Raw genomic sequence first — 49,130 nt, 5'->3', positions numbered from 1 at the left:
CTGAGCCAGGATCAAACTCTCCATGAAGTAATGGAGCGCAGATTAAGTTTGCCACATACTGTGACAACATCTGCATGACCTGCATTGTGCAGGCCCCTGACTACGCACATCTCTGTGCGAATTTATAAAAATGAATTAACAGGTACGTTTTGTCTTGTTTAGTTTTCAAAGATCATTTTGTCGCTTCTCAATGAAGCAGCTTTAATAATATAACATTCATCTTCTTTCTTGTCAACAAATTTTTTTAAATTGTTTTATGAAGCTTCTTGTTTTGTCTGCTGTTCATCAGCGACGTTTAATAATATAACATCTGTATTTATTTATTGCAATAGTTTTTTTGAAAAAAGTTCTATAAAACAAATAAACTATAAACCTCGTATTTCATCTATCTCGTATTTATCTTATATCTATAATAAAAAGAACATATACAACAGTAATGTGATCTTGTTGTTTTTTTCTTTTTCTTGTATAGTAGAAACGAATTAAATATAGATGACCACAAGGGGAGCATTAAAGCTGAGAGTGAGCGGTTTCGTTCTGACCCTTTGAACCTGTTAGTTAACGCTGGCGTAGGGATGTGGCAAAGTCAAATGAATTGCAGCTCGTAAAGCAGTGCGTGGAACTTTTCTCATCCTTCCGCGTGCTGCTTTTTTGTTGTCCTTTTGGATTGTCTATCCATGGAAGGGGATTTTTATGAATCAATCTAAGCAACTGGTTCGCCTTATTGAAATAGCAATTATGACTGCGGCTGCTGTTATTTTAGACATCGTCTCAGGAATGTTTCTTAGGATGCCTCAAGGAGGCTCGGTCTCCATCATGATGATTCCAATCTTTTTGATCTCATTTCGTTGGGGTGTTAAAGCAGGCCTTACTACCGGCCTGCTGACAGGTCTGGTTCAAATCGCAATCGGAAACTTATTCGCACAACATCCTATACAGCTATTGTTAGATTACATTGTCGCGTTCGCAGCTATCGGAATTAGCGGATGTTTCGCTTCTTCTGTCCGTAAAGCCGCTGTATCCAAAACAAAAGGGAAATTAATTATTTCAGTGGTCAGCGCAGTTTTGATCGGCAGTTTCCTGCGCTATGCCGCGCATGTCATTTCAGGGGCAGTGTTTTTCGGCAGCTACGCTCCAAAGGGAACACCGGTATGGATTTATTCCTTAACTTATAATGCTACTTATATGGTTCCTTCATTCATCATTTGCGCCATTGTCCTTTGTTTATTATTTATGACAGCACCCCGTTTGCTCAAAACTGACAAAGCTTAACGTGACAACCCCCATATGCTGGGGGTTGTCTTTTGTTATCTGTTAAGAGTTGTTTTCAAAGCAGAAAGATCTGGCCAGCCAAACCCTACTTCCTTCAGCCTTTCTCCCGCGATTTCAAAGCTGTCCTCCGCTATTCTTTCGGGTGAAAAGGCCTGATAAAATGTAATCGAAGGGTTCTTCTCAATTCCCCAAACAAACATACTCGAAAATCCTTGATGAAGCAAAAACTCCACCCCTTTTGCTAAGAGCGCTTTGCCTGCACCTTGCCGCTGATGCTCCTCTAAAAGGTAAATAGCGTACAGCTCGCCGTCATAGCCTTCTTGATCAGAGCGAATAGGACCAAACGAAGCAAAGCCGAATATCTTATCTTTTTCATCCTGAGCCACAAATACACCTTTTAATGAACGACTTTTCCATTTGTCTTCAAATTCCATGTAGTTCAGACTGTTTAAGTATTCAGCCGGGACAACTCCGCGATATGTTGTCCTCCAGCTATCCACATGCACTTTTGCAATGTCCTTTATATCTTCTAACTTTGCTTCTCTGACAGTTACCATCTGGTTCTATCCTTTCCTTAGTCATTCTTCTAGTGTTTGGGTCTCTTTTGCTTCTTTTATTTCATTTGTTAATTCGTTAATGCTTTGTTTTACATTTCCTTTTCCTGAAAAGTTCTCAATTATTTCTTTTACGTCAATTCCCGAGGATGCTTTTAAGCTTTCTTGAAGGCTTGACATTAAGTTTGTCGCATAGCTGGTTACTTTGTTGGCGCCGCTAGATTCACCACTTCCCCCTGTATCAACAACAGTAATTTTATCAATATTTGAAAGCGGTGCTGCTGCTTGTTTCGCGTATTCCGGAAGCATTTTTACGATCATATCGAGTATCGCAGCCTGGCCGTACTGTTCAAAGGCAGCGGCAATTTTCTCTTTTGCTTCCGCTTCTGCAAGACCTTTTAGACGGATAACCTCTGCTTCTGTTTCCCCTTTTGCTTTTTCAGCTTCCGCTTTTGCTAGCCCGTCAATTCTGACTTTTTCAGCCTCAGCCTTCGCCATTGCTTCAATACTGTACTTCTTGGCATCGGCTTCCGCAAGCTGTTTGGCTTTCTCAGCTGCTGCGGACTGCTCGACTGAATAACGGTCTGCATCGGCTTTTTTCTTTACCTCTGAGTCATATTGTCGTTCACGGCGAAGAATTTCTTTTTCTTCTAGCTCGATTTGTTTTTGGCGTTCAATAATTTTAACCTGCATTTCCTGCTCTGTGACTTGCTGGCGCGCCCTAGCAGTCTCTAAATCATACGCCTGGTCGGCATTCGCTTTTGCCGTATCTTGCTCTCTGCGATATTCAGCCATTTTGAGCTGATTGATTTTTTCAGCCTCAGCGATTTCAGTCGCCCGTTCAAGTTCTGATTTTTTTGCATCTTTATCGGATTCTGCCCGCTTAATTCGGGTTTCTTTATCAGCCTCTGCTGTCGCGATATCAGCATCCCGTTTTACTTGAGCGATTCTCGGTTTCCCTAATGATTCAAGATAACCGTTTTTATCACGTACATCTTTAATGGTAAAGGAGACAATCACAAGCCCCATTTTTGCGAGATCCTGCGAAGCCACACGCTGTACCTCTTGAGAGAATTTTTCTCTGTTTTTATAGATTTCTTCAACTGTCATTGAGCCGAGAATGGAACGAAGGTGGCCTTCTAAAACCTCCCGCGCTTCCTGCTCACGGTCGTCTTTTGATTTCCCTAAAAATTGTTCGGCAGCTGTAGCGATTTCTCCTATAGAACCGCCGATTTTAATAATCGCAGTTCCATCGGCCATTACAGGCACGCCTTGTTCTGTATAGACTTCAGGTGTCGATACATCGAGTTTGCTTGATAATAGGCTTAGCGGCTCTGCCTGCTGGAAGACGGGAAGGACAAAGGTTCCTCCGCCGCGGACGATTTTAAGACGATTGCCCCCTTCATCTACATGAACATTTTTGTTGCCCAGATAGCTCCCCGTTACGATTAACGCTTCATCAGGCCCTGCCGTACGATACTTTGTGATAAACACGGCAATAAGTGCAATTAATAAAAATAATACAACTCCGATGACAATTATAATCGGCATTGTCATATCACATTCCTCCTTGGTTGTTTAAATAGGTTCATGCGGAGTGACTGAAAGAACTCCGTTGTTTACATCTACAATTAAAACAGCTGTACCGTAACTGATTTGCTCATTATCAAAGCTGACTGCTGACTTTGAGATGGTGCCGCCTATCCCTTCAATGACCACTTCACCAAACCCATCAACAGGAACAGCTGTAATGACTTTACCGACTCTTCCTCTTAGATCGTCTTCTTTATAAACCAATGATTCTTCTGCAGATGATAATGGTACCAGTACAAAGGTGTGAAGCAATACCACCAGCATGATTGAAAGGATACAAGATAAAAGGGCGATCAACAGGCTCGACAGGGGCAATATGAGCTCGCCTATATATCCGCCGGCTGAAAAACATGTAAAAAATGCGAGCATCAATGTCGGATTAAGAAAAGGAATGCCTTCTGACAGTCCTGCAAATACATCTCCGAAAAACAGAAATAACAGCGTAAGGCTGCCCGCAATAATAAGCGTGTAAAGATAAATTGTGTGTATAGGAACGCCAAATAACTCCAATTTTCTCATCCTTTCTTCATCAATGCATTGATGAACGGCCGCCGTTACCATTTATACGAGATACAGCAGAAAAGGTTTCAAAATTTTAAGATAAATAACCTATTTTGAAATGCTTGATAAATGATAATTGCTTATATATATGGTAATGTCATTTTAGGAGGAGATATGATGAGTATCTTTAATGAAGCCAGATTAGAAACGTGGAACGAAGTGAAAGGACTTTCTGACGAAAAGCTGAATCAAAAGCCCTCTGCTGGGGAATGGAGCATACGGGAAGTGCTTGACCATCTAAAAAAAATCGATATGGCTGCACAAAAAATGCTGAAGGAACGTGTAAAGGAAGCTCCTGTTAAAGAAGTTGAAGAAAAAAACCTTGAGGTAGCACAGGGTAGAAATAATAAACGGAAAGCTCCGAGTCATCTTGAGCCTGAACATGATTTCATTTCAGGAAGCCAAATGAAACGCGAACTTGATGTTGTGAGAGAGCAGCTGACTGCTGCAATTGCCTCTCTGAAAGAAGAAGATTTTGAAAGAGTGCTTCCTCATCCTGTGTTTCAAGAGTTGACTCTGAAACAGTGGATCGATTTTATCGGCCACCATGAAAAACGGCACCTCAGCCAGATTAAAGAAATTAAAGAGAGAATAGAAAGGGCCTGATTTGATCAGACCCTTTCTGCTTTTCGTGGTTTGGCTTTCCGCTGATAGGAATGAACTACTATTTCATCACCTGCGTAAACAGCTCCGGGCCTCTCAACAATGCAGACAATCCCTCTTATGCCCAGTGCGTGGCGGACAAAAGCCGGTGCCAGCTTCGGCTTGTCCGGATAATAAGACTGAATGACTTCTCCCGGCTGAATACACGGATCATTTTCTCCCTCACACAGCAAAGCGGCTCCGCTTGGAAAAATGAGCCGGCTTCCTTCTTTTAATGAAGTAAGATCGGGTATGCCGCTGACTGCCACATTCGCCCCGAGCCATTCCGGCAAAATGCTCGGCACTCCTATTTTTAAAGCAATTTCATCACATTCCTCTATTGAAACAATAGAAATTTGTCTTCGGTTGAAAATTTCAGTCCCTCTTGAAAACATCGGTTCTCTGGCCCCCGCTTTTTTGGTCAGGCCAAAATGCAAGTCGCCGGGGATGCCGCCATAATCAAAATCAAGCTTGTCCATTTGCTTTGTTATGAAGCTTTCTGTATCTGCGATATATACGCCTTCCGCTTTTGCGGCCATACGCTTCCACATCAGCAGCACCTTCCTTCTTCTCTAAAATTTCTATCTATGCTTCATTATCCAGAAAAATCCCGCTCTGTAAAGGAGCGGGACATGTAGTTATACCGTTTTAGGTGTAAGGTTAAAGCAGCGCTTGTAGATCCAATTATATGCTTTTTCATTTAAATCTCTAGGGTTTCCGAAGGTTTGCGGATCTTTCATCGCTTCTTTTGACAAACGTTCGATCATATCAGGTGATACTCCCTGCTCTTCTAAAGTCGGTACTTCTAAGTCTTCGACCAGGTCATACATCCAATTGACAGATGCTTTCGCAGCTTCTTCTGTTGTCATATTGCTTGTATCAATACCGAACGCTTTCGCAATACGTGCAAATTTCTCAGGGTAGCCCTTCCAGTTGTACTCCATGACAGGACCCATCATCGCAGCCACACATTGACCGTGAGCAACTGGGATAATACCGCCAAGCGTTTGGCTCATCGCATGAGCCGCGCCCGCTGATTCACTGCCGTAAGAGAGACCTGCAAGCATGGCAGCCTGCGCCATTCCATATCTTGCTTCCAGATCCTCTCCGTCAGCAAATGCTCTTTTAATGTAATGAGCGGCGTATTCAATCGCCATCAAGGCAACTGCATCCGTGATTGGCTGCGCAAATTTCATTGTATAGCACTCAATGGCATGAGCAAGCGCATCAATTCCCGTCATGGCTGTTACATGCGGAGGCATTGAAATATGAAGTTCAGGATCAATGATGGTCAGGTGCGCTGCAATCAGTGGACCGCCCGTGTTGAATTTAAATTCTCTTTCTTCATCTGTGATAACTGCCCATTGAGTTACTTCTGATCCAGTTCCAGCCGTTGTCGGAATTGTCGTAAGCGGAGGAATACGGTTTTCCAGCGGTTTTTTCCCATCTGCCGCTTCATAATCCAGCACGCTTCCTTCGTGAGTGGCTTCTACTCCGATTGCTTTTGCAGTATCCATGGAGCTTCCGCCTCCGACTGCCACCAAACCATTACAGTTCTCTTTTTTGTAAAGCTCAGACCCTTCATTCACCAGACGGACAGGCGGGTTTGGCTCTACTTTATTAAAGAGCACCACTTCAATGCCTGCATCTTTAAGTGATTCGATAACAGGATCTACGACGCCGGCTTTATAAATTCCTGGGTCTGTGACAAGGAGTGCCTTTGAAACGCCAAGCGAAGCAACTTCTTCACCCGTATTTTTGACGGCTCCGATTCCGTGCTTAATCACAGTCGGAATTTCAAATGTGTGGAATTTGTGCATGCTTTCTATCTTCATATTTAATGTCATCATTAACTCCCCCTCTTATGAATTGAACCAATTAACCGCTGCCGGTTTTGTATTGCGATATACATGTTTGACTTCCGTGTATTCTTCAAGACCTATTTTTCCAAGCTCTCGTCCGAACCCGGATTGCTTATAGCCACCCCATGGCGCCTGTGCAAAGTACGGATGGAAATCGTTAATCCAAACTGTTCCCATTCTCAAGCGGGATGCTACGCGTTCGCACTTTTCAATATCTTTAGACCATACCGCTCCGGCCAAGCCATAGATGGTATCATTCGCAAGCGCGATGACCTCTTCTTCAGAGCTGAAGGTTTCGACTGTCAATACAGGACCGAAAACCTCTTCCTGAACAATTCTCATATCAGATTTACAGTTTGAAAAAATAGTAGGTTCATAGAAAAAGCCATTTTGAAGCGCAGGGTCTTCGGGGCGTTTGCCGCCTGTCTCAAGCTTCGCGCCTTCTTCTATTCCGATCTCTACATATTTTTCTACCTTTGCCCTGTGCTCTGCAGAAATAAGCGGGCCGCTTTCTGTCTCTTCGTGAAAACCATTTCCGAGTTTTATGCGTTTTGCCCGTTTGACAAGCTCTGTTAAAAATTGATCGTGAATGGCATCTTCAACAAGCAAGCGGGAACCGGCGGAGCATACTTGGCCGGCATGGAAAAATACAGCGTTTAATGCCTGATCGACAGCAACTTCTAGATCTGCATCCTTGAAAACGATATTTGGATTCTTTCCGCCAAGTTCAAGCGCAATTTTTTTGACGTTTCCGCTTGCGGCCCGCATGATTTTTTTGCCTGTTTCGATTCCACCCGTAAACGAAATCAAATCGACGTCTTTGTTTACGGCAAGCTCGTCGCCCACTGTGGCTCCCGCCCCAAGCACAAGATTTGCGACACCTTCGGGAACGCCGGCCTCTTCCATTAGCTTGAAGACTTTGATCGTCGTTAGCGGTGTAATCTCACTCGGCTTCATGACAATCGTATTTCCTGCAGCCAGTGCAGGCGCGATTTTCCAACTCGCCTGCAGGAGCGGATAATTCCACGGAGTAATCTGGCCGCAAACCCCAATTGGCTCTCTGATAATTTTGCTTTCTGAATCAGGGATCGGAGATAAAATGATCTCTCCGCCATCTTTATCTGCCAATCCGGCGTAATATTGAAAAACATTGGCAATATCGTCCATATCCGCCTTGCTTTCTTCGAGTGTTTTTCCCGTATCAAGCGATTCAAGCTCAGCCAGCTCATCAAGGTCGCGTCTGATTAATTCCGCAATTTTCAGAACAATCTTCCCGCGTTCAAGCCCGGATAGAGATGACCATTCTCCTTTGTCAAATGCTCTTCGCGCGGCTGAAATTGCCTTGATGGCGTCCTCTCGCCCTCCTTCGCTTACGGTTGCAATTTCTTCTTGATTAAATGGATTGATAATGCTGCGGATCTGCTCTTCTTCGGCACTGATCCATTCTCCGTCAATATATAATGTTTGACTCATATAAGCCTCCTTGACGTAAATAAAGTTTGTTAAATAAAAATTTAATGTTTTTAACAACCTTAATCTAACATACGAATTTTAAACTGTCAAAGCCCCATTTTGATTTTCTTTTTGACATTTCTTTATGTTTCGTTAAGATAAAGAACATAAAGAAATAACTTAACGAATTTAATTTTCTAATGGAAAAGAGGGTCAGTATGGATGAAAATCCAGAATTTGCAACTATAGAACAGGCTCGGGATCTTGTTATCGACTCCATTGCTGAAACGATGGATCTTTACGGTATTACCCGCAGTGTCGGGATTTTATATGGGACGATGTATATGAGGGATGAGATGACACTTGACGAAATGCGTGAGGAATTGCAAATGAGCAAGCCAAGCATGAGCACAGGTGTCAAAAAGCTTCAGGATTTAAATGTAGTGAAAAAAACATTTCACCGGGGCATCCGCAAGCATACCTTTGTGGCTGAAAAAGATTTCTTCAAATTTTTCACAAATTTCTTTCCGCCTAAATGGGAACGCGAAGTGCAGGTAAATGTAGCAGCAATTGAAGAAGCTCAAGCTGATTTACAAGAGGTTTTAAACAAGGAAGGTCTCAATGAGGACATCAAAAATGAAGCACTACAATTATACGAGCAGCTGGAAAGCTCTAAAGCTTACTATGATTGGCTCAAACGACTTGCTGAGTCGGTGCAGAGCGGGGACATTTTTACATTTATACCGATTGAAACAAAATAAAACAGAAAACGTCCGGGAAACCGGGCGTGTTTTGTTCATTTATTTGCAATTACTTAAATATTTAAAAAATATAGGCCGAACACCCCATTTACTTCATAAATATTTGGTGGTAATTTTTATATAGATAAAATTTACATTAGGCCAATCATAGGGGGTGAAAAGCGGCCAGGCCTCTGTACATAATATAACTTTTCTTAGGGGGAATTTTGTTATGAAACGCAAATTATTATCTTCTCTAGCAATCAGTGCATTGAGTCTCGGATTACTCGTTTCTGCACCTACTGCTTCTTTCGCGGCTGAATCTAAATCAACTACTGAGCCTACTATGAGTATAAAATCATCAGCCTCATTGTTTGCAACAATCACAGGAGCCAGCAAAACGGAATGGTCTTTCTCTGATATTGAACTAACGTATCGTCCAAATACGATTCTCAGCCTTGGCACAATGGAATTTACATTGCCAAGCGGATTTACTGCAAATACGAAAGACACGTTGAACGGTAATGCCTTGCGTGAAACACAGATCCTAAATAACGGGAAAACAGTAAGAATCCCTCTGGCACTTGATTTATTAGGAGCTGGCGAATTCAAATTAAAATTGAATAACAAAACTCTTCCTGCCGCTGGCACATATACTTTCCGTGCGGAGAATAAATCATTGAGCATCGGAAACAAATTTTATGCAGAAGCCAGCATTGACGTTGCTAAGCGCAGCACTCCTCCAACTCAGCCATGCGGCTGCAACTAATCTAAAAGACCGGTTAACGCCGGTCTTTTTTGCGTTTTGACCTCCCCTTTTTCCTCTATTTCCATTTATCTTTTTTCTAGTTTGAAATTTAAATTGACAAACTCTAGAAACAGGAGTAAATTCTTGAGTGTTCAATTTCATACAGTCTCTTTTTCCGCTTAATCAAATACGAACGGGGGAACCAACGATTGGCTGTTTTTGTAACAGCCTTGGGGTGAATCTTACTACGTAAGAGGGGGTACTCTGAATCCCTAATCCGACAGCTAACCTCGTAGGCGTTTACAGAGAGGAGGTCTATTAGCGACCATTCTTCGAAATGGTCTTTTTTGCTTCAAAAACGTTAATTTTACTAAGGGAGTTATGAACATTGGGAAGAATAAAAAACAAGCAATTTGCCGTGATCGGACTGGGCAGGTTTGGCGGAAGCATTTGCAAAGAGCTGCACAGAATGGGGCATGAGGTCCTTGCGGTTGACATCAACGAAGAAAAGGTAAATGCATACGCTTCTTACGCAACTCATGCGGTGATCGCCAACGCCACTGAAGAAAACGAATTGCTATCGTTAGGAATACGCAATTTTGAATATGTGATCGTTGCAATCGGAGCGAATATTCAAGCGAGTACCCTGACTACCCTATTATTAAAGGAGTTTGACATCCCAAATATTTGGGTGAAGGCTCAAAACCATTATCATCATAAGGTGCTTGAAAAAATTGGCGCTGACCGCATTATTCATCCTGAAAAGGATATGGGCGTCAAGATCGCACAAAGCCTTTCCGATGAGAACGTTTTAAATTACATTGATTTATCTGATGATTACAGTATTGTCGAGCTGCTGGCAACACACAAGCTTGATTCAAAATCGATTATTGATCTGAATGTAAGAGCAAAGTACGGATGTACAATCCTAGCCATTAAACATCATGGAGATATCCGTCTTTCCCCCGCACCTGAAGACGTCATTCACGAACAGGATTGCCTGGTGATCATGGGGCACAAAAAGGATATTAAACGTTTTGAAAACGAAGGGATGTAGACATAGGTGACACTTCAAAAGGATAAAGTGATCAAATGGGTCCGTTTTACACCGCCTCAAGTGCTGGCAATTGGTTTTTTTCTCACCATTATCATCGGGGCTGTGCTGTTAAAGCTTCCGATTTCTACAATGAAGCCATTGTCATGGATAGATGCCCTTTTTACTGCAGCTTCGGCAACAACCGTTACAGGACTTGCAGTTGTCGATACAGGTACAGAATTTACACTTTTCGGGCAGACTGTCATCATGGGGCTGATTCAGATCGGCGGGCTTGGATTTATGACTTTTGCTGTTTTGATTGTCATGATATTAGGAAAAAAAATCGGATTAAAAGAACGAATGCTGGTTCAGGAAGCCTTAAATCAGCCGACAATCGGCGGTGTCATAGGTCTTGTCAAAGTCCTGTTTCTGTTTTCCATCAGTATTGAGTTGATAGCAGCACTCATCTTATCCATCAGGCTTGTGCCCCAGTATGGCTGGGCATCCGGCTTGTTTGCCAGTCTGTTTCACTCAATATCTGCTTTTAACAATGCCGGGTTTTCGTTGTGGCCGGATAATTTGATGAGCTACGTTGGGGATCCTACAGTTAACCTAGTGATTACTCTCTTATTTATCACAGGAGGGATTGGATTTACCGTACTGTTTGACATTATGAAAAATCGGCGGTTTAAAGCCTTTTCTCTACACACGAAAATCATGCTGACAGGAACCCTGATTCTGAATGCGGTCGCTATGCTTGTGATCTTTATTTTAGAGTACAGCAATCCCGGCACGCTCGGCCATCTGCACATAAGAGATAAACTATGGGCTTCCTATTTTCAAGCTGTGACGCCAAGAACCGCGGGCTTCAATTCTCTAGATATTGGAAGTATGAGAGAAGGAACGATTGTATTTACTTTATTATTAATGTTTATCGGTGCAGGCAGCGCTTCAACGGCGAGCGGCATTAAGCTGACTACATTCATCGTGATTTTAATGTCTGTAACTGCTTATTTGCGAGGTAAAAAAGAAACGGTTATTTTCCGCCGCTCCATCAAATATCCGATTATCATTAAAGCTTTAGCTGTGAGCGTCACCGGTTTGTTCATTGTGTTTTTAGGGATATTCGCCCTGACGGTCACAGAAAAAGCGCCGTTTATTCAAATTGTGTTTGAAACCTTTTCCGCATTCGGAACTGTCGGTCTATCAATGGGATTGACCCCTGAACTTACAAAAGTGGGCAAATGTATCATTATTGTCATCATGTTCATCGGAAGAATTGGTCCTTTGACGTTCGTGTTTTCATTTGCGAAAACAGAGAAATCAAATATCCGTTATCCTGACGGCGAGGTATTTACGGGATAATAAAAAAATCCGGCGATTTAAGCGCCGGATTTTTTATGATTCGGTATGAGATTGATTTTGTCTTTTTTCCTGTTCCGCGATGATTTCGTTATCCTCTGCGTTATCACGGGTCACTTTTTGTGTAAGAATTGCACCGACCGCTACAAGGATCATAACAGCGATGTAATAGCCTTTTTCATTGAGTTCCAGATTATCAGCATTATAGAGACCGATACTAAACAAAAATACTCCCGCAAAAAAAGTGAAATAAGCTAATACTGTAAAGGCAACCGTGTTTCTCCGTCTATATTTATACACCTTTGTTCCCTCCTGAAAGCATAGTCAATAAGTGATAACTTCCATGGAATATTATACCTCAAATTCCCCTGAATGGAACAATGAATTAAAAATACCAGGAAAAAGGGCTCAGGTTGCTTCCTTTATTTCAACAGCTGAATCATCAATCCAGCCGATGAGTTTATCATTGATTTGAAATTGGTACCATACGGACTGGCCTTTCTGCTTTTTGGATACAACCTTTATGTCTTTGCCGACGTAAGATTGGACAGAGGTGAGCTTTATGGACCGATCATCAGTAGAGGGCTTGGACCATGTCTTGAACGGCACTGTCTTTAATGGAAGCTTTTAAATCCACTGATTTGAGCGATGGATTTACCTCATCGTACTCATCTAAATCGTATTTTTCCACAATAGTGCTGATTTTGTCTGCGTATTCAGGGTCTGTAGCATATCCTGATGTTTGCAATGCCGTTGCCGCTTCCTTATAATCCCCAGCCTCAAGCACCGGTTTATACTTCTTTTTATTCCACGATGTGCCGCGGACAAACAATTGGGCGTGGTCATCCATAGATTCAAAATACGTGCTGTATTTTCGAAACTTTGCGCGAATGGTTTTTCTTTTCCCTTTTTCAAATTCATCTGTTTCCATCGTGACATGACGGCCTTTATAATTTCCTTTTACGCCAAAAAGGTTGTTGGCCTGAGCAGCGAGCTCGCTGTTCCCCCAGTCGGATTCGAGAATGGCTTGAGCAATCGTGATGCTGGGGAGGACATGATATTTCTCATACAAAATTTGTGCATGTCCGGACAGGCTGTCTATAAATACCTGCTGTTCATCAATTTCTTCGGGTTCTTTGGATGTTTCTATCGGTTTTGATAACGTTGTCGCTAAGACAAACAGGGCTAACGGAATCGATACAATGAAAAATAGTGAAATGAAAAGTCTACGTTTTTTCAATTTTTTACGGGCCATGAAAACCTTCCTTCAAGTTAAAAGATTACGAATGTAAAAGAATCTACCTTTTAGAATTTTACTTGCACTTCTACTATTTTTCAATTCTTTAAGGATATAGTTGGGAAAAGATTGCAAACAAAAAACCTTTTCCCTCAAGGAAAAGGTTTTGATCATGTATCTAATTTAGTCAGCTTGGGCTGTTTAAACTTTCTGAGTGCATTACGATATTCTGTATCATGTATCACTTTATGTGATTTGACAGCAGCCTTTGACAGTCCTTGTGTTGAAACGGCCGGTTTTTCCGGAACTGTTTTCGCTTTATCATGCGGTTTATGTGCCAGCTTGTGCCCCATACCTGTAGCGTTCATACAGAATGACAGGCAAACGAGCAGCACACTCAGAATAAAAGAAATGAAAAAGAGATCATGATAAGCGGTCATCATAGAATCCTGCATCGAACCGCTTTGTCTGGCAGCATCTTTTTGCGTGAAAAAGCCGATGAGGATTGGAACTCCCATATAGACAAACAATCTTAAAAACTGCACAGCTGTCATTCTCTTGACCAAATCAGGCAGCGGGCCGCCCATAGCAGCTCCCATCAGCCCTGCGGCCACTGTCAGTCCCGCTCCAGCGGCAAGCAGGATAAACAGCACAGCAAATATATAAAGTGACGATTGATCCTGCATGTGCAGCCATTGAAAATTCACAAACACGAGAATAAGAGCACCTATAATACCGAGCATCCCAGGCCCGACTTTATCATAAAACAAAGCGCTCACAATGGCGGCGATCGCCACTCCGATTAAAAGAGTTGCGTTTAAAAGAATGAGATGCTCCTGAGAAATATCATACATTTGCCGTAGCAATCCCTGAAAAGCAGAAAGGCTGACAGCTACCGTTATCGTTCCTATAGCAATGATGAATAAACCGAGCACCGGTTTTGGCAGCAGCATCAGTTTTATAGAAATGAATGGGTTTCTCACTTTATATTCCACAATCAATAGAACAAGAAGCAAACATAACGTAATTCCAAAGCCTGTCCATACATAACCTGATGAAAGTCCCCATTTTTGCAGAAAAATGAATGTAACCGCTGAGGCTGCAGCAAGGCACACAGATAAAATGATTCCTGCTCGATCTAGCGGCTGTTCTTGTTCTGCCGATCCATGATGCTCATCATGAAGAAAGAAATAGCTCACCGCGACACCAATCAGTGACAGCGCGCCAAAGAAGTAAAACAGCCATCTCCAATGCCCGTAGCTTGTTGCAATCGTTCCTAGAATCGTGCCGATAATAACAGAGCCATAAAATCCGCCGATTAGCACAAGCAGGGCATAGTTCCTGCGGTCAATCGGAAATGACAGAACAAGCATTGGAATCATAATCATCAGCATGACACCTGTAGCCGCTCCCTGTAAAAAGCGCCCTGCCGCCATCCATGCAATATCGCTGGAACATGCGAAAAGCAGTGAGCCAAGTATAAAAACGGGTAATGAAGCCAGATAGATTGGACGGGCACCAAATTTTTTTCTCAGCAGCGGTCCTGCCGGCACAAATAAAGCAAAGGCCATATTGCCAATCAGTATTGGATTCACCGATGCGAAGTCACTTGTTCCAACCGTCTTCTGAACAAGGCCTTGAATTGACGATAATGCCGTGTTAGACATCAATCCCGGCCCAACCGCTAAAACAGCGAGCAAAGAGATCACCCAATAGTGTTTTGTCTTCATGTTGTCATTCCTTCCTAAATGAATACATACGAAACATATCATTTTTGAAAACAAAAGAAGCTAATAGATTTTGCCATTAGCTTTCATTCTAATACTCTCCCTATTCTGGGAAAGGATATTATTTTATTATAATCATGTGAACAAATGAGCATATATTCAAACATTATTCCAAATCGATTATGATTTGTCAATGGCGCAAATTTCAAGTAAAAAATAAGGCCTGAACAGTTTTTGACCAATATCGTGTTTTGAGACAAGACGGCTTGAGCCCGTTCAATTTCTGATCAACAAAAGGGTTCAGCGAATATTCTTTTTCTAAAAAACAAAAAAAACCCTCATAAAATAAGGGTTTAAAGGTATGGAGCCAAGGGGGCTCGAACCCCTGACCTCTACGCTGCCAGCGTAGCGCTCTCCCAGCTGAGCTATGGCCCCGTATGTAACACGTCAAACTTATTATAGATGATTTTTTTTTGAAAAACAAGCTGTTTCCTCTTAAATTGACAGAAAAAATAAGGCTCCGGAAAGAGCCTTATTTTATCTTACATCATGATTAAAAGTAAAATCACACCGAGAATGATTCGATAGATTGCAAATGGGACGAGTTTGATTTTGTTAATCAGTTTTAGGAAGAAACGGACGACAAACAGCGCGACAACAAAGGCAAAGATAAAGCCGACGATGAAAAACGGCATCAGGTCTGAGCTTAGGCTGTCCCAATGCTTCACAAGGCTTAGAAAGCTTGCTCCCATCATGATCGGCATTGCCATTATAAACGTAAAGTCAGCTGCTGCGCGATGATTCAATCCAAGAATAACGCCTCCGGAAATGGTTGAACCGGAACGCGAGAAACCAGGCCAAAGGGCAAGACATTGGAATAAGCCAACCCCTATCGCCTGCTTATAGGAAATGCGGTCGAGGGTGTCTGTCGCTGCTTTTCGTTTATTTACCCAATCAGCAAATAGCATCAGGACTGCCCCGGCGATTAAACCGATGGCCACAGTTTTAACGGAAAATAAATATTCATCAATGTAATCCTCAAACAAAAAGCCTAGAACGGCTGCAGGCACGAGCCCGACGGCAATTTGGGCAATGCTTAATTTATGTCCCTGCTTCTGGTCGCTTGTAATATTCTTTTTCAAGCCAAGCAAATTCAAAATCCGATCTTTAAACACGATAACGACTGCTAAAATGGAGCCTAGCTGAATAACCACTTTGAATGAGTTCGCAGCTTCTTCTGACATTAAATTGCTTGATTTAAGCCAGATATCGTCTACTATGATCATATGTCCTGTCGAAGAAACCGGCGCGTACTCTGTCAATCCTTCTACGATTCCTAAAATGGCAGCTACAAACAATTCCCATAGAGTCATGATTTTGATTCTCCCCATTAGACATTTATTTTTTACACAACGGGAGCTTTCCATAAATGGAAAGCCCGTCTTATATAACTATAAACGAAAATCACACTTTATGACCTGACGTATTTTCATTTTTTTCTTCGTCGTATAAATGTGACCGCATTTTAAACCAGTCAAATAAATGTGTCGTAATGACTTTGGCAACTGCATAGCCCGGAATTGCTAGAATGATTCCAACAACGCCAAACAGCTTGCCGGCTGTTAACAGCAGAAAAATAATCGTAATTGGGTGGATATGAAGGTTTTTCCCCATAATTTGCGGCGAGATCAGCTTCCCTTCAATTAGCTGAACTATGGTCCAAACGATCACCAGCTTGAGCAGCATAAGCGGTGATGTCACTAAGGCGATGATAATCGCTGGCGTAATGGCAATCGTCGGTCCTAAATACGGAACGATGCTTGTACAAGCCGCAATGACGGCAAGCAATGAAGCGTAATCCAGCCCGATAATCAAATAACCGATAAACAGCAAAAAGCCGATACAGAAGCTGACAATGATCTGGCCTCTAATATAAGAGCTTAACCGATGATTCATTTCGCTTAAGACTGTGTATGTCTGTTCTTTCAATCGAGTCGGCACAAACTTTAGTATGTAGACCGGCAATTTCTTTCCATCTTTTAATAAATAGAAAAGAATAAACGGAACCGTGATGATCGAAATGATAATCTCAGTCAGAGCGCCGATAAAATTCCCAACGCCGGTAAATGTGCTGTTCACAATCGTCGCTGCCTGATCTGAAACCTTTGTTGCGAGATCAGATATATTGATGTTCATTGTTTGCTGGGCCTGATTGACGAAGTTACTGCCAATCAGCTGTTTGGTCTGATCTTCTACGACATCCACATATCTCGGGATGTTGTCAATCAAACTTATAATTTGTTCTTTTAAAAAAGGAATGATGGACACGATCGTGATTGTGATCAGCCCGATGATCAATAGATATAACAGCAGAATAGAATAGATTCTTCTAATTCTTCTTCTCTCAAGGAAATCGACGACTGGGTTTAACAGGTAAAAAACAATGCCTGTTAAAATAATCGGCAGTGAAATCGTTTTGAGAAGAACAATAATCGGGGTGAAAATAAATGATGTTTTTGTAAAAACGAGAATATTTAAACCAATCAGCAGCAGCACAAGCAAAAATAAAACAAACTTATTGTCCAAGAAGAATCGCTTGAATCTGCCGCTCCATGTTTGCAACATTTCCACTATCGTTCCTCCGTCATATATAGTTTAATTAAATTGTACACTATCGTACCTATAATGAAAAATAATAACAGCTAATCGTTGGAAAAACTTTCTTGCTTAAAACATGTGATTAGATCTATCATGTGCTTTTCTTATTTTTAAGCTATAATTTAGCTATATCATGCAAAAGGAGCGATAAGAGTGATACGTTTTGCAATAATAGGAACCAATTGGATTACAGACCGCTTTCTTGAGTCAGCAGCGGAAATAAAAGATTTTCAGCTGACTGCTGTTTATTCTAGATCGGCTGAACGCGCTGCCGAGTTTGCTGCTAAACATAACGCTGAGCATACCTTCTCAGACCTTCAGGAAATGGCGGCAAGTGATTCCTTTGATGCCGTATACATAGCCAGTCCAAATGCCTTTCACAAGGAACAAGCCGTTCTCTTTATGAACCATGGCAAGCATGTGCTTTGCGAAAAGCCGTTTGCCTCAAATACAAAAGAAACGGAAGAAATGATTTCAGCGGCTAAGGCAAACGGCGTTGTCCTCATGGAAGCGATGAAGACCACTTTCCTGCCGAATTTTAAAGAGCTGAAAAACCACATACATAAAATCGGCAATGTTCGCAGATTTACCGCGAGCTACTGCCAGTATTCCTCACGATATGACGCGTTTAGAAACGGTACCGTCTTGAATGCGTTTCAGCCTGAGCTTTCCAATGGGTCATTAATGGATATCGGAGTCTATTGTATTTATCCTGCTGTCGTGCTGTTCGGTGAACCGCAGGATGTGAAAGCGAACGGATACGCTTTATCTTCCGGAGTGGATGGTGAGGGGACCGTCATTCTGTCTTACAACGGGTTCGAAGCTGTTCTCATGCATTCTAAAATTTCAACTTCCTATGCCCCGGCGGAAATCCAGGGTGAAGACGGAACGATTGTAATCGATACGATTCACCGGCCAGAGCGAGTGGAAATCCGCTATCGCGATGGCCGCCTGGAAAACATTTCGATTCACGATCCTAAACCGGCAATGTTCTATGAAGCTGAAGAATTTGTCACGCTCATAAAAGAGAACAAGCAGGAATCTGAAGAAAATACATTTGAACGATCAATGATCACTGCGAAAATCATGGAAGAAGCAAGAAAGCAAATGGGAATTGTGTACCCTGCTGATCAAGCCTAAGAAAATCCGCCCGCGTGCCAATGCCGCGGCGGATTTTTTTATTAGACAATTGGAGAAGATGCCTTTCTCTTTAAAAGCACCTGTTGTTCATACTCTTTTATATCATGAAGCCATGTCTCTTTTACCGGCACGCCCAATTGCTCACAGTAGAAATCCCAGATGGCCCCGAAAGGATATGTCTTAAATTCCTCCATTAGTGCCAGCCTTTCTGTATAGCGGCCCTCTTCCTGCAATTGTTTTAAATAACCGTTCGGGAGAAGCAATGCATACAATAAAGCTTTAATCATATTTCTCGTTCCGATGGTCCAGGCGGCAACACGATTAATGCTGGCATCGAAAAAATCCAGGCCGATGGCGACCTTCTCGAGAGCCTGATTGCGTACAATTTCAAGAGCGATTTCTCTCAATTCATCGTCTAAAACCACAACATGATCGCTATCCCAGCGGACGGGCCGGGACACATGCAAGGCAAGTTTGTCTGTGTAAAGCAGCATCGACGAGATCTTGTTTGATACCGTTTCAGTCGGGTGGTAATGGCCTGTATCAAGCAAACAAAGCTTATGATTCGTTAAAGCGTAAGCGAAATAAAATTCATGAGATCCGACAACATATGATTCGGAACCAAGCCCGAACAGCTTGCTCTCGACTGAATCAAGATTGTGTTGTTCATTGATCTCCATTGCGAAGATCCGATCCAGTGATTCTTTTAGTCTTTTACGCGGTGTCAGCCTGTCACTCGGGATATCTTTATAGCCGTCAGGAATCCAAATATTCGTCAAGCAAGGTATGCCTAATTCTTTCCCGAAGTATTCTCCAATACGGCGGCAAGCGATGCAATGCCTGATCCAAAATTCCCTGATGGTCGGATCGGGGTGTGAAAGGGTGAGTCCGTCAGCAGCTTTCTCATGTGAAAACAAGGTCGGATTAAAATCTAAACCGAGACCGAGTTCTTTTGCCCAGTTCACCCAGTTTTTAAAATGATGCGGCTTCAATTCGTCACGTTCTACCTTTTCCCCGTTTGTTTCTGCGTATATCGCATGCAGGTTTACGCGGTGCTTTCCGGGAATGAGAGAAAGAGCTTTCTCCAAGTCTCTTCTTAATTCTTCAGGGGTTTGCGCTTTTCCGGGATAATTGCCTGTCACGTCAATCCCTCCTGAAAGCTCGCCCTTATTTACTTCAAAGCCTTCAATGTCGTCACCCTGCCAGCAGTGGATTGAAATGGGCACTTGCTCTAATTGCCGAAGCGCCTCTTCAACATCGATTCCCCATTTTTCATATGCCTGTTTTGCACTGTCATAATTGGTTTTTATGGTCATGCGGCTCTCTCCCTTTTTCAGTTTTTTAATCCAAATAAAAAACTTCCTTAAGATCTATCGAAACAGGACTGAAATCTGGATTTGTTTTCATTAATGGCGACATCGATTTCCACCATCTCCGGCAAACTTCTGTGTCCGCCATCTTTCTCCATTTCTCTTCATCCTCGATTTCTAAATAAGCAAAAAGCCGGCCTGTTTCCTTCTCTAAAAAAATGGAATAATGGTGTGCTCCGTGAGCTTTGAGTGCTTCTGCCATTTCAGGCCAAATGTCATCATGCCTCTGTTTGTATTCTTCGTACTTGTCTTGATGGACAAACATGATACTGGCTTTTCTAATCAAATCTGATCACCTCTTTACCTTTTAGATAGCGCTTTCAAAACAGTTTGCTGAAATGACTGAATGATCGTGCTTCTGTCAATGTCTTTAGGTGTAAACACTTTGATCGGAAAGGAATTTTTGACGGCTTGCCGGGCTTCTTTTATGTCTTTGACTTCTTTGGCAGCAATCATTTGCATCAGCAGATTTCCGATGGCGGTTGCCTCTATGGGCCCTGCGTATACCGCTTTTCCGCTTATGTCTGCTGTTAATTGATTTAAGAAATCGTTTCGGGCTCCGCCGCCGATGATATGAAGCTGCTCAATCGGTTTTTCTGTGATCGTTTCCAGCTCTTTGATGGCTATCGCATAGATGATGGCTAAATTGCTGTAGATGCAACAGGCAAGTTCGCCTGCAGTACGGGGAATCTTTTGGCGGGTTTCTCTGCAATAATGTTCTATTTCCTCTATCATGCTGTCTGGATTCAGGAAACGTTCATCATTTAAGTTGATAAACTGCTGAAGTGGTTCTGTTTTTCGTGCTTCTTCTGCAAGCTGCTGAAAAGAGTAATCTGCTTGCAATTGTTGTTTTACTTCTTGTATCACCCACATGCCGATGATGTTTTTGAGAAAGCGAATGGTGTTGTTTGCGCCGCGTTCATTTGTATAGTTGTTTTTTAAAGCCAGGTCGGTTAATATCGGCATTTTGTTTTCAACCCCGATTAATGACCATGTTCCGCTGCTGATATACGCCCAGCTATCGTTTACACCTGGAGCAGCGATGACAGCCGAGGCTGTATCATGCGTTGCGACTGTCATTACCTTGCAAGTCGGCAGATCATAATCCGGGAACCAATCATTTCTCAGCATCCCGAGCTCACGCCCCGGTTCAGTCAGCGGCGCAAATTGCTGTTCCTGAACAGACACGGCTTGAAGCAATTCAGGGTCAAGCTTTCCGGTTGAGACGTTTAAAAGCTGTGTTGTGGATGCGTTTGTGATTTCTGTTACGGCACTACCGGTTAAGCAATAACCTAAATAATCAGGAACCATCATCACTTTATCTGTCTTTTTCAGCAGCTCACGTTTTTCTTCATACAATTGATAAATCGTGTTAAAAGGCTGGAATTGTATTCCTGTTTTTTGATAGATTGTTTCTTTTGTCAGGCTATGTTCCAATTTGCCTATTGTGTGATCTGTTCTTCGATCCCGGTAGGACATCACTTCCCGCAAACGATTTCCTTTTTCGTCCAGTAAGACATAATCAACTGCCCATGTATCAATGCCGACTGTGCAGTGTTCATGCCCAAGCGCTTTCACCTTTTGCAGCCCTTGCAGGACTTGTTTTAACAAATGATCAATATCCCAGAAGCAATGTCCGTCTTTTTGAATAAAGCCGTTAGCGAATCTGTGAATCTCTTGTATGTCAAGCTTCCCTTCCTTCAGTTCACCTACCATGACCCTCCCGCTTGATGCGCCTATATCAATGGCAGTATAAATCATTCTTTCACCCTCTCTTCGGAAGGGGAACAGCGGTCACTTTCACCTTTTTGTCTTCAAGAGCTTTTACCGATACCGGATCAAGTCCAGCATCAGTAATAAGTCGGCTGATATCTTGCAGCGAGGCGATATGTGAAAACTCGCGGTTCCCCCATTTGCTTGAATCGGCCATCAAAATGGTTTGATCAGACCTTTCAATCATTCGTTTTTTGAGCAGCGCCTGCCACTCGTTTGAGTCGCTCATCCCATTGTTTATGTCAAAGCCTTTACATGACAGAAAGGTTTTGTTGACGTGATAGGTCTCAAGTGAACGCTCCGCTAACGGGCCGGCAAACGATAGTGATTTTGCCAGCAAAATGCCGCCTGTTGAAATGACTGATATGTTTTCTTTATTGCTGAGCTCAATGGCTGCCTTCATTGAATTTGTAATGACGGTGAGCTCAATATCAGGGAGTATTTTCGCCATGTACCAGGCGGTGGTGCTTGCATCGAGAATGATTCGGTCTCCATTCTTTACATATTCGGCCGCTTCGTGAGCAATGGCTTTTTTTTCTATGACATTTGTGATTTCCCGTTCAGAAAAATGAACTTCTGATTCCTGCTGCTGAATACTGACCGCTCCTCCGTGGCTCCGGCTCAGTTTATGTTCTTTCTCAAGCTTCTCAAGGTCGCGCCGAATGGTTTCCTCTGTGACAGAAAATATGTCACTTAATTCGGTTACGCGGATGCTTGAACGCATATTCACTATTTCCACTATTTTTTGCTGCCGTTCTGCTACCAACATTAGTAACGCCCTTCCTCATATCATAATCAGTCTTATTGTTTGTCTATCATAGCATATATCTAACGCGTAAAAGCAGCAGGGACGCCGCCGTCTACCGTGATCATGCAGCCCGTTGTTTTTTCGGCTTTAGAAGAAGCGAAGAATGCGATGGCTTCGGCAATATCCTGCGGGTAAATATTGACGAGCAGTGCCGTTCGTTTCCGATAATGTTCCTCCAGCTGATCTGGCTCAATCCCGTATGCCGCGGCCCGTTCCTCCCGCCAGCTTGACCCCCAGATTGCCGACCCTTGAAGAACAGCATCAGGCAAAACGGAGTTGACTCGAATGCCGAATTCTCCACCCTCTGCTGCGATACATCTCGCCAAATGGGTTTCAAGCGCTTTTACCGAGCTGTAGGCAGATGCGTTTTTCCCCGCATACACCGAATTTTTAGAACCGACAAATACCATGCTTCCCCCTCTGCTTTGCTGTTTCATTTGTTTAAACGCTTCACGGGCCACAAGGAAATAGCCTGTTCCTAATACATTCATATTAAGATTCCATTCTTTTAGACTTGTTTCGTCAAATGGGCTTGATGTGGCCAGCCCGGCATTATTGACGACGATATCAATGCCTCCGTAAGCAAGCGCCGCTTGTTCAAAAGCTGACCGAACTTCCTCTTCCTTTGTCACATCCATTTTGACAGCCATTGCCCGTCCTTCTCCGTATACATCATTTATTTCCCCGGCAATTTTCTGAGCACCTTCTATATTAAGATCAGCAGCGATCACATGCCCTCCTTCAGCTGCAAAGCGGCGGCATGCTGCACTGCCGATTCCGCCGGCTCCTCCTGTAATCAACACTACTTTACGGGAAAATTCTGCTTCCGGCGGAGCCAGCGTGAGCTTATATAATTCGAGCGGCCAATATTCGACATGGTAGGATTCATTTTCATTTAAAGAAACAAAGCGACCAAGAGCTGTTGACCCTTTCATAACGGCGATGGCTCTCCGGTATAAAGCGCCGCTCACTTTAGACATGGCATAACTTTTTCCCGTATTCACCATTCCGATGCCAGGAATTAATATCACTCGCGGGGCTGATTCAAAGATTTGATCCCCTTCCTGCTGATTGCGTGTGAAGTAAGCTTGATATTCTGTTGTAAAACGCTCGACTCCTGACTTGATCAGTTCCACAAGCTTGCGCACATCTTGAGTTTCCGGATTCCACTCAATGTACAGCGGAACCCGTTTTGTATGAACTAGGTGATCCGGACATGCCGCACCGATTTGCGAGAGCACTGGTGCTTCCACACTGTTTACAAATTCCAAGACGTCGTCATGATCATCATAGGAAAGGATCATTTTCTTTTCCTCACTTACAGCGCCTCTGATCACAGGCATGATGCCTGCCAGGATTTGTTTTCTTTGATCTTCCGGCAGCGGCTGATATCTTTTTCCTCCGAATATCTCATTTGGATTGATTTGGTCATTAATATACTGTTCGGCTTCTTGAATAATAGAGATCGTTTTTTCATAACATGCTTCAGACGTCTCCCCCCAAGTGACTAAGCCGTGTTTCTCCATCAACACAAGCTCAGCGTTAGGATTGTTCTCAACGCCTTCAGCGATCATTTTAGACAGAGTAAAACCAGGGCGAACGTATGGCACCCACACAAACCGGTTTCCGTAAATGTCTTCAGCGATTTGTTTTCCATTATCAGCGCAGCAAATGCTGATAATGGCATCAGGGTGGGTATGGTCAACATGATTGTATGGCAGAAATGCGTGTAACAGCGTTTCAATTGAAGGACGGGGATGTTTGCTGTCTATCATGCAATGAGACAAGTAGTCTACCATTTCTTCATCTGACATTTGGTCCCTTTCGATCAGCGGGCGGATGTCATCTAATTTCAAACCGGTAAAGTTATGCGCTTTCATTGTTGCCAAATCTGAACCGCTTCCTTTCACCCACATGACGTCTGTTTCACGGCCTCTGAAATCCTTTTCCGTTGTTTTCATAGACGTATTCCCGCCGCCCCAGTTGCAGACAGTGCGATCTGACCCAATCAGATTGGACCTGTACACCAATTCCTCTACACCTTTTGGCAGCCGTGCACCATGCTCTGAATCCCATACATGTTTCACCATATTTGATATTCCTCCGTCCCTTTTATTTGTATCCGTTTTCATTATATATTATCTTTATTTATTTTTGAACTCTTTTTGTTTATTTTTGTTTTTAACAAAAAAGAAAGCAGCTAATGCCGCTTTCTCTTTCCATTATTATGATTCAATTTTAAATTTCTTCGTGATGTCCTGAAGTTCTTCCGCCATGTTTGCCAACGTTTCAGCTGAAGAGCTGATTTCTTCCATGGACGCAAGCTGTTCTTCCGCCGAAGCTGCGATGTCCTGAATGCCTGCTGAGCTTTCTTTTGACACTGCAGAAATGTCTTCAACCGCACTTGACACTTCCTGTGATCCAGCTGACAGCTGTTCAACTGTCGCGTTTAGGTTTTGTAATTCGCCAGAAATTTGGGTTGTCATCTCATAGATTTGTTTAAAGCTTTCCGCTGTTTGGTCAGTAATCTGCAAGCCTTCCTTCACTTCATGATTCACAGATTGGAACATCGAAAGCGAAGTGCTGATTTCTCTGACTATCTCTTTAATTAACCCTTCAATTTCCTTGGCGGAGTCTGCTGATTGTACGGCAAGTTTTCTGACCTCTTCCGCAACTACTGAGAAGCCTCTTCCGTATTCTCCCGCTCTTGCCGCCTCAATTGCAGCATTTAATGCGAGCAGGTTGGTTTGATCAGCAATGCCGTTAATCACATTCAAGATGCTTGTGATGTCTTGCGATTTTGTTTCAAGCCCCTTCACCACCGCTTCCGCTTTTTGAACGGATTGGTCGATTGTTTTCATTTGACCGACTGTATGCTCCACGAGTTTTTCTCCGCTGCCTGCTGCCTCGGAGGACTTGATTGATGACTTCGTAATGGTTGAAGAGGCCTGAGCCACTTTTGAAATTCCATCGTTCATTTGAGAAAGATGGTTTGAGCTTGTTTCCAGTTTCTCACTTTGCGCCTCATTGCCGTCTGAGAACTGTTCAATGGCAAGTGTGATATGTTCAGTTGCCTTGCTCGTTTGGGCCGCACTTGCCGTCAACTCTTCAGAAGATGAAGCGACGTTTTCTACAGACGTTTGAATAACCCCGATCACAGAACGCAATGAGGCAGACATTTCGTTAAAGCTTTCCCCAAGCTGTCCAAACTCATTTTTCGATTGAATATCAATAACCTCTGTCAGATCTCCGCTGCTGATTTTTGCGGATGTAGAAACCAGTTTTCTTAACGGCTTGGTAATGGCACTGATAATAAAGAGAATAAGTATGCCGCCAATGACAAGTGACACGCATAGAATGATAATCGCTGTGTTCAGAACCGGGCTTGAAGCATCTTGCAATTCACTGACAAAGTACGTGCCCGCAATTTTCCAGCCTGTCAGTTTATTTGTCGTAAAGGCCATTTTCTTTTCTTTGCCTTCGAAAGTATATTCAAATGAGCCTTCTCCTTTGGAATATACTTGGTTTGTCCAGTCGCCTGATCCAGTTGTACCAGGCTTAATCGTCGGATGAGCGATATATTTCTTGCTGCCTGTTGTAATAAAGGCGTAGCCGTTTTTGCCGATTTTGATTCTCTGTGAAGCGGAAAGCACTTCATCCAGATTTAAATCAAGTGCTATAACCCCTGAACCGTCTTTTAATTGTTTTGAAATTGTGACAACCATATCCCCTGTTGCTTCATCAGTATACGGTTCTGAGAAAACAGCCTGTCCTTTTTTCGCAGCAGCTTGTTTGTACCACTCACGCCCTGTCGGATCGAAGCCTTTAGGAACGCCGCTATCCGGATATTTGTAAAGCTTCTTACCTTCTGAAGCAACATAGATTGCGCCTACATCGGCATTCAATGTAGCATACTGCTTAAATTTCTCATTCAATGAGGTTTTATTTTTTCCTTGTAATATATCTTTATCGATCGTCTCACTGTAATAATCAATTGCTTTTACTTTGTTATTCAATTTGTTTTGCAGGGTGCTGTTGAGTTCTTCAACGTTCCCCATTGCACTATTCGTAAGCTCCCTGTCCAGTGCGTTCCAAGCTGATTGATAACTGAAATATGCTAAAACCCCAACCGGCAAAATAAGCACTGCCAGAAAGGCAGCAATAAGCGGTTTGCTGATCGATGGCTGTTTCATCCATTTTATAATTTTTCCCATTCTAGTTGACTCCTCCTTTAAGCTAAATCTAATATCGTCAAACTAGGATAAAAGGTTTAATAAAAAAACTAAAAAAAACACCCAAGCGTATAGGCTCGGGTGTTATGGCTTACTATTCGATTTTGAATCGTTTTGTCATATCGCGAAGCTCTTCCGCCATAGACGAAAGGGTTTCTGCTGAGGAGCTGATTTCTTCCATGGAAGCAAGCTGCTCCTCGGCTGACGCCGCGATATCTTGTATATGAGCTGAGCTTTCTTTTGAAATCGATGCAATGTGCTCGGACGCTCCAGAAACTTCCTCGGAGCTGGCAGAAAGCTGCTGAACCGTCGCACTCATGTTCTGCAGTTCACCGGCGATTTGGTTCGTCATTTCAGAAATGCGTTTAAAACTCATTTCTGTTTTATCTGTGATATCAAGGCCTGTTTGCACCTCTTGATTGACAGACTGGAACATGCCGAGAGATGTGTTGATTTCCTTCACAATTTCGATGATTAATGCTTCAATCTCTTTTGCTGAATCTGCTGACTGAACTGCCAGTTTTCTTACTTCTTCCGCTACAACGGAGAAGCCGCGGCCGTACTCGCCTGCGCGCGCCGCTTCAATTGCTGCGTTTAAGGCAAGCAGGTTCGTCTGGTCCGCGATACCGTTAATCACACGCAAAATATTGGTGATATCTTTCGATTTCGTTTCCAAACCGCGTACGACTTGTTCTGCTTCTTTAACAGACTTGTCAATGACGTTCATTTGGCCCACGGTTTGGTGAACAAGCTTGCCGCCTTCGCTTGCAATTTCTGTTGATTGAACAGATGAATCTGTGATGACTTCAGAAGCTTGAGCCATATTGGTCAATCCGTCATTCATTTGATAAATATGCTCTGCTGCGGTTTCTATGTTTTCGTTTTGTTTTTCATTGCCATTAGAAAATTGTTCAATCGCCAATGTAATGTGCTCTGTTGCCTTGCTTGTTTGGGCAGCCGATGCGGTCAGCTCCTCAGAAGAAGCAGCAACATTGTCCACCGAATCCTGGATAGCGTGGATGAGAGAACGAAGTGACGACGCCATATTGTTAAAGCTTTTGCCGAGTTCGCCCAATTCATCCTTTGAACGGATATCAATGGTTTCAGTCAAATCTCCCTCGCTGATCCGCTTAGAGGAACCGACAAGCTGTTTCAGCGGTGTTGTAATTGACCGAATGATTAATGTCATGACAATAACACCTATGATAATAGCTGCGGCCAAGACAATTAAAGCAAGATGAAGGACAGGCTGGGCCGCCTCATGAATTTCATCCAAATACATCGTGCCGCCCATTTTCCAACCCGTTAACTTGTTTGTGTCAAAGGCCATTTTTTTCGTATCGCCGTCCATGATGTATTGAAAATCGCCTTTATCAGCATTTAACATTTGATCGGTCCAGTCGCCTTTCAATTCAGTTCCTGAGGTTTCAGTAGGATGGGCGACAACCTTTTTGTCCTTCGTCATGATAAATGCGTAGCCTTGTTTGCCGATGTTGACTTTTTTAATTGTTTTCAGCAAATCTTCAATCGTCATATTGATTGCGATAACGCCTGAACCATCTTTTGTCTGTTGAGCGATTGTCACAACCATTGTGTTCGTAGAGGCTGTTTTATACGGGTCTGTAACCACGACTTTCCCTTTATTCGCAACCGCTTTTTTGTACCAGTCGCGTTCGACCGGGTTATAATCGCTCGGCATCTGAAGATCCGGGTAACGGGTAAAGCGCCCGTTTTTGTCACTTGTGTAAATGGATTCTACATCTTTGTTTATGCTGATATATTGTGAGAATTTCTCTTTAATATTTGCATTGCTTTTTGCATTATACCTCTCTTTTGTCAGCCATTCGCTGAAGTAAGCGGCGCTGTTTTCTTTTTCACCGATGCTGGAGTTAATGATTTCGTTTAATTGCTGTACATTTTCTAGTGCACTCCCCATCATCTGTCTGTCGAGCGAGCTGCTTGCCGATTGATACGCAATGGCAGCTAATATGACAACCGGTATGATGAGGATCGACAGAAAGGAAACGAGAAGCTTCCGTGTAATAGATCTTTGTTTTATCAGTTGGAGTATTTTTTTCATCATTCATTTCTCCTTTTTTATGCTACCCTTCATATCGGCAGGAAATGGGTAAATATATACAGTAAAAAAGAAGAAATTTAACGAAAGTAACTAATTCCTCATAAATTAATAGTTATTAAGAACTATTCTTTGTCCACTTTAAATCGTTTTGTCAGATCCCGGAGTTCTTCAGACATTCTTTCAAGCGTCTGTGCCGATGAACTGATTTCCTCCATGGATGCCAGCTGTTGCTCGGCTGAAGCGGCGATATCTTGGATGCCTTCCGAACTTTTCTTAGAAATGGCTGTGATATCATTTGAAGCAGCGGAGATTTCTTGAGCTCCCGCTGACAGCTCCTCGACTGTCGCATTCATGTTTTGCAGTTCGGAAGCAATTTGATTGGTCATGTGAGATATATGTTTGAAGCTTTGTTTTGTTTCACCTGTTATGACAAGCCCTGTTTCAACTTCTTTGTTTACGGACTGAAGCACATTCAATGATGTGTGAATTTCTTTCACAATTTCACTGATCAGTGATTCAATTTCCTTTGCCGAGTCAGCTGATTGCACCGCGAGTTTTCTCACTTCCTCAGCGACGACGGAGAAGCCCCGTCCGTTTTCTCCCGCTCTGGCTGCTTCGATAGCGGCATTTAAAGCCAAAAGATTGGTTTGGTCTGCAATGCCGTTGATGACACGCAAAATATTCGTGATATCCTTTGATTTGATTTCCAGCCCCATCACCACTTTTTCCGCTTCTTTTACTGAATGGTCAATCGCATTCATTTGGCCGGCTGTTTTCTGTACGAGTGTCTCACCCTCGCTTGATACTTCTATGGAATCTGCAGATGTTTCTGTAATCACTGCGGCAGCCCGCGCCAGTTCAGCCAATCCGTCGTTCATTTCATTAATTTGCTCGGTTGTTGTCTCAATCTTGTCGCTTTGGCTTTCGGTGCCGTTTGAAAATTGCTCGATGGCCATCGTAATATGCTCAGTGGCTCTGCTTGTCTGGTCAGCGGATGCAGTCAATTCTTCTGATGATGAAGCAACGTTGTCTACTGAATCTTTGATGCCGTGAATGAGTGAGCGAAGCGAGTGGGCCATATGATTAAAGCTCTTGCTCAGAACGCCGAGTTCATCTTTTGAATTGATTTCAATCGTTTCGGTTAGATCGCCTTCACTGATTTTTTCAGCTGATGCGACAATTCGTCTCAATGGCTTTGTGATCGACCGGATTACAAAATAAATTGCCGTAATGCCAGCTGCGATGGCAATCGCCAGAACGATTGAAGCCATGGTTAGAACTTTGCTTGCAGCCTCACGGATCTCGTCCGTATACATCGTACCGCTGATTTTCCAGCCTGTTGTTTCGCTTGTGGCAAATGCCATTTTCTTCTCTTTGCCTTGGTGCGTGTATTCAAAGTCGCCGCTTTTATTTTTGTAGAGCTTATCAACCCAATCTTCTTTTAACTCTGTTCCCGCTTTTTCTCCGGAGTACGCAATGACTTTTTTATTTGGGCTTAAGATAAAAGCATAGCCTTCTTTACCGATATTGATTCCTTTCGTGGTTGCGACCAGGTCATCAATTTTCAAATCTATGGCGACAACGCCTGAACCATCCTCCGTCTGGCGGGCAATGGTGACGACCATTTTTCCTGTTGAAATAGATTCATAAGGCTCAGTAACGATGGTTTTGCCTTTATTGGCCATTGCTTCTTTGTACCAATCTCGTTCTAAAGCATTAAAATCACTCGGCATGTCTGCGTACGGATACCGTGTGAAATCCCCGTCTTTACTGCTGGAAAATACTGCAGCGACATTGTCATTCATTTGGATAAATTGTTTAAATTCCTTTTTCATCTCTGTTTTCTTTTTATCCTTAAACTTATCTGCTGTAGCCCATTCAGTGAAAAACGCCAGGCTTTTTTCAGTCGTGCTGATTTTATCATCAATGATATGATCTAATATGTGGACATTTTCCTTTGCGCTTTGTGTCATCTGTATATCAAGGGAGGCAACTGCTGAATGATAAGCGCTTACCGAGAGGACGGTAATGGGAACAATTAAGATCAGCATGAAAGAAATAATAAGTCTCCTGGCAATTGATGACTTGCGAATAGTGGTGAGTGTTTTTTTCATTTCATATTGAACCTTCTTTCAATAATTTACAAATTATATCGGCAGTTCTTCCTTTATATTACATTGCAAATGAAGAAAAAAATGAAAAATAGTTCTAACATCATTTTGTTTATTAGGTCTTTGGGATTATTTCCTCCACGAAAAAACAGCGCTGATAAGCGCTGTTTTTCTGCTTTTATTCGATTTTGAATTGCTTCGTCAGATCACGAAGCTCTTCTGCCATCTGCGCAAGAGTGGTCGCTGATGAACTGATTTCTTCCATAGAGGCGAGCTGCTCCTCGGCTGATGCGGCAATGTCTTGGATGCTTGCCGAACTTTCTTTTGACACATCGGCAATGCCGCTGACGGCTGCTGAAACATGCTGTGAACGTCCTGACAGCTGGTTGACGGTGGAATTCATCGTCTGCAATTTGCCCGCGATCTCGTTTGTCATATTGAAAATGCTTTGGAAGCTTTCTTTTGTATTGTCTGTGACAACAAGTCCAGACTGTACTTCCTGATTGACCTCTCTAAACATGTGAAGAGAGGTTTCGATTTCTGCTACAATTTCTTGAATCAGCTTTTCGATTTCTTTTGCTGAATCGGCTGATTGAACTGCCAGTTTGCGCACTTCCTCCGCAACGACCGAGAAGCCGCGTCCAGATTCTCCGGCACGCGCAGCTTCAATGGCTGCGTTTAATGCCAGCAGGTTTGTTTGGTCAGCGATGCCGTTGATGACTCTCAAAATGCTTGTAATATCTTTTGATTTTCCTTCTAAGCCTTTGACTACAGCTTCAGCCTGCTGAACCGATTGATTAATCGAGTTCATTTGTCCGACTGTCTGCTGGACAAACTTTTCACCCGTTCCGGCGATTTCCGTTGATTGGATAGAAGCCTTTGTAATGTCTGATGATGTTTGTGAGACTTGCTGGAGCCCTTCATTCATTAAGTTTAGCTGATGAGAGCTGGATTCAACCTTTTCGCTTTGCTCCTCGTTTCCGTTTGAGAACTGCTCAATCGCCATCGTGATATGCTCGGTGGCTTTACTTGTTTGTCCGGCAGATGCGGTAAGCTGTTCGGACGATGCGGCCACATTGTTCACCGAATCCTGAATAGCGCTGATCAGTGAGCGGAGAGATTGTCCCATTTCATTGAAGCTTTCCCCAAGCTCTCCAAGCTCATCTTTTGAACGGATTTCGATCGTTTCTGTCAGATCCCCGCTGCTGATCGTTTTCGATGATTGAACGAGACGTTTTAACGGTTTTGTAATCGATCGAACGATAAACAGAATTAAAAACCCGCCTGCCACAATGGAAGCAATCAGCACGATCATGCCTGTTATGAGCACAGACTTTGAAGCATCCCTGATTTCATCCACATACATTGTGCCAGCTATTTTCCACCCAGTCAGTTCATTTGTTGTAAAGGTCATCTTTTTATCTTCGTTACCCAGAGTATATTGGAGTTCACCGCTGTTATCGGCATACATTTCGGCGACCCAGTCTCCTGATAGCTTTTCTCCAGCCTTATGGTCCTGATGGGCGACATAGGTTTTGTTTTTCGTTGCAATGAAAACATAGCCTTCTTTTCCGACCTTGATTTGTTTCATCTGCTCTAACAATTTATCAATAGTGATATCCATGGCGACAACGCCAGATCCGTCCTTCAACTTCTGGGCAATGGTAATAACCATGCTTCCGTCACTCGCTGCCACGTAAGGATCTGTCACGACAATGTCACCACCTGCCTTCATCGCATTTTGGTACCAAGGTCGTTGTCTCGGATCGTATCCATCCGGCAATTGTTCTTTTGGCGCTTGTATGTAGGTGCCGTTTTGTGCGCCTCCATAAATTCTGGCTACCCCTTGATTGATAGATACGTATTGTGAAAAATTGGCCTTGAGCTCTTCTTGATTAGTCTTTCCTTTGAATGCTGATCTTTTAAGAGATTCACTGAAAAGGTGACCGCTGTCACTTTTGCTCCCAGATCATTTGTAACGGTTGTATTAAATGTATCGACACTGCTTTTCGCATTTCCCATAATTTCCTGATCCAGCTTTCCGCTGGCGCTTCGATAAGAACTAACTTCCAATATAAGAATAGGGATAATGAGAATCGCAATAAATGAGACGATTAATTTTCTTGAGATAGACGGTTTCTTCAGCCAATTGATAAAAGTCTTCATGTCCAGTTTCTCCTTCAGTTTTGATACCGTATATATCGGCTCTGCTTAAAAAAGTTTTAAAACAAAAAATGGAAGAAGTTCTTCTTCGGCTGTCTTCTGTCTTTTTAGCTTTCATTGCCCAAGCCCTTTGCATATCTTATAAAAAACAAGGGGGGCTAAAGATGATTATTGTATCCGGACAATTGCTCCGTCCCCAAGATATTGAAAACTGGCAGATTGATGAGAATCTAAATCCTCTGTTAAAAGAGATGATCGAGACGCCTGTTCAGTTTGATTATCATTCAATTGCAGAACTGATGTTTGAGCTTAAACTGCGGATGAATATTGTTGGAGCGGCTAAAACGCTGCACAAAAGCGGGGCGAAGTTTGCCACTTTTTCAAAGACATACGGGAATACAGCGTATTGGAGGGTTTCACCGGAAGGCGCCTTGGAGCTGAAATACAGAATGCCGCCTTCAAAAGCGATTCGGGACATTGCTGAAAACGGCCCGTTTTACGCGTTTGAATGTGCGACCGCAATTGTCATCATTTATTACTTGGCCTTGATCGATACAATCGGGGAGGGAAAATTTGATGCCACTTTTGACAGAATTATTTTATATGACTGGCACTATGAGAAATTGCCAATATATACGGAAACAGGACATCACTTTTTTCTCGGAGATTGTTTGTATTTTAAAAACCCTGAATTTGATCCGCAAAAAGCGCAGTGGAGAGGCGAAAATGTGATTTTACTGGGAGAAGATAAATATTTTGCCCATGGCCTCGGAATCTTAAGCGGACGGCAAATTATTGATAAGCTGAATTCTTTTAGAAGAGAAGGAGCCATACAGCCAGCCTACCTTCTGTCTCAGGCAACCAGACTGGATGTTCCGTCTCTGTACCGCTTCGTCCGCTAAAAAACCCCATCGCCTATTTTCGAGACGATGGGGTTTCAAATGCTTTTCGTTTTCGATAAAAAGGGGCTGTACCGAAAAACTGGTTCGCAGCCCACTCCATTTTTTCAAGGTCATGTCTTGTCACAATTTGATCTAGGCTGCTCCATTTGATAAAGCGGACAAAATAGTAGCCCTTGATAGGAGCCATTGTAACTTTTGAGTGAGGCCAGCCTTCAAATACAAACTCAATTTTCCCTCTTTTTTTATAAGAATATTGAAGAATGTTCATCATCTGTCACCTCTGTTGATCAAGTTACGTTCGGCAAAGCTCGGCTAACAGCGTTTTCATATCAGCGGGCCCGTTCAGCATTCCGATAACTTGCCCATCCCAGGAGACATGTATGCGGAATCTTTTTCTTTGGCTGCGTGTTTTCTCATCGGAGTTGTTAACGTGTTTTGCAATGGATAAGAAAGCGCGTTTGCCGCCTCAGTCTGCTGCTCTTTCTGATTGACTATACTCCTTGCAGGCTTACCCCATACTTCATTTGCCCCTTTATGAAAACCCTCCTGTTACCCCATGATTTTGATGTAACAAGCCCGTGTACGCGGGCCGTCAAATTCACAGAAATAAATGCCTTGCCATGTTCCAAGAATCAGCCGGCCGTTTTCGATAATGACATGCTGTGAAGCTCCCACCGTACTCGACTTCATGTGCGCAGCTGTATTGCCCTCCATGTGGCGGTCCAGCTCGTGTTCCCACGGATACACCTCATCAAATCTTCTGAGCATATCTCTTTTGACATCCGGATCGGCATTTTCATTAATTGTAATGCCCGCTGTCGTATGAGGACAGTAAATCAGCGCTGCGCCGCTCGTTACACCTGTTTCTCGAAGAAACACTTCCACCTCGCTGGTGATTTCAATCATTTCATCTCGTTTGTTCGTTTTGATTTGCAGTGTTTTCAGCATTTGTTTCTCCTTTCATTTGTCCGCTCTTTTTGCTAATTCGTTCTGTGTTTTTATTTTCCTGTTAAACCGCTCACATAAACCTGATAAAAAATAAAATCTCCAGTCTCTGGCTGGAGTTTAGCTCCATAGATATATTCTTGCTTCATACGGCTTTAACAGTACTGATGTCATGTGCTTATGCGGCTTTGTTTCCACATTTGACAATAGGAGTGCGTCTGATGACAATAGCAAGCCGGGGTGCTTAAATAAGGCCGGCGCTCCTGTCAGATTGGCTGCAATCAGTGCAGTATGGCTATCGTTTTTCCGAAGATAAGCAAAGATTTGCTGATCTTCCGGTAAAATGAGTGTATATGTCCCATTGATCAAAACATAAAACATCGTATGTTTGGCGCAGCTTGATCAGGCTCTTGTAAAAGTGGTATACAGATGTTTTATCGTTTTTTTGCGCCTCGGCGTTCAGCCATTTGTAATTCTCATTGATTCCGATCCACGGTTCGGCCTCAGAAAATCCGGCGTATGGATTAGCATTCCATTGCATCGGCGTCCGTGAATTGTCCCTTCCCTTTTTCCAGACAATCTTCATCACGTCCTCGTGTGATGCGCCCTTCGCTGTTTCTATTTCATACAGGCGTTTCATTGCGACATCATCATAGTCCTCAATAGACGGAAATGCCACGTTTGTCATGCCGAGTTCCTGACCCTGATAAATAAACGGTGTGCCTTTCATGAGAAAATAAACAGCGGCAAGCGCTTTTGTACTTTCCTTCAGGTACACACCGTCGTCTCCCACACAGAAACAGAACGGGGCTGGTCGTGATTTTCCATAAACAAAGCATTCCAGCCGGTCCCTTCAAGACTGTCCTGCCAGTCAGTTAGAATTCGCTTGAAGGAAGCGATATTAATGCTTTCATTGATCTCTACATCCCACAGGCCGAGATGCTCAAATTGAAAAATCATGCTGAAGATGCCGTTTTTTTCTCCAGCCCAATCTGCCGCTTCCTTTGCAGCGACACCGTTTGCCTCACCGACTGTCATAATCGGATAGCGGGAAAATGTGTTTTCTTTCAGCTCTCTTAGGAAATCCATTATGCCGTCAGCATTCATATGATAGGGGAAGGAAGGAACGCAATCCAGCCCTTTTGGATTTGGCATATCGGGAAGGCCTTCTTTTTTCTTTATATGCGTAATGGCATCCACCCGAAATCCGTCAATTCCTTTATCAAGCCACCAATTCATCATGTCGTAAACGGCATTTCTCACCTTTTCATTCTCCCAATTCAAATCAGGCTGTTTTTTATCAAAAAGGTGGAGATAATACTGGCTGGTCTCTTGATCATACTGCCATGCCGGCCCGCCGAAAATGCTTTCCCAATTGTTCGGCGCTTTTCCGTTTTTGCCGTCCTTCCAAATATACCAGTCACGCTTTGCGGAGTGTATGGATGAACGGGATTCAATAAACCATGGATGTTCGTCGCTTGTATGGTTTACGACAAGATCCATAATCAGCTTCATGCCCAGCTCATGAATGTCACCAAGCAGCTGGTCGAAATCCGGCATGGTGCCGAAATCGCTTAATATGTTTTGATAATCCTTGATATCATAGCCGTTATCAGCATTAGGCGAATCATACAGCGGGCAAATCCAGATGACGTCAGCTCCCAGCTCTTTTATGTAATCAAGCTTGGATCTGATTCCTTGAATATCCCCGATTCCATCCCCATTTGAATCTTTAAAACTGCGGGGATAAATTTGGTAGACAACCGATTCCTTCCACCAAGCCTTATTCATACAGCCACTCCCTTCTAAGTGTCCGTCTATATATCTTATGTAGAAAAAAGGCTTTACAGCATTGCTTTTTCCGAAAACCGCCAGCCGTCATAAAAAAACAGCCGTTCAATCTCCGGCTGCTTTTTATAAAAAATCGGTTTTTTTAATTTCTACAAAACGGATATGATGATCTTCGGCGTCGAGGATTTTAAATTCACACCCCTCGGCGTGAATCACATCTCCTGCTTTCAGCTCCATTTTTTGCGTCAGGAGCCAGCCTGCAATCGTATCAATTTCTTCGTTTTCAATCGCAATGTCGAACAGATCGTTTACTTCGTCTATTAACGCTTTTCCATCCATCACATAATGATGCTCGCCTTTTTTCAAAATATGCGGCGTTTCATCCTGATCATATTCATCGCGGATTTCCCCGACGATTTCCTCGATAATATCCTCGACAGTGACAAGCCCCGCTGTCCCCCCGTATTCATCTACGAGAATGGCCATGTGAATCCGCTCCTTCTGCATGCGAATCAAAAGCTGCTGAACAGGGATGCTTTCAATGACTCTGATGACGGGCCTCATAATCTGCTTCAGCTTAATCGGCTGTCCGAGAAAATAAGCTTTAAACATATCTTTGCTGTTGATGATCCCTAAAATATGATCCTTGTCTTCTTTAATAACAGGGTAACGTGTATACCGTTCATTAATGATGTGATGAATCGCTTCTTCTAGCGACTGCTCCAGAGAGATGACCGCAATTTCTGTCCGCGGAATCATAATCTCTCTTGCTACACGGTTGTCGAATTCAAAAATCTTATTCACATAGCGGAACTCAGACTGATTGATTTCTCCCTTTTCATAGCTTTCTGAAAGGATCAGCCTCAGTTCCTCCTCGCTTATGACAACCTCATGCTCCTTCACTGAATGAAAGCCAAACAATTTCACAAGAAAACTTGCAGAGCCGTTCAATGCTTTAATAAACGGATACGTGATTTTATAAAACCAGATCAGCGGCTTTGCAATCCATAAACTGACAGCTTCAGCCTTTTGAATGGAAACCGTTTTCGGAGCAAGCTCACCCATTACCACATGCAAAAAAGTGACGATGATAAATGCAATTACAAATGTGACAATGTGGTTAAACGGTTCCGGTATGCCTGCCGCTGTAAATAAGGGATGAAGAATGCGTTCAAATGTAGGCTCACCAAGCCATCCAAGGCCGAGGGCTGTAATTGTAATCCCGAGCTGGCAGGCTGATAAATACTCGTCAAGATTGGAGATGATTTTATGTGCGGCAAGCGCCCGGCTGTCTCCGCTTTCGATGAGCTGATTGATTTTTGAACCTCTGATTTTGACGATTGCAAATTCCGCTGCAACGAAAACAGCCGTAATGCCAATCAAAACAAAAATGGCGATCAATTGTAATATAAGCAAAAAAAACCCTTACCATAAATGGTAAGGGGCCACCTCCTTAACGTTAATTCTCATTACGACCGTTTAAGAAGATCATCACAAAGCGAAGAAGTTCAAACAGGGAAACCAGGGCGGCGGCCACATACGTTAAGGCGGCGGCGCTCAGCACTTTATTTACCCCATTCTCTTCATTATTCCTGATGAATCCTTCTGACACAATAATTTGCTTCGCGCGTGAACTTGCATTGAATTCGACAGGCAGTGTAATCAGCTGGAAAAAGACAGCAGCTGAAAATAAAATGATGCCAAGCCCGATCAAATTCAGGCTGCCGAGAAGCATGCCCCCTAAGAAAAGCATAGGAGCTACACCGGATGCAAAATTCACGACTGGGAAGATTTTATGTCTCAGCACAAGCGCACCATATGACTCCTGATGCTGCAAGGCATGTCCGACTTCATGGGAAGCTACGGAGATGGCGGAAATTGAGCGGCCATAATAAACCGGCTCAGATAAACGCACCACCCGTCTTGTCGGGTCGTAATGGTCTGTTAAAGTGCCTCTTACCGGTTCGACCGGCACGTCGTAAAGACCGTTTATATCTAAAATCCGTCTTGCCGTTTCTGCCCCTGTACGTCCGCTTGAGGCTTCCACTTTTGAATATTTTTCAAAGTTGCTCTTCACTTTAAATTGTGCCCAAAACGACAATCCCAATGCGGCTATTGTTAAAAATATAAACAGCATTTTTCATCATCCTTTTTCCATAATCAAATCTCTCTTTATTACAATTATTTTAATGAGTTTTCTTTCTCGTGTACAGAAAAGCGCTTTTTTTTCCTGCTCGGTGCACACATTCCAATCAGCAGAAAGACAAATCCTGCTGAAAACAAATAAAAGGCAAAGCTGCCGACAAGCTCTTTTAGAAAACGAAGCCAGGAGAAGCTGCCGGAAAAGTGATTATATGAATTCAAATCGAAAATAAACAAAATCACCGCGGATGCCGCCAGCTGCGTACCAATCAAAACCACGATCGTTCTTTGTATGACCGTCATCTATTTTCATCCTTTTTGTTTTAGTTTATGGAGAAATCCGTTTTATATGTTTTGTTCATTTTTTGAAAAACATCACCGTAAGTGGGACATACTGTTAGAAAAAAGCACGGGTGTGATGGAAGCCATGAAAGTGACGAGTGAGGAAAAGGAACAGCTGAGCACAGCAATCGACCGAATGAATGAAGGTCTGGACGCATTTATTCAGCTTTATAACGAATCGGAAATCGATGAGCCTCTTATTCAGCTTGATGATGATACCGCCGATTTAATAAAGCAGGCGCGAGATATGTACGGCCAGGAGAAGCTAAACGAGAAATTAAATACGATTATTAAACAGATTTTATCCATCTCATTATCTGAAGAAGGAGAAAAAGAATGAAAACAAATCGGATATTTATTTCATGGCTCAAGTGGCCGTTATTTATCCGAATCGGGGTTATTATTTTATTTCTGATTCTTTTGTTTGGCCAAATTATTTATATTCTTGAGCCGAAGCAGTTCACTTCGGTTTTTGAGGGCATTTGGTGGGCTGTCGTTACCGTTTCGACAGTCGGCTATGGAGATTATGTGCCGCACACGCCGCTGGGACAGGTGGCGGGGATACTGCTGATTTTGAGCGGAGCAAGCTTTGTCACTGCATATTTCGCCACATTATCAGCGGCCGCATTCAGCAGGCAGCACCGCTACATCGAAGGAAAAGTCGCTTACAAAGGGCGCGGCCACATCATTCTGATCGGGTGGAATGAAAAAACAAATCGGCTGCTGAAGGACCTGCAGCTTACGGCTCCTTCCAAAACGGTTGTACTGATTGATGAATCTTTAAAAGAAGGCCCGCTTATTGAAAACGTCCATTTCATACGCGGACACGCTGCCGAAGATGAGACACTCAAACGGGCCAATATTACTGAAGCGGAATCAGTGATGATTACAGCCGATCAGTATAAAAGTGAAGCTGAAGCAGATATGCTGTCAGTGCTGATTCTTTTATCAGTTAAAGGGCTTAACCCCCTTGCTTATTGCATCGTCGAGATTTTGACTGACCGGTTTGTCACAAATGCGGAGCGGGCAGGCGCTAATCAAATTATCGGTACTTCAGAATTTATCAGCCGGGCTATGCTTCAGCATTACCAAATCAAAGTACGGCCGTCTAAGCAGAACGAAATCACACTGACGCTTGATCAGCAAGTGAAGCTTCTTCCTGTTCCTGACGATCTAAGGGGAGCCGCTTACAAAACGTGTATCCTCTATTTTCTTGATCACAACACGACTATTATCGGCGTACAAAAAGAGGAAGGGCCCATGCTTTCCCCTCCTCTCACATACAAAGTGCTCGAAACAGATTATTTCCTTGTGGTCTAATGCAGCAGTACATCCTCCAATTCTTTCACAAGGGAGGCGCCGATGTCCAAATACGCTGGATCAATTTCCGCGTCTCGCCTTTCCGGCTCGGAAAATTGATTAAAGAGTGATTGGAAAGGACCTCCCTCGGCATCATCGTCAAGACCTGCCTGGAACACCTGCCTCAGCATAAACGGCGTTCCGATCCGGACGGCCGCACCGCGTTCATCGAGACTGCCTTTTACCGCATTGACTGGAATCCTTAAAAACAAATAGCCATTTGTATCATCAATTTTATAATCAAAGAAGCCGTGATCGTATTCCCAGCCGCCGTTTATCACATAACCGAGCGGCTTCATTATTTGTTCCAATTCTTGAAGCAGAAAAGACTGCCCATCTATCGCGGAAGGTATTGTAATCATCAAAAATGCCCCTTTTTCACTTATCCTGTCCTGCCGAACAAGACTTCATTCAGAGACGCACTACATGGAAATCGTTGTTTCTTTCGTACGGCTAACAGAAAAGAAAGCGCATTCAATTAAAAGGTAAACAGCCATTGCCGCCGCAAGCCCTGCAGCAGATTCCCACGAAACATAAACAACTGCGGCATAGAGTCCTAATTTAGTGAAAAGCGCATGAGATCGTTTTAACTGCATCATCCGGTGTACCGCATCGGTAAAAAGCGCAAGCGGCAAAGCAATAAGAAGAAAGGCGTGGATGAAAAAGTGTGATAACGTGCTGCCAAAGCTTGAAGAAAACTCTGTATACACGGCATCAAAGGAGATGAGGATACTTAGAATAGCCGCAGAAAAACTGGCAATGATGAGATGTTTAACCATTTGTTTCATGAACATCAGCACCTTTCTATTTTATAAAAAGCCGACCGGCAAATGCCAGTCAGCTTTCTCACATTAATCTTCCAGACGTTTTTCAAGCTCTGCTTTTTTCTCTTCAAAGCCAGGTTTGCCAAGCAATGCAAACATATTGACTTTATATGCCTCTACTCCAGGCTGGTCAAACGGATTGACGCCCAGAAGATAGCCGCTCATCGCGCAGGCTTTTTCGAAGAAGTATACAAGGTATCCAAAAGTATATGCATTCAGCTCAGGAATGTTGACGATTAAGTTCGGAACATTTCCGTCCGTATGTGCAAGCATTGTGCCCTGGAAAGCTTTCTTGTTAACGAAATCTACTGTTTTTTCAGCTAAATAGTTTAAGCCGTCAAGATCGTTATCCGCTTCTTCGATTGTCAGTTCATGTTTAGGTTTCTCTACATTCAGTACCGTTTCGAATAAATCTCTTCGGCCTTCTTGTACATACTGGCCTAATGAATGAAGGTCTGTTGAATAGTTAGCTGAAGAAGGATAAATGCCCTTCTCATCTTTCCCTTCACTTTCTCCGAACAGCTGCTTCCACCATTCTGCGAAGTATTGAAGCGCCGGTTCGTAGTTGATCAGCATTTCAATTGTTTTGCCCTTATTATAAAGCACATTGCGAACGACCGCATATTGGTATGCAGGGTTTTCTTCTAATTCCGATGTGGCAAAATCTCTGCTCGCATCCAGTGCGCCTTTCATCATCTCGTCAATGTTGACGCCGCTTACAGCGATCGGCAAGAGGCCTACAGCTGTTAATACAGAATAACGGCCGCCAACGTCATCAGGGATGACAAATGATTCGAAGCCTTCTTCGTTAGATAGCGTTTTTAATGCGCCGCGCTCTTTATCAGTTGTTGCGTAAATCCGCGCTTTCGCTTCTTCTTTGCCGTATTTCTCTTCAAGAAGCTTGCGAAAAATGCGGAAAGCGATTGCAGGTTCAGTTGTCGTGCCTGATTTAGAAATCACATTAATAGAGAAGTCAACATCTTCAAGAAGATCCATGACATCTCTCATATAAGATGAGCTGATGTTATTTCCGATGAAAATAACTTGCGGATTGCCGCGTTTTGCTTTTGGCAAAGTATTATAAAACGCGTGATTAAGCGCTTCAATCGCAGCCCGCGCCCCAAGGTAAGAACCGCCGATGCCGACAACAAGCAATACATCAGAATCAGATTTGATTTTTTCCGCGCTTTTTTTAATGCGCGCGAATTCTTCTTTATCATAATGTTCAGGGAGGTCCACCCAGCCTAGAAAATCGCTGCCAGCGCCTGTTTTTTCATGAATATTATGGTGTGCTGTTTTTACAAAGTCCCGCAGGTATGTAAGTTCATGTTCGTTGAAGAAAGTCAACGCTTTTGAGTAGTCAAAGCGTACATGCGTCATTGCTTGTCCCTCCATAACGGTATAATGTTTTCATCTTTCACTTTATATGAACTTATCTGTGAAATCAAGTCAGGATAAAAGGGCGGAATGACTGGGTTCCGCCCTCTGGGTTTATAGAGACGCGCGAAGGATGGCAAGCACGTCATCTTTGTTCAGTTTTTGGAAGTTGCCGAAGCCGCCGTGTTCCATTTCTTTGGCTGCGATATCAGCAATCAGCTCTAGCTTTTCTTCTCCGATATTATAATCGGCAAGTCGGGAAGGCGCGCCGAGGCTTGTCCAGAATGCAGACAGCTTATCGATGCCTTCAAGCGCAATTTCTTTATCTGTTTTGCCTTCAGTATCAATGTCAAACATGTTTATCATGAGGTTTTTAAAGCGGCCGACATTTGTATCAAGCGTGTGTCTCATCCAGTTCGGGAACAGAATCGCAAGTCCGCCTGCATGCGGAATATCATAAACAGCTGATACGGCATGCTCCATAGTGTGAGAAGCCCAGTCGCCGAAGTAACCCATTTGAAGCGTGCCATTCAGAGCGATTGTGCCTGCATATAAAATCGTTTCACGATGTTTGTAATTTTCCAGATCCTCCAATAGTTTTGGAGCTGTTTCAATTACCGTCTGCAGAACAGCAAAACACATTCTGTCTTGCAGCGGCGTATTTTCGACATTATGGAAGTACTGTTCAAATACGTGGCTCATCATGTCAACCATGCCGTATACTGTTTGATTTTCTGGGACAGTGAACGTGTTTTCAGGATCTAAAATCGAAAAGCGCGGATGAGTCACATTGCTGCCCCATACATATTTCTCGTTTGTTTCCCAATTTGTAATCACGGAATCAGGGTTCATTTCAGAGCCTGTCGCAGCAAGAGTTAAAACAGTACCGAACGGCATCGCATCTTCTGCTGTTACTTTTTTGCTGAAAATATCCCAAGCGTCGCCGTCGTATTTAACGCCGGCAGCAATTGCTTTTGTGCAGTCAATGACACTTCCGCCGCCGACAGCAAGCAGAAAATCAATGTAATGCTCTCTGCATATGGCTATGCCTTTTTCCACTGTTGCAAGACGCGGGTTCGGCTCTACACCTGCCAGTTCATGAACTACAGCGCTTTCATCTTTTAAAATGCCTGTAACTTGATCATAGAGACCGTTGCGCTTAATGCTGCCGCCGCCGTAAACAAGCAGCACCTTCTTGCCGTATTGTTTTAATTCTTTTCTTAAGTGTTCAATCTGACCTTTCCCGAAGATCAGCTTCGTCGGGTTGTAATAAGTGAAATTTTCCATAGTAGAACCTCCAAATGATGTTGCTGGCAAAAAACAGATTTCCCATTGTAACATAAGCAGACAAAAAGAAAAAGGGAAGCAGCCAACGGCTGTTTCCCTTTTTTTATAGAGATGCTTTCAAAATGTCAAGCACATCTTCTTTATTGAGTGATTTAAATTGGCCGAATGTACCGTTAGCCATAGCCTTTTCAGCAATGGTATCAAGCTGCTCATCATTGATATCATAATCAGCAAGACGGTTAGGAGCGCCAAGGCTTGTCCAGAACGCAGACAGCTTATCAATACCTTCAAGTGCGATTTCCTCATCTGTTTTACCAGCTTCTTCCACTCCAAACACACGAACTGCAAGCTGTTTCATGCGGGCAGGGTTTTCAGACAATGTGTGTCTCATCCAGTTCGGGAACAGAATCGCCAGTCCACCGGCATGAGGAATATCATAAACGGCTGATACTGCATGTTCAATATTATGAGTTGCCCAATCTCCTCTTGCACCCATAGAAAGCATGCCGTTTAATGCAATTGTTCCTGTGTACAGGATCGTCTCACGCAATTCGTAATTTTCGAGATCATCGATCAGCTTAGGCGCTGTTTCAATGACTGTGCGCAGAAGTGACTCGCACATACGATCCTGATACGGCGTGTTTGATACATGATGGAAGTATTGTTCGAATACGTGGCTCATCATGTCAACCATACCGTAGATCGTGTGATTTTTAGGAACGGTGAATGTATTTACCGGATCAAGAATCGAGAATTTAGGGAATACAAGCGGGCTGCCCCAGCCATATTTTTCTTTTGTTTCCCAATTTGTAATAACCGAGCCTGAGTTCATTTCAGAACCAGTTGCGGCGAGAGTCAATACAGTTCCGAATGGCAAAGCATCCTTAGGCTGATGTTTTTTCGTGACGATATCCCACGCATCACCATCATACTTCGCTCCTGCGGCAATCGCTTTTGTACAGTCGATGACACTTCCACCGCCGACAGCGAGCAAGAAATCAATGTTATGTTCTTTGCAGATGGCAACACCTTTATTAACAGTCGACACACGCGGATTCGGTTCTACACCTGCTAATTCATGTGTGGTCACTCCGGCTTTATTTAGCTGTTCAATCACTTGATCATACAGACCGCTGCGTTTAATGCTTCCGCCTCCGTAGACAAGCAATACGTTTTTCCCGTATGATTTGAGTTCCTCCGGCAGTCTTTCCACTTCTCCGCGCCCGAAAATTAATTTGGTCGGATTCCAGTATGTAAAGTTTTGCATGACATCTCCTCCTTAGATTTTTATTATGCAGAATGTCCTCACTACATGTAAAGCAATCAGCTCTCACAGGCCAACATATCGCTTGGTTTTATATGGATAGACGCTGGGAAAGAAACAGATACAGGTGAGGGCAGACCAGTTTCCCTCAATATGGAGAATGCATGTATAGATTCTCCAATATGTCACAATCTATAACTGTTTTAATAATTCATGAAGGAGGTTGCAAAACATGAGCACCATTCAAAGAATTTGTCTTGCTTTAACGATTATTGGCGCTATTAACTGGGGACTGATCGGATTTTTCCAATTTGACTTAGTAGCGGCCATCTTCGGCGGCCAAGGGTCAGCTCTTTCCCGCATCATCTACGGACTTGTCGGAATCGCCGGATTAATCAACCTCGGTCTGCTGTTTAAACCAAACGAGGAAAGATCCCGTGAAGAGGCAGCAAATCCTGAAATGCGATAGGATAAAAAAGCACCGGACATCCCTGTCCGGTGCTTTTTTCATGCTTATTTTTTGATAAGGTCTTTGCGGTTGGACATTTCAATCCACTCTTCAAGCTTATCTTTTAATGTGTTGAAACCTTGTGGTGTAGAAGCTTCTTCACTTACTTGCGCAGCTTTAGGTTTTCTTGGTTTGCTTTCTTTTTTCTCTGGCGCGGCTTGTGTCGCACGAATTGAAAGGCTGATTTTTCCTTTTTCTTCATCAACAGCAAGTACTTTTACTTGTACTTCGTCGCCAACTGAAAGGTGCTCGTTGATATCTTTTACGAAACCGTGAGTCACTTCAGAAATGTGTACTAAACCTTGAGTTTCTTCATCTAATGCAACAAACGCACCATACGCTTGTAATCCTGTAACTTTACCAGTGTAAACACTGCCCACTTCAAATTTTGCTGCCATTCATAACAACTCCTAAGTTAAATTAAATATCTGTTTATACGCAATTTAAAATTATATCACACATGTCTAATTTCCGCAAAGAAAACTTTTTATTAAGAAATCAGGTTTATACACAGCAAAAAGGGGGTAACCTGAAAATACTAAAGGCTTTCTAGTATTCCCCCTTTTATTGGATGCGAACAAAAGGTTCGTATCTTTTTTTATGTTGTTTTATGCAGGAAGCGTTTCATTCTGACTAACGCTTCTTGAAGCTGCTCGATCGAGGTTGCGTATGAACAGCGAATATACCCTTCACCGCTCGGACCAAACACACTTCCCGGAACAACAGCCACTTTTTCCTGCGTCAGAAGCTCTTCGGCAAACTGCTCCGAGCTCATTCCCGTGCTTTTGATGGATGGAAAAGCATAGAAAGCGCCGCCTGGATGATGACAGCTGAGGCCGATTTCATTGAGCGTTTCCACAAATAAATTCCGCCTTCTCCGGTAGCTTTTTTTCATTTTTTCTACATCTTCTATGCCGTTCTTCAAGCCTTCAAGGGCGGCAAACTGCGCCATTGCCGGCGCGCACATCATCGCATACTGGTGAATTTTAAGCATTGCATCCCGAAGCAAAGGTGGTGCTGCGGCAAAACCGAGCCTCCAGCCCGTCATCGCAAACGCTTTTGAAAAGCCTGAGATGACAACCGTCCGTTCCTTCATTCCCGGTAATGCCGCTATGCTTGTAAATTCCTCATCATATGTCAGCTCCGCGTAGATTTCGTCGGCTAAGACGATGACATCATGTTTTTTGGCAAACTCAGCAATCTCATTCAGCTCTTCCTTTGTATAAACTGAACCTGTCGGATTCGAAGGCGAGCAGATGAGAATGGCTTTTGTTTTTTCAGTGACTACCGCTTCAAAATCCGCAGCCGTTGCTTTAAACCCTTTGTCTGCCGTTGTATGAACGTGAACCGGGATACCCCCTGCCAAAGAAACAAGCGCATCGTACGCCACAAAACACGGCTCAGGAATGATGACTTCCTCACCTGGATTCACAATGGCGCGGATCGCAATATCCAAAGCCTGACTTGCCCCTACTGTCACAATCAGCTCATTGTCTGGCGAGTAGCTAAGGTCAAACCTGCTGCTCAAATAACGGCTGATTTCTTCACGCAAAGAGTATAAGCCGGCATTTGCCGTGTATGACGTATATCCTTGTTCAAGGGAGAGGATGCTTGCTTCTCGGACATTCCATGCGGTAACAAAATCAGGTTCGCCGACGCCTAAAGAAATGACGCCTTCCATCGTTGCCGCCAGATCAAAGAATTTGCGGATGCCGGACGGCTTTATTTGTTGTACATAATCAGATAAATAAGAAGTCATTTACGGTGACACCACAATTCTTTTGTCGTCGTCTCCTGTTTCAAACACTTTGCCGTCATGCTTGTATTTTTTCAGGATAAAATGGGTTGTCGTAGAGACAACTGAATCAAGCGTGGATAGTTTATCTGAAACAAACCGCGCTACGTCAGACATTGAATTGCCGCGAATCACGACAGACAAATCGTACACTCCTGACATCAGGTAAACTGATTCAACCTCTTGGAACCGGTAGATCCGTTCTGCCACTTCATCAAAACCGACTCCCCGCTTCGGCGTTACTTTCACGTCAATCATGGCTGTGACCCCTTCATGTCCGTCGACTTTTCGCCAGTCAATCATAGCAGAATAATCAATGATAACCTTTTCTTTTTCCAGCTTGTCAATAATAGTTTGGACTTCATTTACAGGGATACCCGCCATCTTTGCGATTGTTTCTAAATCGGCGCGGCTGTTTTCGTCTAAAATTTCTAATATTTCTGTTTCTTTTTCTGTCAATTTCATTCGATTCACACCTTTGCAATGTCAAGAAATCTCATGACATTATATCACGTTTTTTGACGAATGCTAAGAAAAAAACGAGGAGAAACTTCCGCTAGAATTGACAATTTCAGGGCACAATACAGACATCACATGAAAGGAAGTGACATAGAATGGAGGCGGTTTCACCAACAAGGCGGCTAACAGTCGATGGCGTAAATGTATATTACGAACATTATCAAAATCCGGGCAGGCAAACGCTGGTTTGCATACACGGTTTTTTATCGTCTGCTTTCAGCTTCAGAAAAGTCATCCCTCTCCTTCAGGACAGGTACGACATCATCGCGCTTGATTTGCCTCCTTTCGGCCAATCTGAAAAATCAAGAACATTTATCTATACCTATCAAAACCTCGCAAAGCTTGTCATCGGGATTTTGGAACACTTGCAAGTCAAGCAGGCTGCGCTTGTCGGCCATTCTATGGGCGGACAGATTTCGCTGGCTGCTGCTCTCCAAAAGCCGGAGCTTTTTTCAAGGATTGTGCTGCTTTGCAGTTCAGGGTATTTAAAACGTTCGCACCCATCGATCATTTTCGGGACCCATCTTCCGTATTTTCATCTTTATGTCAAGCGCTGGCTCTCGAAAGAAGGCGTAATGAAAAATTTGCTAAATGTTGTGCATGACAAATCACTGATCGATGAAGAGATGATTGACGGCTATGGCAGGCCGTTTCAAGACGAGCAGATTTTCAAAGCCATGACAAGGTTTATCCGCCATAGAGAAGGAGATTTAGGTCCCGAGCAGTTACAGAAAATGAACAAGCCTGCTTTATTGATTTGGGGCGAGGAGGACCGAATCGTCCCTTTGGAGATTGGTAAACGGCTGCACGGAGATTTGCCCGATTCCGTGCTGTACTCACTCGATCAGACTGGACATCTGGTGCCTGAGGAACGGCCTGAACTCGTTTCCGAACACATTGCAGAGTTTATCAAATAACAAAAAACCGGTGCAGTGATATTATCCCCTCTAAGTA

The 49,130-nt window shown here is 43.2% G+C and carries 43 protein-coding genes, 1 tRNA gene, 4 pseudogenes and 2 riboswitches; of the genes and pseudogenes, 12 read left to right on the top strand and 36 right to left on the bottom strand.

Annotated elements, in window-relative coordinates:
- Positions 1–491: 491 nt before the first annotated feature.
- A riboswitch (TPP riboswitch) is annotated at positions 492–593 on the top strand.
- A gap of 100 nt (positions 594–693) precedes the next feature.
- Positions 694–1,272, top strand: a complete 579-nt coding sequence (gene thiT, locus MOF34_RS17510) for an energy-coupled thiamine transporter ThiT (RefSeq protein WP_268401125.1) — start codon at positions 694–696, stop codon at positions 1,270–1,272.
- A 35-nt stretch (positions 1,273–1,307) separates the two neighbouring features.
- Here the strand turns inward: thiT and MOF34_RS17505 are convergent, their stop codons facing one another.
- From MOF34_RS17505 to MOF34_RS17495, 3 genes are read right to left on the bottom strand one after another with little or no spacing between them, the layout of a single operon-like run.
- A complete protein-coding gene (locus tag MOF34_RS17505; RefSeq protein WP_268401124.1) occupies positions 1,308–1,829 on the bottom strand; it encodes a GNAT family N-acetyltransferase in 522 nt (173 codons plus the stop codon).
- Positions 1,830–1,850: 21 nt separating this feature from the next.
- Positions 1,851–3,383 (bottom strand): flotillin lipid rafts scaffold protein FloT, encoded by a 1,533-nt coding sequence (gene floT, locus MOF34_RS17500; protein ID WP_019715494.1) that lies wholly within the window; start codon positions 3,381–3,383, stop codon positions 1,851–1,853.
- Between the two features lie 21 nt (positions 3,384–3,404).
- A complete protein-coding gene (locus MOF34_RS17495) occupies positions 3,405–3,929 on the bottom strand; it encodes an NfeD family protein (RefSeq protein WP_029317106.1) in 525 nt (174 codons plus the stop codon).
- 168 nt (positions 3,930–4,097) lie between these two features.
- Here MOF34_RS17495 and MOF34_RS17490 point away from each other — a divergent pair, with 168 nt between their 5' ends.
- On the top strand, positions 4,098–4,586 hold the full coding sequence (locus MOF34_RS17490) for a DinB family protein (RefSeq protein WP_268401123.1): 489 nt from the start codon (positions 4,098–4,100) through the stop codon (positions 4,584–4,586).
- 5 nt (positions 4,587–4,591) lie between these two features.
- Here the strand turns inward: MOF34_RS17490 and MOF34_RS17485 are convergent, their stop codons facing one another.
- From MOF34_RS17485 to betB, 3 genes are all read right to left on the bottom strand, one after another.
- Positions 4,592–5,173, bottom strand: a complete 582-nt coding sequence (locus MOF34_RS17485) for an MOSC domain-containing protein (RefSeq protein WP_019715497.1) — start codon at positions 5,171–5,173, stop codon at positions 4,592–4,594.
- 87 nt (positions 5,174–5,260) lie between these two features.
- The gene (gene gbsB, locus MOF34_RS17480) at positions 5,261–6,469 is read right to left on the bottom strand and encodes a choline dehydrogenase (protein ID WP_019715498.1); all 1,209 of its coding nucleotides are present in this window, start codon (positions 6,467–6,469) and stop codon (positions 5,261–5,263) included.
- 15 nt (positions 6,470–6,484) lie between these two features.
- Positions 6,485–7,957 (bottom strand): betaine-aldehyde dehydrogenase, encoded by a 1,473-nt coding sequence (betB, locus tag MOF34_RS17475; protein ID WP_268401122.1) that lies wholly within the window; start codon positions 7,955–7,957, stop codon positions 6,485–6,487.
- 197 nt (positions 7,958–8,154) lie between these two features.
- Here betB and cudC point away from each other — a divergent pair, with 197 nt between their 5' ends.
- The 4 genes from cudC to ktrB all read left to right on the top strand — a co-directional run bounded on the left by cudC (position 8,155) and on the right by ktrB (position 11,825).
- Positions 8,155–8,697, top strand: a complete 543-nt coding sequence (gene cudC, locus MOF34_RS17470) for a choline uptake/conversion transcriptional regulator CudC (RefSeq protein ID WP_268401121.1) — start codon at positions 8,155–8,157, stop codon at positions 8,695–8,697.
- Positions 8,698–8,908: 211 nt separating this feature from the next.
- Positions 8,909–9,445, top strand: coding sequence for a biofilm surface layer hydrophobin BslA (gene bslA / locus MOF34_RS17465; RefSeq protein ID WP_019715501.1), 537 nt, complete (start codon positions 8,909–8,911; stop codon positions 9,443–9,445).
- A 145-nt stretch (positions 9,446–9,590) separates the two neighbouring features.
- Positions 9,591–9,739: riboswitch (cyclic di-AMP (ydaO/yuaA leader) on the top strand.
- Between the two features lie 73 nt (positions 9,740–9,812).
- Positions 9,813–10,481 (top strand): potassium uptake protein KtrA, encoded by a 669-nt coding sequence (gene ktrA, locus MOF34_RS17460; protein ID WP_268401120.1) that lies wholly within the window; start codon positions 9,813–9,815, stop codon positions 10,479–10,481.
- Positions 10,482–10,487: 6 nt separating this feature from the next.
- Positions 10,488–11,825 carry a Ktr system potassium transporter KtrB gene (ktrB, locus tag MOF34_RS17455; RefSeq protein WP_019715503.1) on the top strand — a complete coding sequence of 446 codons (1,338 nt, stop codon included), beginning with the start codon at positions 10,488–10,490 and terminating at the stop codon, positions 11,823–11,825.
- 33 nt (positions 11,826–11,858) lie between these two features.
- Here ktrB and MOF34_RS17450 read toward each other — a convergent pair whose 3' ends face one another.
- From MOF34_RS17450 to MOF34_RS17425, 6 genes and pseudogenes are all read right to left on the bottom strand, one after another.
- A complete protein-coding gene (locus tag MOF34_RS17450) occupies positions 11,859–12,122 on the bottom strand; it encodes a YiaA/YiaB family inner membrane protein (protein ID WP_019715504.1) in 264 nt (87 codons plus the stop codon).
- Positions 12,123–12,230: 108 nt separating this feature from the next.
- Positions 12,231–13,077 (bottom strand): annotated as a pseudogene (gene lytG / locus MOF34_RS17445) (exo-glucosaminidase LytG).
- Between the two features lie 152 nt (positions 13,078–13,229).
- Positions 13,230–14,789, bottom strand: coding sequence for an MFS transporter (locus tag MOF34_RS17440; protein ID WP_019715506.1), 1,560 nt, complete (start codon positions 14,787–14,789; stop codon positions 13,230–13,232).
- Positions 14,790–15,148: 359 nt separating this feature from the next.
- A tRNA-Ala gene (locus tag MOF34_RS17435) sits at positions 15,149–15,221 on the bottom strand.
- Between the two features lie 107 nt (positions 15,222–15,328).
- Positions 15,329–16,159 carry an undecaprenyl-diphosphate phosphatase gene (locus MOF34_RS17430; protein ID WP_019715507.1) on the bottom strand — a complete coding sequence of 277 codons (831 nt, stop codon included), beginning with the start codon at positions 16,157–16,159 and terminating at the stop codon, positions 15,329–15,331.
- Positions 16,160–16,250: 91 nt separating this feature from the next.
- Positions 16,251–17,417, bottom strand: a complete 1,167-nt coding sequence (locus MOF34_RS17425) for an AI-2E family transporter (protein ID WP_019715508.1) — start codon at positions 17,415–17,417, stop codon at positions 16,251–16,253.
- A gap of 180 nt (positions 17,418–17,597) precedes the next feature.
- Between MOF34_RS17425 and iolU the strand changes: the two genes are divergently transcribed.
- A complete protein-coding gene (gene iolU, locus MOF34_RS17420) occupies positions 17,598–18,584 on the top strand; it encodes a scyllo-inositol 2-dehydrogenase (protein WP_019715509.1) in 987 nt (328 codons plus the stop codon).
- A gap of 41 nt (positions 18,585–18,625) precedes the next feature.
- Here the strand turns inward: iolU and rhaA are convergent, their stop codons facing one another.
- The 10 genes and pseudogenes from rhaA to mcpB all read right to left on the bottom strand — a co-directional run bounded on the left by rhaA (position 18,626) and on the right by mcpB (position 33,124).
- The gene (rhaA, locus tag MOF34_RS17415) at positions 18,626–19,900 is read right to left on the bottom strand and encodes an L-rhamnose isomerase (protein ID WP_019715510.1); all 1,275 of its coding nucleotides are present in this window, start codon (positions 19,898–19,900) and stop codon (positions 18,626–18,628) included.
- Positions 19,901–19,925: 25 nt separating this feature from the next.
- Positions 19,926–20,240 (bottom strand): L-rhamnose mutarotase, encoded by a 315-nt coding sequence (gene rhaM, locus MOF34_RS17410; RefSeq protein ID WP_019715511.1) that lies wholly within the window; start codon positions 20,238–20,240, stop codon positions 19,926–19,928.
- Positions 20,241–20,254: 14 nt separating this feature from the next.
- Entirely contained in the window at positions 20,255–21,715 is a 1,461-nt protein-coding gene (gene rhaB, locus MOF34_RS17405) for a rhamnulokinase (RefSeq protein ID WP_019715512.1), read from the bottom strand.
- 4 nt (positions 21,716–21,719) lie between these two features.
- On the bottom strand, positions 21,720–22,496 hold the full coding sequence (rhaR, locus tag MOF34_RS17400) for a rhamnose catabolism operon transcriptional regulator RhaR (RefSeq protein WP_268401119.1): 777 nt from the start codon (positions 22,494–22,496) through the stop codon (positions 21,720–21,722).
- A 59-nt stretch (positions 22,497–22,555) separates the two neighbouring features.
- Entirely contained in the window at positions 22,556–24,625 is a 2,070-nt protein-coding gene (locus MOF34_RS17395; protein WP_268401117.1) for a bifunctional aldolase/short-chain dehydrogenase, read from the bottom strand.
- A 135-nt stretch (positions 24,626–24,760) separates the two neighbouring features.
- Entirely contained in the window at positions 24,761–26,749 is a 1,989-nt protein-coding gene (gene tlpB / locus MOF34_RS17390; protein ID WP_268401115.1) for a methyl-accepting chemotaxis protein TlpB, read from the bottom strand.
- Positions 26,750–26,861: 112 nt separating this feature from the next.
- Positions 26,862–27,812: a methyl-accepting chemotaxis protein gene (locus tag MOF34_RS21065; RefSeq protein ID WP_419901037.1), complete on the bottom strand. Its 951-nt coding sequence runs from the start codon at positions 27,810–27,812 to the stop codon at positions 26,862–26,864.
- Positions 27,807–28,703: pseudogene (locus MOF34_RS21060) on the bottom strand (cache domain-containing protein); the annotation flags it as partial. The pseudogene MOF34_RS21060 and the gene MOF34_RS21065, both read right to left, overlap by 6 nt.
- 266 nt (positions 28,704–28,969) lie before the next feature.
- Positions 28,970–30,961 (bottom strand): methyl-accepting chemotaxis protein, encoded by a 1,992-nt coding sequence (locus MOF34_RS17380; protein WP_268401112.1) that lies wholly within the window; start codon positions 30,959–30,961, stop codon positions 28,970–28,972.
- Between the two features lie 175 nt (positions 30,962–31,136).
- A pseudogene (mcpB, locus tag MOF34_RS17375) lies at positions 31,137–33,124 on the bottom strand (methyl-accepting chemotaxis protein McpB).
- A 161-nt stretch (positions 33,125–33,285) separates the two neighbouring features.
- Between mcpB and MOF34_RS17370 the strand changes: the two are divergent.
- Entirely contained in the window at positions 33,286–34,023 is a 738-nt protein-coding gene (locus MOF34_RS17370) for a protein-glutamine gamma-glutamyltransferase (RefSeq protein WP_268401110.1), read from the top strand.
- A gap of 13 nt (positions 34,024–34,036) precedes the next feature.
- On the opposite strand, the gene MOF34_RS17365 is transcribed toward MOF34_RS17370, so the two are convergent.
- The 6 genes and pseudogenes from MOF34_RS17365 to MOF34_RS17335 all read right to left on the bottom strand — a co-directional run bounded on the left by MOF34_RS17365 (position 34,037) and on the right by MOF34_RS17335 (position 39,204).
- On the bottom strand, positions 34,037–34,291 hold the full coding sequence (locus MOF34_RS17365) for a hypothetical protein (RefSeq protein ID WP_268401108.1): 255 nt from the start codon (positions 34,289–34,291) through the stop codon (positions 34,037–34,039).
- A 281-nt stretch (positions 34,292–34,572) separates the two neighbouring features.
- Positions 34,573–34,971 carry a secondary thiamine-phosphate synthase enzyme YjbQ gene (locus tag MOF34_RS17360; RefSeq protein ID WP_268401106.1) on the bottom strand — a complete coding sequence of 133 codons (399 nt, stop codon included), beginning with the start codon at positions 34,969–34,971 and terminating at the stop codon, positions 34,573–34,575.
- 117 nt (positions 34,972–35,088) lie between these two features.
- A pseudogene (locus MOF34_RS17350) lies at positions 35,089–36,759 on the bottom strand (glycoside hydrolase family 13 protein).
- 123 nt (positions 36,760–36,882) lie between these two features.
- Entirely contained in the window at positions 36,883–38,175 is a 1,293-nt protein-coding gene (locus MOF34_RS17345; RefSeq protein WP_268401104.1) for a hemolysin family protein, read from the bottom strand.
- A gap of 43 nt (positions 38,176–38,218) precedes the next feature.
- Positions 38,219–38,896, bottom strand: coding sequence for a zinc metallopeptidase (locus MOF34_RS17340; protein WP_003220791.1), 678 nt, complete (start codon positions 38,894–38,896; stop codon positions 38,219–38,221).
- A gap of 44 nt (positions 38,897–38,940) precedes the next feature.
- Entirely contained in the window at positions 38,941–39,204 is a 264-nt protein-coding gene (locus MOF34_RS17335) for a hypothetical protein (RefSeq protein ID WP_268401102.1), read from the bottom strand.
- A 46-nt stretch (positions 39,205–39,250) separates the two neighbouring features.
- Here MOF34_RS17335 and mstX point away from each other — a divergent pair, with 46 nt between their 5' ends.
- On the top strand, positions 39,251–39,583 hold the full coding sequence (gene mstX, locus MOF34_RS17330) for a biofilm formation protein MstX (RefSeq protein ID WP_268401100.1): 333 nt from the start codon (positions 39,251–39,253) through the stop codon (positions 39,581–39,583).
- Complete coding sequence (locus tag MOF34_RS17325; RefSeq protein WP_268401097.1) at positions 39,580–40,563, top strand: potassium channel family protein; 984 nt, start codon at positions 39,580–39,582, stop codon at positions 40,561–40,563. Before mstX ends, MOF34_RS17325 begins: the two co-directional genes overlap by 4 nt.
- On the opposite strand, the gene MOF34_RS17320 is transcribed toward MOF34_RS17325, so the two are convergent.
- The 5 genes from MOF34_RS17320 to MOF34_RS17300 all read right to left on the bottom strand — a co-directional run bounded on the left by MOF34_RS17320 (position 40,560) and on the right by MOF34_RS17300 (position 45,357).
- Positions 40,560–40,964: a YugN-like family protein gene (locus MOF34_RS17320; protein ID WP_019715528.1), complete on the bottom strand. Its 405-nt coding sequence runs from the start codon at positions 40,962–40,964 to the stop codon at positions 40,560–40,562. The genes MOF34_RS17325 and MOF34_RS17320 overlap by 4 nt on opposite strands.
- Positions 40,965–41,024: 60 nt before the next feature.
- Positions 41,025–41,396 carry a hypothetical protein gene (locus MOF34_RS17315; protein WP_268401094.1) on the bottom strand — a complete coding sequence of 124 codons (372 nt, stop codon included), beginning with the start codon at positions 41,394–41,396 and terminating at the stop codon, positions 41,025–41,027.
- A gap of 57 nt (positions 41,397–41,453) precedes the next feature.
- Positions 41,454–42,806, bottom strand: a complete 1,353-nt coding sequence (locus MOF34_RS17310; protein ID WP_268401093.1) for a glucose-6-phosphate isomerase — start codon at positions 42,804–42,806, stop codon at positions 41,454–41,456.
- Between the two features lie 111 nt (positions 42,807–42,917).
- Complete coding sequence (locus MOF34_RS17305; protein WP_268401091.1) at positions 42,918–44,090, bottom strand: iron-containing alcohol dehydrogenase; 1,173 nt, start codon at positions 44,088–44,090, stop codon at positions 42,918–42,920.
- A 103-nt stretch (positions 44,091–44,193) separates the two neighbouring features.
- Positions 44,194–45,357, bottom strand: a complete 1,164-nt coding sequence (locus MOF34_RS17300; protein WP_268401089.1) for an iron-containing alcohol dehydrogenase — start codon at positions 45,355–45,357, stop codon at positions 44,194–44,196.
- A 229-nt stretch (positions 45,358–45,586) separates the two neighbouring features.
- Here MOF34_RS17300 and MOF34_RS17295 point away from each other — a divergent pair, with 229 nt between their 5' ends.
- The gene (locus MOF34_RS17295; protein WP_019715532.1) at positions 45,587–45,823 is read left to right on the top strand and encodes a DUF378 domain-containing protein; all 237 of its coding nucleotides are present in this window, start codon (positions 45,587–45,589) and stop codon (positions 45,821–45,823) included.
- A 44-nt stretch (positions 45,824–45,867) separates the two neighbouring features.
- Here the strand turns inward: MOF34_RS17295 and yugI are convergent, their stop codons facing one another.
- The 3 genes from yugI to MOF34_RS17280 all read right to left on the bottom strand — a co-directional run bounded on the left by yugI (position 45,868) and on the right by MOF34_RS17280 (position 48,122).
- A complete protein-coding gene (yugI, locus tag MOF34_RS17290) occupies positions 45,868–46,260 on the bottom strand; it encodes a S1 domain-containing post-transcriptional regulator GSP13 (protein WP_003228864.1) in 393 nt (130 codons plus the stop codon).
- Positions 46,261–46,460: 200 nt separating this feature from the next.
- Entirely contained in the window at positions 46,461–47,621 is a 1,161-nt protein-coding gene (locus MOF34_RS17285; protein ID WP_268401087.1) for an aminotransferase, read from the bottom strand.
- Positions 47,622–48,122: an Lrp/AsnC family transcriptional regulator gene (locus tag MOF34_RS17280; RefSeq protein WP_003220765.1), complete on the bottom strand. Its 501-nt coding sequence runs from the start codon at positions 48,120–48,122 to the stop codon at positions 47,622–47,624. It abuts the gene before it with no gap.
- Positions 48,123–48,271: 149 nt separating this feature from the next.
- Between MOF34_RS17280 and MOF34_RS17275 the strand changes: the two genes are divergently transcribed.
- Positions 48,272–49,093: an alpha/beta fold hydrolase gene (locus tag MOF34_RS17275; protein ID WP_019715534.1), complete on the top strand. Its 822-nt coding sequence runs from the start codon at positions 48,272–48,274 to the stop codon at positions 49,091–49,093.
- The last annotated feature ends 37 nt before the right edge of the window (positions 49,094–49,130 follow it).

Origin of the sequence: Bacillus sp. T17B1, from assembly GCF_026796395.1 — a bacterium.
GTDB classification, from domain to species: domain Bacteria; phylum Bacillota; class Bacilli; order Bacillales; family Bacillaceae; genus Bacillus; species Bacillus spizizenii_A.
The sequence above is the reverse complement of the archived record's forward strand: the minus strand, read 5'-3'. Positions and strand labels throughout refer to the sequence as shown.

What these genes read in the sequence shown, in the direction of transcription:
- betB (WP_268401122.1), bottom strand. Translation starts at nt 7,957, where the DNA reads ATGAGTCAAACATTATATATTGACGGAGAATGGATCAGTGCCGAAGAA.
- MOF34_RS17370 (WP_268401110.1), top strand. Translation starts at nt 33,286, where the DNA reads ATGATTATTGTATCCGGACAATTGCTCCGTCCCCAAGATATTGAAAAC.
- rhaR (WP_268401119.1), bottom strand. Translation starts at nt 22,496, where the DNA reads ATGTTGGTAGCAGAACGGCAGCAAAAAATAGTGGAAATAGTGAATATG.
- MOF34_RS17320 (WP_019715528.1), bottom strand. Translation starts at nt 40,964, where the DNA reads ATGATTACAATACCTTCCGCGATAGATGGGCAGTCTTTTCTGCTTCAA.
- mstX (WP_268401100.1), top strand. Translation starts at nt 39,251, where the DNA reads ATGTTTTGTTCATTTTTTGAAAAACATCACCGTAAGTGGGACATACTG.
- bslA (WP_019715501.1), top strand. Translation starts at nt 8,909, where the DNA reads ATGAAACGCAAATTATTATCTTCTCTAGCAATCAGTGCATTGAGTCTC.
- MOF34_RS17335 (WP_268401102.1), bottom strand. Translation starts at nt 39,204, where the DNA reads ATGACGGTCATACAAAGAACGATCGTGGTTTTGATTGGTACGCAGCTG.
- yugI (WP_003228864.1), bottom strand. Translation starts at nt 46,260, where the DNA reads ATGGCAGCAAAATTTGAAGTGGGCAGTGTTTACACTGGTAAAGTTACA.
- MOF34_RS17365 (WP_268401108.1), bottom strand. Translation starts at nt 34,291, where the DNA reads ATGAACATTCTTCAATATTCTTATAAAAAAAGAGGGAAAATTGAGTTT.
- gbsB (WP_019715498.1), bottom strand. Translation starts at nt 6,469, where the DNA reads ATGACATTAAATATGAAGATAGAAAGCATGCACAAATTCCACACATTT.
- MOF34_RS21065 (WP_419901037.1), bottom strand. Translation starts at nt 27,812, where the DNA reads ATGGCGTCGTCACTTCGTTCTCTCATCCACGCTATCCAGGATTCGGTG.
- MOF34_RS17395 (WP_268401117.1), bottom strand. Translation starts at nt 24,625, where the DNA reads ATGGTGAAACATGTATGGGATTCAGAGCATGGTGCACGGCTGCCAAAA.
- MOF34_RS17490 (WP_268401123.1), top strand. Translation starts at nt 4,098, where the DNA reads ATGAGTATCTTTAATGAAGCCAGATTAGAAACGTGGAACGAAGTGAAA.
- MOF34_RS17325 (WP_268401097.1), top strand. Translation starts at nt 39,580, where the DNA reads ATGAAAACAAATCGGATATTTATTTCATGGCTCAAGTGGCCGTTATTT.
- MOF34_RS17380 (WP_268401112.1), bottom strand. Translation starts at nt 30,961, where the DNA reads ATGAAAAAAACACTCACCACTATTCGCAAGTCATCAATTGCCAGGAGA.
- MOF34_RS17440 (WP_019715506.1), bottom strand. Translation starts at nt 14,789, where the DNA reads ATGAAGACAAAACACTATTGGGTGATCTCTTTGCTCGCTGTTTTAGCG.
- thiT (WP_268401125.1), top strand. Translation starts at nt 694, where the DNA reads ATGAATCAATCTAAGCAACTGGTTCGCCTTATTGAAATAGCAATTATG.
- MOF34_RS17280 (WP_003220765.1), bottom strand. Translation starts at nt 48,122, where the DNA reads ATGAAATTGACAGAAAAAGAAACAGAAATATTAGAAATTTTAGACGAA.
- cudC (WP_268401121.1), top strand. Translation starts at nt 8,155, where the DNA reads ATGGATGAAAATCCAGAATTTGCAACTATAGAACAGGCTCGGGATCTT.
- MOF34_RS17360 (WP_268401106.1), bottom strand. Translation starts at nt 34,971, where the DNA reads ATGCTGAAAACACTGCAAATCAAAACGAACAAACGAGATGAAATGATT.
- MOF34_RS17275 (WP_019715534.1), top strand. Translation starts at nt 48,272, where the DNA reads ATGGAGGCGGTTTCACCAACAAGGCGGCTAACAGTCGATGGCGTAAAT.
- tlpB (WP_268401115.1), bottom strand. Translation starts at nt 26,749, where the DNA reads ATGGGAAAAATTATAAAATGGATGAAACAGCCATCGATCAGCAAACCG.
- MOF34_RS17485 (WP_019715497.1), bottom strand. Translation starts at nt 5,173, where the DNA reads ATGTGGAAGCGTATGGCCGCAAAAGCGGAAGGCGTATATATCGCAGAT.
- MOF34_RS17505 (WP_268401124.1), bottom strand. Translation starts at nt 1,829, where the DNA reads ATGGTAACTGTCAGAGAAGCAAAGTTAGAAGATATAAAGGACATTGCA.
- rhaA (WP_019715510.1), bottom strand. Translation starts at nt 19,900, where the DNA reads ATGACCATAAAAACCAATTATGACAGTGCAAAACAGGCATATGAAAAA.
- MOF34_RS17300 (WP_268401089.1), bottom strand. Translation starts at nt 45,357, where the DNA reads ATGCAAAACTTTACATACTGGAATCCGACCAAATTAATTTTCGGGCGC.
- MOF34_RS17295 (WP_019715532.1), top strand. Translation starts at nt 45,587, where the DNA reads ATGAGCACCATTCAAAGAATTTGTCTTGCTTTAACGATTATTGGCGCT.
- MOF34_RS17340 (WP_003220791.1), bottom strand. Translation starts at nt 38,896, where the DNA reads ATGCTGTTTATATTTTTAACAATAGCCGCATTGGGATTGTCGTTTTGG.
- MOF34_RS17430 (WP_019715507.1), bottom strand. Translation starts at nt 16,159, where the DNA reads ATGACTCTATGGGAATTGTTTGTAGCTGCCATTTTAGGAATCGTAGAA.
- rhaB (WP_019715512.1), bottom strand. Translation starts at nt 21,715, where the DNA reads ATGATTTATACTGCCATTGATATAGGCGCATCAAGCGGGAGGGTCATG.
- floT (WP_019715494.1), bottom strand. Translation starts at nt 3,383, where the DNA reads ATGACAATGCCGATTATAATTGTCATCGGAGTTGTATTATTTTTATTA.
- MOF34_RS17305 (WP_268401091.1), bottom strand. Translation starts at nt 44,090, where the DNA reads ATGGAAAATTTCACTTATTACAACCCGACGAAGCTGATCTTCGGGAAA.
- MOF34_RS17285 (WP_268401087.1), bottom strand. Translation starts at nt 47,621, where the DNA reads ATGACTTCTTATTTATCTGATTATGTACAACAAATAAAGCCGTCCGGC.
- MOF34_RS17310 (WP_268401093.1), bottom strand. Translation starts at nt 42,806, where the DNA reads ATGACGCATGTACGCTTTGACTACTCAAAAGCGTTGACTTTCTTCAAC.
- MOF34_RS17315 (WP_268401094.1), bottom strand. Translation starts at nt 41,396, where the DNA reads ATGTTCATGAAACAAATGGTTAAACATCTCATCATTGCCAGTTTTTCT.